A 55,640-nucleotide genomic window follows, 5' to 3' on the forward strand; every position below is an offset into this window, starting at 1 on the left:
CCTCCGTGCGGTGAAGATTCGACACCTCCACCACACACGGAGGCCTTCGCCCTCTTCAAGGCCCGCGCGTGTCAACAACGCTCATGCTCAATACAACTAGGGCGTGTCCGGCGGATCAGGGACGGACCGGGAATCTGCGGGCCTGGTGGCTCCCGACCTCATCCAGTGGGCGCCCATCCGCTTGCCATGATCGGCGCGCGGACCCGAGAATGACGCCATGCCCGCCTTCACCGCACCCGACGGAACCCGGCTCGCCTACCACGTAGTGGGGGAGGGCGAGCCCCTGATCTGCCTGCCCGGCGGGCCCATGCGCGCCTCGGCCTACCTCGGCGACCTGGGCGGGCTGGCGAAGCGGCGGGGGCTGGTGCTGCTCGATCTGCGCGGCACCGGCGACTCCGACGTCCCGGCGGACCCGTCCACGTACCGCTGCGACCGGCAGGTCGACGACGTCGAGGCGCTGCGCGTCCAACTCGGCCTGGAGAGCGTCGATCTGCTCGCGCACTCGGCGGCCGGGGACCTCGCGCTGCTCTACGCGGCCAGGTACCCCGAGCGCGTCCGCACCCTCACGATGGTCACCGCCCGCGCACGGGCCCTCGGCGTCGACTTCACCACCGAGCACCGGTTCGAGGCGGCCGCCCTGCGCGCGGACGAACCGTGGTTCGCTGGCGCGCGCGACGCGTTCGCACGGGTGTGGGACGGCACCGCGACCGACGACGACTTCGACGCGGCGGTCCCGTTCTTCTACGGGCGCTGGGACGCTGCCGCCGAGGCGCACGCCGCCGGAGAGGTCGAGCAGACCAACGAGGAGGCGGCGGACGCCTATGCGTCCGCCGGGGCTTTCGACCCCGACGCGGCCCGTGCCGCCCTGACCGGCTGGGACGCGCGGGTCCTGGTCCTGGCGGGCGAGCGGGACGGTGGCCCGCTGCCCCGGGTCGCCGCCGCCATGGCGGAGTTGCTGCCGCACGCCGAACTGGTCGTCCAGGAAGGCGCGGGCCACTTCCCGTGGGTCGACGACCCACAGCGCTTCACAAAGACGGTGGCCTCGTTCCTGGGATAGCCGCTGCCCTGTTTGCCGGGCCTGCCGTGTCAGGATCGGTTCCATGATCTATCGCTGGGCGACCGAGGCCGATGCTCCCGCCATGGCCGCGCTCTTTGCCGCCAATCACCGCGACAGCCTGACGGAACAGCAGCGGGACGAACAGGGCTTCGTGCAAGGGGGTTTCGACGCCGCGGCACTGCGCGTCATGGCCGCCGCCGGGACGCTGCTGGTCGCCGACGACGACGGACAGGTCGCGGGTCTCCTCGCACTCTCCGGCCCCGACGAGATGGCCGCACCACCGCCACCGGTCGTGGGTCTGCTCGCCGCGCAGGACACGCTGCGCTGGGATGGCCGTCCGCTCAGCGAGGTGCGCTGGCTGCTCTACGGGCCCGTGGTCGTCGACGCGGCCCACCGGGGGCGCGGCGTGGCGCGTGGCCTGTTCACCATGGCCGTCGAGGCGGCCGCGGCGCGGGCCGACGCGGTGGTCGCGTTCATCGAGTCGACGAACCTGCCCTCCTGGAGAGTCCACGTGGACGGGTTCGGCATGCGGCCCCTGGGCGAGTACGTGGTGGACGGCCGCGCCTACAGCGCCGTGGCGGCGGCGGCTCGTCCGCCGGGTGCCGCCTGAGGGAACCGGGTCACGACCGCGTGGCCGAGGGCGTCGGCGGTGCCGTGGCCAGGATCAGCGGGACGCCGTCGCAGGGCAGCAGGCGCAGCCCGTCGTGGTCTGTGCCCTGCGCCGGGCCGGCCAGAACCGCCGCGAAGTCGGGGCCCTTGGTGAGGGCGCCGACGAGGTGGTGGGGGTCCGTGGAGGCGGCGACGCGCCCGCGCGCGTTGACCAGGCGGGCGGGCCCGGCAAGGCGCTGGAGCAGCGGCATGACGACGGACTCGAAGCGCCGCAGGTAGACGTCGGCGGCGGCCACCCCCGTGAAGCGGCCCCCGACCGTCACGGGCGCCGAGAGCGTGAGGCTGTACTCGTCGGAGCAGAGGTAGTCGACGTAGGGGCCCGCGACGGCCCGCTGCCCGGTGTCGCGGGGCAGCGTGAACCAGTCCCAGTGGGTGTAGTCCGAGTACGCGGAGCGCTGCGGGTCCAGGTCGAGCAGCAGCGGTTGCACGGCCCCGTCGGCGGTCCGCTGCCACCACTCCAGCCATGCGGGTACGTCGCCGAGGAGACCGGGCGCCGCGACGAAGCCGATCCCCGAGACCAGGTCGTAGCGGTCGAGCCGGGCGTGCAGCGCGGGGCGGAGTGCGGCCAGGTCGTCCGTGGCCGGTCGGCGGCCCTCGGCGGCGACGGAGGAGAGTACCGACTCGATGTCCGCGGCGGTGGCGCCGACGGCGTCGAAGACCCCTTCGAGCGCGTCGCGGACGCGGGCGGCCGCGTCGGCTGCCGGCAGGTCGTCAAGCAGCGCCGATCCGGCGTGTGCGGGACGGGGGTTGCTGCCCATCGGGGGCCTCCTTCGGACGGGGACCGCTCGCGCTGCCGGCCGGGCCGAGGCGCAGTTCGATCAGGCGCGCCATGGAGGTCTGCACGCATTGTTCGGCCAGGGCCCTGGCGCGGTCGTCGGCCCCATCATGCACGGCCGAGATCACGGCGCGGTGACGGTCCGCGGCGTCCGCGAGACGTGCGTCGTCGTGCAGCACCAGCCGTAGCAGCGCCCCGACTTCGGTCTGGAGAGTGACTTCTTCCCTGGTCAGGCGGGCCGACTGGGCGGCGGCGGCCAGCTCGACATGGAAGCGTCCGTAGACGCGGCTGCGCGTTCCCGAGTCCTTGGCGTCCATCAACTCTCCCAAAGACCTCTGCAGTTGCCGCAGATCGGCGGGCTCGGTGCGCCGGGCCGCGAGGCGGGCGGCGGCGCCCGAGACGGCGGCCCAGTGGTCGGCGAGATCGCGCAGTTCCTCGGTGCTCCAGTCGGCGAGGCGGGCCAGGAGCCGGTCCTCGGCGGGGCCGTCGGGGACGGTGACGAAGCTGCCGCCGCCGCGGCCCCTGCGGGTGGTGACCAGGCCGCGCTGCCGCAGCGCCATGAGGGCCTCGCGCAGGGTCACCGTGGAGACGCCGAGCTGGGCGGCGAGGTCGCTCTCGCCGGGCAGCTGCTCACCGTCGGCGAGCAGCCCGAGGTCAATGGCGTCACCGAGCCGCCGCACCACGGCGTCCACGCGGGCGAGCGTGTCGACGGGTGTGAAAACGGCTCTTCGGACGCCGGTTTTGTCTCGGTTCACGGTCACCACCTTGCCACTTGACGCAGCCTTTACCTTAGCGGGGCCTTGAAATTAGAACTATGGCTTCATATGTTTACGGCCAACTCCCGACAGCACCAGAAAGGTTCCCGCCCATGGAGGGAATGGCCGTCCGCCTGCAGAACCTGCGCAAGTCCTTCGGCAGGACGGAGGCTGTGGCCGGGGTCGACCTGGAGATCGCGGACGGCGAGTTCTTCTCGATGCTGGGACCGTCGGGCTCGGGCAAGACCACCGTGCTCCGGATGATCGCGGGCTTCGAGGCCCCGAGCGCCGGGACCATCGAGCTCGCGGGCGCCGACGTCACCCGCCGGGCCCCCTTCGAGCGCGACGTGCACACCGTCTTCCAGGACTACGCGCTGTTCCCGCACATGACCCTGGAGCAGAACGTCGCCTACAGCCTCAAGGTCCGCAAGGTGCCCAAGGCCGAGCGCCTCGCGCGGGCCGGAGAGGCCCTGGCGAGCGTGCGGCTCGAAGGCTTCGGGGCGCGCCGGCCCTCCCAGCTGTCCGGCGGCCAGCGTCAGCGCGTGGCCCTGGCCCGCGCCCTCGTCGGCCGCCCGAAGGTGCTGCTCCTCGACGAGCCGCTGGGCGCCCTCGACCTCAAGCTCCGCGAGCAGATGCAGGTCGAACTCAAGGCGATCCAGCGCGAGATCGGCATCACCTTCGTCTTCGTCACGCACGACCAGGAGGAGGCGCTGACGATGAGCGACCGCATCGCGGTCTTCAACCAGGGCCGCGTCGAACAGGTCGGCACCCCGGCCCAGATATACGAGCGTCCCGCCACCCCCTTCGTCGCGGGGTTCGTCGGCACCTCGAACCTGCTCTCCGGCGCCGCGGCGGATCAGGTCGTGGGGGACCGGGCGACGTACAGCATCCGCCCGGAGAAGATCCACGTACTCAAGGAGTCCGCCGCCGTCGAGCCGGAGCACGCGAGCGCGACCGGCACCGTCGCGGAGGTCGTCTATCTGGGGGACGCGACCCGGTTCCTCGTCGACCTCGACGCCGGCGGCCGGCTCACCGCCCTCCAGCAGAACCTGGAGACCTCGTCCGAGGACGTGGCCGCCCTGCGCGGCTCCCGGGTCAGACTCCAGTGGCACCGGCGGCACAACTTCCGGGTGCCCGAGGCTAGTTGACCCCCGGCCGCCACGCTCCTGACGTACACGCACACGCCACGCACGCGTCGCCGCAGACCCCGTACGACCGTTACCGCCTGCCCGCCCGTCCCCTCCCCGTGGAGATCCCCGTGCGACTGACCCGAACGTCCCGAGCGGTGGCCGCGCTCGGCGCCCTGCTCCTCGCATCCGCCTGCGGTTCCTCGGACACCGCCGGATCCTCGCCCGGCGGCAGCGACTTCACCCCGCCGAAGCTCTCCGCGCAGAAGACCCTCGGTAAGACGGAGGGCCAGGTCAACCTGATCGCCTGGGCCGGCTACGCCGAGGACGGCTCGAACGACCCGAAGGTCGACTGGGTCACCGACTTCGAGAAGCAGACCGGCTGCCAGGTCAACACCAAGACCGCGGGCACGTCCGACGAGATGGTCAACCTGATGAAGACCGGCCAGTACGACGCGGTCTCCGCGTCCGGCGACGCGTCGCTGCGGCTGATCGCCTCGGGTGACGCCGCCCCCGTGAACACCAAGCTGGTGCCCAACTACAAGGACGTCTTCGCCGGACTGAAGAACCAGCAGTGGAACTCGGTCAAGGGTGTCGCCTACGGCATCCCGCACGGCCGCGGCGCCAACCTCCTGATGTACAACGCCAAGAAGGTCTCCCCGGCGCCCGACTCCTGGTCCGCCGTCTTCGACAAGGCCTCGGCGCACAAGGGGAAGGTCACCGCGTACGACTCGCCGATCTACCTCGCGGACGCCGCCCTGTACCTGATGAAGTCCAAGCCGTCCCTCGGCATCAAGGACCCGTACGCCCTGGACCAGAAGCAGTTCGACGCGGCGGTCGCCCTGCTCAAGGCGCAGAACTCCAACGTCGGCGAGTACTGGAGCGACTACCTCAAGGAGGTCTCCGCGTTCAAGAGCGGCGACTCCGTGATCGGGACCAGCTGGCAGGTGATCCTCAACACCGCCCAGGGGGAGAAGGTCCCCGTGAAGGGCGTCCTGCCCAAGGAGGGCGCCACCGGCTGGTCCGACACCTGGATGCTCTCCGCCAAGGCCAAGCACCCCAACTGCGCCTACAAGTGGATGGACTGGATCATCTCGCCGAAGGCCAACGCCCAGGTCGCCGAATACTTCGGCGAGGCGCCCGCCAACGCCAAGGCCTGTGACCTGACGGCCGACAAGAACCACTGCGCCACCTACCACGCGGCCGACGAGGCGTACTGGAAGAACGTCCACTTCTGGACCACGCCCATCGCCCAGTGCATCGACGGCCGCACGGACACCAAGTGCGTCCCGTACGCCAAGTGGGTCCAGGCCTGGACCGAGATCAAGGGCTAGGACCTGCCGCCGATGACCGACACCGCGCCTGCCGCCGGACCCGTCCGGCGGCTCGCCGGGGCCCTGTACCGCCGCCCCCGGCTACAGCTGTCCCTGCTGCTCTCCGCACCACTGGCCTGGCTCGTCCTGGCCTATCTCGGCTCGCTCACCGTCCTGTTCCTGTCCGCGTTCTGGACCACGGACTCCTTCACCTCGAACGTCGTGAAGATCTGGAACACGGACAACTTCACCGCGCTGTTCACCACCGACGTCTACCGGCAGGTGGCCCTGCGCAGCGTCGGCGTCGCCCTCGCGGTCACCGCCCTGTGCGTACTGATCGCGTTCCCGATCGCGTTCTACACGGCCCGCATCGCGAACCCGCGGTGGCGGCCGCTCCTCGTCGTCGCCATCCTCACCCCGCTGTGGGCGAGCTACCTCGTCAAGGCGTACGCCTGGCGGCTCATCCTCGCCCAAGGCGGCCTGCTGGACTGGGTGTTGGGGCCGCTCGGCATCAAGGGCCCCGGCTACGGCCTCACCGCCACCGTCCTCGTCCTGACCTACCTGTGGCTGCCCTACATGATCCTGCCGATCCACGCAGGACTCGAACAGCTCCCGGACAGCCTCCTCGACGCCTCCGCCGACCTCGGCGCCCGCACGGGCCGCACCTTCCGCTCCGTGGTCCTGCCGATGATCCTGCCGTCCGTCGCCGCAGGCTCGGTGTTCACCTTCTCGCTCAGCCTCGGCGACTACATCGCCGTACAGATCGTCGGCGGCAAGACCCAGCTGATCGGCAACCTCATCTACTCCAACATCACCCTCGACCTGCCACTCGCAGCCGCTCTCGGCACCGTGCCCGTGGTGATCATCGTGCTCTACCTGCTCGCGGTACGCCGGACCGGAGCCCTCAGCAGCCTGTGACCCCCGGAGCCCTCCGGTTCCTCTGAAGCCCCTGACGTCCCGGGCCGCCGCCCGCCCCCGCCGCCCCTCCGGATCACGCACAGCGAAGGTCCCTCCGATGAATCTCTCCCGCCCCGCGCGCATCATCCTGCGCATCGCCGCCGCGCTCGGCTTCGCGGTGATCTACGTCCCGCTGCTCCTGGTCCTCGTCAACTCCCTCAATCCGGACCGCAGTTCGGGCTGGCCACCGCCCGGGCTCACCTTCGGCTGGTGGGCCGACGCCTGGCACAGCTCCGGCGCCCGCGACGCGCTGTGGACCTCCGTCAAGGCGGGGCTCGGCGCGACCGCCATCGCCCTCGTCCTCGGCACGCTCATCGCCTTCGCCTGCCAGCGCTACAAGTTCTTCGGCCGCGACGCCATCTCCTTCGTCGTCGTCCTGCCGATCGCGCTGCCCGGCATCGTCACCGGCGTCGCGCTCAACACCGCGTTCCGCACGGTCCTCGAACCGCTCGGCATCGGCCTCGGCCTGTTCACCGTCATCGTCGGCCACGCCACGTTCTGCATCGTGGTCGTCTTCAACAACGTCATCGCCCGGCTGCGGCGCATGGCGGGGTCGTACGAAGAGGCCGCGATGGACCTCGGGGCGCACAGCTTCCGCACGTACCTCGACGTCACGTTCCCGCTGGTGCGCTCCGCGCTGGTGGCGGGCGGACTGCTCGCCTTCGCCCTGTCCTTCGACGAGATCGTCGTGACGACCTTCACCGCCGGGCCCGGCATCCAGACCCTCCCCGTCTGGATCTTCGCCAACATGGCCCGCCCCCAGCAGGCCCCCGTCGTCAACGTCGTCGCCGCCGTCCTCGTCCTGCTGTCCGTCATCCCGATCTACCTCGCCCAGCGCCTCTCCTCGGACACCGCGTCCGGCAGCCGCATCTGACACGGGCACGGCGGGCACCCGTTGCCCGCTTGGGAAGGCGCATCGCCCGGCCGTGGTGTTCGATTGCTGCGTGAGGCACAACAAGCCGCCGGACGATCCCCTCGCCGCGCTCCTGGACCGCGTCCGCATCCGGCTGCGCGACCTCACCGACGGCGAGCCGGCCTCGTACATCCCGGAGCTCAGCAGGGCCGACCCGGACCTGTTCGGGCTGAGCCTGTGCGCCCTCGACGGGCAGGTCTACAGCTGCGGCGACAGCGACGTGCCGTTCACCGTCCAGTCCGTGTCCAAGCCCTTCGTCTTCGCGCTCGCGCTCGCCGACCAGGGCCTGGAGGACGTCCTGGCGCGCGTGGGCGCCGAACCGAGCGGCGAGGGCTTCAGCTCGATCCGCCTCGAACCCGGCACCGGCCGCCCGCCCAACCCGATGGTCAACGCCGGTGCCATCGTGACCAGTTCACTGGTGGCCGGGGCGAGCCCCGACGAGCGCTTCGCCCGCATCCTCACCGGCCTGGGCGCCTTCGCGGGCCGGGACCTGACCGTCGACGACGCCGTGTTCGCCTCCGAGCGCTCCACCGGTGACCGCAACCGCGCCCTCGCCTACCTCATGCACAACGCGGGATCGCTCACCGGCGACGTCGAGGAGCAGCTCGCGGTCTACTTCCGACAGTGCTCCGTGCTCGTGACCTGCGACGACCTCGCCGTGATGCACGCGACCCTGGCCGGTGGCGGCACCAACCCGCTCACCGGCGAACGGGTCGTCGCCTCCCGCCACGCCCAGCACGTCCTCGCCGTCATGGCCACCTGCGGGATGTACGACGCGTCGGGGCAGTGGATGCTCCGCGTGGGCCTCCCGGCGAAGAGCGGCGTCTCGGGCGGGATCGGCGTGGCGCTGCCCGGCCAGTTCGGCATCGGCGTGTTCAGCCCGCCCCTGGACGAGAAGGGCAACAGCGTCCGCGCCATCGCCGCCTGCCACCTCCTGTCGGAGCAGTTCGGACTGCACCTGATGCGCGCCACCGGCAGCAGCGGCCGTCCCCTGCCGCCGCGCTCCCTCGACCCGGGCCCGCTGCGCTCGCTGCGCCACCGCCCCCGCGACCAGCGGGCCGCGCTCGACGAACTGCCCGACCGCATCCGCGTCCACGTCCTCCAGGGCGACCTGGACTTCGCCACCGCCGAACGGACCCTGCGCGCGGCCCGCGACCTTCCGAAGGCCGCCCGCTGGTTCGTCCTGGACCTCGCGCGGGTCGGCCGCATCGAACCCGTCGCGGCCGACCTCCTGCGCGCCCTGGGCCATGACCTGCGCACACGCGGGATCCGCATGGTGATCGCCGACCCCTCGGCCCGCCCCGTGACACACACCAAGGACGAGTTCGCCGACCTCGGACGCGCCATCGAGTCCTGCGAGGACGAACTCCTGACAGGCCTCGGCCTCGACCCCTGCGCACCGGTTCCCCTGACGGACAGCGACCTCTTCGGGAGGGCCGGCCAGCAGGCCGCGCAGGCCGTCTCGGACTGTTTCGGCACCATGTCCCTGCCCGCCGGCCAGACCGTCGAGCCACCCCGCGCGGAGCCCGTGGTCCTCTGGTACGTGGAGTCGGGGCGCCTGGCCGTGTGCGCCCAGAGCCCGCGGCCCACACCTGCGGGCCGCACCTGGTCCGCGGGGCCCGGCGCGGCCCTCACCCCCGCGGACTTCCACGCCCGCCTGGGCCAGCGCGTCATGGCCGAGGAGGACTCGGTGTGCCGCACCCTCACGGCGGCCGGACTGCTACGGCTGCGCACGGCCGTCCCCGCGGCGGCCGCCTTCCTGGAGCGCAGCCCGCTCGACGGGGCGGAGACGGTGGACCGGCCCGAGGGGGCCTGAGGGGCCTGAGTTGAACGACGGTGCGGTAAAAAGCAGCCCAGCCGCCCGCCGCCCCCGCCGCTCCGTCAGCTGTTCGCCGTCGTGTCGGCGGGCATCGCGCCGGACTTGTCGACGACGGTGCGGCGCAGGATCGCGTTCGTACCCGCCAGCTTCATGCCCTTGCCGTCCTTGTCCAGGTAGGAGCGTGGGCCGGACCGGTATGTTCGGGCACTCGCTCGGGGGAGACACAGCCGCCCGCTCGGGGGCGACACGGCCGCGAGAACGATCCGTCCTGGGAGGAGTTCTGGTCGCGCCTGCGCGGCCGGCGCCGGAGCCTGCGACCTTCACCTACGGAGCAGGGACGACTGTCTCCTGTCCGGGCCGTCTCCTGTCCGGGCCGTCTCCTGTCCGGGCCGTCGCCGCGCTACCCCGAGACCGAGTTCGTGCCCTGACAGGCCCGTGGCGGGGTCGGTGATGCGGGGAGGTCAGGAACGCTGGTCGCCGGACTGCTCGGCGCGCTGCGCGTTCCGCTCCTTGATACGGGTGGCTTCCTTGCGGACCGCGGCCTGGGTGGCGCGCTCCTGCTGGAGCCACTCGGGGCTCTCGGTCTTGAGCGCCTCGATCTGCTCCGTGGTGAGCGCCTCGGTGATCCCGCCGCGGGCGAGACCGGAGATGGAGATGCCGAGCTTGGACGCGACAACGGGACGGGGGTGCGGGCCGTTGCGGCGCAGCTCCTGGAGCCACTCGGGCGGATCGGCCTGCAGCGTGTTGAGCTCGCTGCGCGAGACGACACCCTCCTGGAACTCGGCGGGGGTGGCCTCGAGGTACACACCCAGCTTCTTCGCCGCGGTCGCGGGCTTCATGGTCTGGGTGGTCTGGTGCGACGTCATGGTGTCAAGGGTATCGACTGTGTGCGATACCTCCGACCACGACCGGTAACCTGGCGGAGTGACAGGCTCGGAAGTATCCCCTTCGTTCCGGCTCGCGTATGTCCCGGGAGTGACGCCCACCAAGTGGGTGCGGATCTGGAACGAGCGGCTGCCCGGTGTTCCGCTCACCCTCATCGCGACGCCCGCCGGTGAGGCATCCGACGTATTGCGGGACCGTGGGGCGGACGCCGGCCTCGTACGGCTGCCGGTGGACCGGACCGTGCTCAGTGCGATCCCCCTCTACACCGAGACGACCGTGGTCGTGATCCCCAAGGACCACGTCGTGGCCGCGGTCGACGAGGTGTCCCTGGAGGATCTGGCCGACGAGACCGTGCTGCACCCCCTCGACGACACCCTCGGCTGGGAGCAGCTCCCCGGCGAGCCCGCGTTCGAGCGCCCGGAGACGACGGCGGACGCCGTCGAGCTGGTGGCCGCCGGGATCGGTGTGCTGGTGGTCCCGCAGTCGCTCGCCCGCCTGCACCACCGCAAGGACCTCACCTACCGTCCGGTGACCGACGCCCCCGAGTCCCAAGTCGCACTGTCGTGGCCGGAGGACGAGACCACCGACCTGGTGGAGGAGTTCATCGGCATCGTCCGCGGGCGGACGGTCAACAGCTCACGCGGCCGTACGGCGACCCCGCCGCAGGCCAAGGCCGCGCGTACCGACAAGAGCGGTGGGGCACGGCAGAAGCCGGCCGCGGGGAAGAACCCGCGCAGCGGCGGCGCCAAGGGCGGCACCAAGGGTGGCGCCGGCGCCAAGGGCGGGACCAAAGCCGGGCCGAAGGGCGCGGCCAAGGGCGGTCCCAAGGGCGGCGCCAAGCGTGGGAAGCCGCGCCGCAGGCCGTAGCCGCGGCCGGTCAGGGGCACGGATATTCCGTTGCCCCGCCCGGCTTCCGGGCGTGATGATCCCTGAATGGCTTCGACTCCGAGTCCTTCCGACGGCCGAGCCGGAATCACCGCCGCGCTCGTGGAACGTTTGATCGCCGCCCAGTTCCCTCAGTGGAGCGGCCTCCCTGTGACGCCGGTGGAGGTCGACGGCTGGGACAACAGGACGTACCGCCTGGGTGACGCGATGACGGCCCGCCTGCCCACCGCCGCGGGCTACGTTCCCGCGGTCGCCAAGGAGAACGAGTGGCTGCCGCGGCTCGCACCTTCACTGCCCGTAGCCGTGCCGCCCGTCCTGGCCCAGGGCGAGCCCGGTGGTGAGTACCCCTTCCCGTGGTCCGTGCGCGGCTGGCTGGACGGAGAGACGGCGGCCCGCGGCCGCATCGACGACATGGCGCAGTTCGCGGTCTCGGTGGCCGAGTTCGTCCTCGCGCTGCAACGCTGCGACGCCACCGGGGGGCCGTCGGCCGGGAAGCACAGCTGGTACCGGGGCGCGTCGCTCACGCATTACGACGACGAGACCCGCCGCTGTCTCACGGCGCTCGAGGGCCATGTCGACACGCGCCGGGCGGCCGCCGTGTGGGAGGCCGCCCTTGCGGCGCGGTGGCAGGGAACGCCGGTGTGGTTCCACGGCGACATCGCCATGGGCAACCTGCTCGTTGCCGACGGCGAACTCACGGCCGTCATCGACTTCGGCACGTCGGGCGTCGGCGACCCCGCCTGCGATCTGGTGATCGCCTGGTGCACGTTCGCCGGGGACAGCCGGGAGGCGTTCCGCCGCACGGTCGCCCAGGACGCCGGCACGTGGGCCCGGGCCCGCGGCTGGGCCCTGTGGAAGTCCCTGCTGGTCATGTCCCAGTCCCTCGGCGCCGCCCCGGAACGCGCCGCGTCCAACCACCGCGTGATCGACGAGGTCATGGCCGACCACGACCGATTCGTCCGGGCAGCTCGCTGACCGACCGCCCTCCCGCCACAGCCCGCGGCGATCCCTCAACCCGCCTCCCGCACACCGGCCCCCGCAGCCCCCGGCAGTCCGGGCCGCCAGAACCTGAACACCGCGGACAGGACCACCGCCGTCAGCGTGCCCGCGACCACCCCGCTGCCCAGGACCGTGCGGGCCCAGCTGGGGAAGCCCTCGTACAGGCCCGGGGAGAGCAGGGGGAGCAGGCCCGCCGCGAGGGCGAGCGCGGCGACCATCGCATCCGAGCCGTCGGCACCCCGGCCCAGGTCCGCGCGGCGCAGCATGTCGACGCCGAGGACGGCGATGACGGCGTACACGACGAGCGAGGAGCCGCCCACGACCGCCGACGGGATCCCCGCGACGGCCCGCGAGACGGGTGTGAGCAGACCCATGACGACCAGGAGGGCACCGGCGCCCGCCGTCACGAAGCGGCTGCGCACGCCCGTGAGGCGGACGATGCCGATGTTCTCGGCGCTCGTGACCATCAACGACGTACCGAAGAGGCCGCCGATCGCAGAGACGAGGGCGTCGGCACGCCCCACTCGGGGCACGTCCCGGGCGGGTTCGGCGGCGCGGCCCACCGTCTCGCCGACCAGCACGGTCTGCCCGGTGATCTCGGCCAGGGTCGTGAGGCTGAAGATGAGCAGCGGGAGCGCGGCCAGTACGTCGAAGTGCGGGGCGCCGTACGGGAGAAGGGAGGGCAGGGAGAGCCCGGAACCGGCGGCAGAGCCGAAGCTGCCCAGGCCGGTGACGGCCGCGAGCAGCGCACCCACCGCCATGCCGATCAGGACGGCCGTCTGCCGCCACACGCCGCGCAGCAGCAGGTACGCGCCGACGGTCGCGGCCACCGTGAGACCCGCGAGGGCCACGGCGCGTGGCTGCCCGAGCCCGTCGGGCCCGGTGATCAACTGCGCCGCCACCCGAACCATCGCGATGCCGATCAACAGCACCGTCACCCCCATCACCAGGGGCGGGAAGAGCCGCACGATCCGCGCGTACAGCGGAAGGACCGCGACCAGGAGCAGCGCCGCGAGGAACACGGAGCCGCTCGCCGTGGCCGCCCCGTGGTCCTGGGCGATCTGGAGGAACAGCGCGGCGGCGGCCCCTCCGGGCAGCATCACGAACGGCAGCCGCGCCCCGATCCGCCACACCCCCAGGGACTGGAGCAGCGTCCCCGCCCCGCACAGGATCAGGACCGCGCTCAGCAGTGACGCGGTGCGCGCGGGCGACAGGTGCAGGGTGCCCGCGGTGAGGAACACCGTGGACACCGGCGCGGCGACCATCGCCAGGACGTGCTGCACGGACAGGGGGACGAGGCGCCGCAGCGGAACGCGTTCGTCGACCGGGGACGGGACGGCGGTCACGACGCACCGCCGCCGGTCAGCCAGGGCAGCTGCGAGGCGGCGTAACGGTAGGAGCGGAAGACCGCGTTGGGCTCGGACGGGAAGAGACCGCGCACCTCGGACTCCCCGTAGCCGGCGAAGTACGGGACGACGTACTCCCAGCACAGGTAGCCGTCCCGCGTCACTTCGAAGAGGCGGCCCGACGGGGAGTCGGTGACAAGGGTGTTGCCGTTGGGCAGGCGCTGCGCGCTGCCCATGAAGGGCGCGAAGAAGAACTCACGGGCCGGGTCGTGGTACTCCCACACCACCTTCCCGCTCGCCGGCTCGATCTCGACGACCCGTGAGTACGGCACATCGCAGTCGGGCCGGAAGACGCCGTTGTCGAAGACGAGGAAGGCGCCCGACTCCAGTTCCGTGGGGGCGTGTTGCTGGGAGACGGTGCCCGGCTCGCTGCGCCAGAGGATCTCGCCGGTCGCGCGGCTGATGACGACGACGGCGGAGACGCTGCGCAGGCTTGCGAGGATGTTCCCGTCGGCCAGAGGTGTGACGCTGTTGATCAGCGGCCAGTGCTCGCGGGCATACGCGGGGTGCAGCGCGTAGGTCTCCCGGTCGAGGTGTTCGGACGCGCGCCACGACCACAGCACCGCGCCGTCGGCGTCGACCTCCTGGATTGTGTCGGCCCAGACCACTTTGCCCGCGGCCTCGGAGCCGCGCACGCCACCGACCACACCGGCCGCGTCCGCGCCCCGCAGGGGTTCGAGGCCCGTGTACAGGATCCGGCCGTCGTCGAGGTGGTGTGCGTCGTGGTGCTGGAGCGGGTCGCGGTGTTCACTCAGGACGGTTCCGTCCGGAGCGGCCTTCAGCATCACGCCACCGCGGTACTTGTGCCACATGGGGAAGAGCGCCTCCTCGCCGGGGAGTACGCCGTTGTAGGCGAGGACGCCGTCGGGCAGCAGCCGCGCGTGCCGGCCCGGCCGGTACGGCAGCTTCCACTCGTGCGCGGTACGTCCCTCCATGTCGACGAGGTACACCTCGCCGGAGCCGGTGAGCGGCGCGAAGAGGGTGTAGCCCGGGAACGCGGTCTCCGGGTCGTGGGCGATCAGTCCGGTGGCGTGGCGGCGGCGCGAGTTCTGGTCGACGGCGGGCACGTGGGTGTCTCCCTCTTGAGCGTCAAAGTTTCTTTGATGAGGTCAAGCAGGTTTGACCGTAGTGAAGTTCTGTTAAGTGGGTGTAACGGCAGTGCGAAACCGGAGCCGGGCCACGATTAGGGTTCGGGCATGAGCAAGGGCGCTGTCGCGGGCAGGGACGATGACAGGAACGATGACAGGAACGATGGCGGGATTGCCGAGAGCCAGGAGCGGACGCCGCGGGTCGGTGCCGCCGTCCGCAGGCGTCGGCGCGCACTCGACCTGACGCTCGCCGCGGTCACCGGGCGCAGCGGTCTGTCGGTGCCGTTCCTCAGTCAGATCGAGAACGACCGGGCGCGTCCCAGCATGCGCTCGCTCCAGCGCATCGCCGACGCGCTCGACACCACGGCCGTCCAGCTCCTCGCCGCTTCGGACACGACCCGCACGGTCGATGTCGTCCGTGCGGGAGATTCCGGAGGCCTTGTGCCCGGCACAGGTGTGCGCCCGCTGACGCGCGGGACGCATCAGGTCCACGCCCTGGAGTTCACCGGCGAGGAGAACGCCGGGCGTGAATTCCGGCACCGCAACGACGAGTTGATGTACGTGGCGGACGGCGCCGTCGAGGTGGAGGCGGAAGGCCGGGTGCACCGGCTCGGCCGCGGCGACAGCATTCTGCTGTCCGGCGGCGTACGGCACCGCTGGCACGCCGTCGAGCCGGACTCACGCGTGGTGGTCGTGGCGGTGGCGGATCACGTCGAGATCCTGGAGCCCTGACGGCGGGACATTTCGGACTCATGGCCGTCGCGGGCAGGACGGGCGGTGGGCGGACCTGGTGGGTTCCAGGCCCGCCCGGCGGCAGGTCACGCGCGGTGGCGCCTCAGCAGCTCAGGTTGTCGCCCGGTGTGGTGCCCAGGATCTGGACGAACGCCTTGTACCGGTCGATGCGGCTCTGGACCTGGCCGGGGTTGCCGCCGTTGCACTCCAGGCTGCCGTTGATGGAGCGGATCGTCTCGCCGAAGCCCGCGCCGTTCACCATGGCGTTGTGCGGCGTCATGGTGCCGGGGCCGCTCTGCGTGTTCCAGTACCAAAGGCCCGTCTTCCAGGCCACGGCCGCGTCCTGTTCCACGAGGTACGGGTTGTGGAGGAGGTCGATGCCGAGCGCGTCGCCCGCGGCCTTGTAGTTGAAGTTCCAGCTGAGCTGGATCGGGCCGCGACCGTAGTACGCGGCGGTGCCCGCCGGGCAGCCGTAGGACTGGCTGGTGTCGCAGTAGTGCGGGTAGTTGGCGGTGTTCTGCTCGACGATGTACACTAGGCCGCCGGTCTCATGACTGACGTTGGCCAGGAACGCCGCGGCCTCCTGGCGCTTGACCGTGTCGCTGCCGGTGTTCGCGAAGCCGGGGTAGGCGCTGAGCGCGGCGGTCAGTCCGCTGTACGTGTAGAACGGATTCCTGTTCGGGAACATCTGGTTGAACTGGGCCTCGCTGACGACGAAGCCGGACGGATCGGGGTCGCCGGGGTTCGTCTCGCCGCCGCAGGCGCCCTGGTCCGCCCAGACATCGGAGGTGCCGGGGGTCTCGTTCTGGGTCCACCACTTGGCGTTCCAGTTGTGTCCGTTGTACGAGGCCGACCCGCCGCCCGTGTAGACGGACGAGGAGTTCCAGGGTGCGGCGCACTCGGCCGCCGATGCCGTGCCGGCCGGGCCGATGACGACCACGGCGCTGACCGCGGCCAGGGTGGCGACAAGACTCGTGACGCGTTTGATCATGCCAACGCTCCTTCGCGCGGCGCGAGTTGGTGAGCCCGGCGCCGCCATGGGGGGTGCCGTCACTCAAGCGAACCTGGTCTGAACCTGTCAAGGTCTAGACCAGAAGTCCCGCAGCGGCGGTGGAGTTCCGGACAGGGCTGACCTCACTGACCTCAACTCGACATCGCGCTCAAGGACTTGGCCGCGAGGGGCTGATCGGGAACGGAACACGACGGAAGCCGGCGGCTCGGGGATCATTCCCCGTGCCGCCGGCTTCCGTATGCCCTAGAGCGAGCCCTGTCCGCCGATGTTGAGCGCCGGCGCCTGGGCCTGGGGCGCTTGCGGCGGCGTGGAGCGCGGCAGCGGCGCCGGCATCACCCGTTCCAGATCCCGCAGGGTCTGTTCGGCTACGGCACGGACCTGGGCGGGGATGTCGCCTCGTTCCTGGATGAGCCGACTGTAGATCGGAGCTTCGTGCTGTGCGGCCCACACGTCGAGACTTCCCTCTTTCCTTGGCTGGCGACGCCCCCGGCACCGGAGGAATCAGCCAACGAGTCTACCGGTGACCTTTGCGGCGTAGGCAAAGTGTCCATATCGGGGGACGCGCGAGCCCTGAAGAGGGTATGGATCGTCGGAACGCTTCCGGGCGCCGGCGTCAACGCGGCCCGGACGAGAACAACGACATGGAGGTTGAGAGTGCGCTACCGCGAGCTGGGCCGCAGCGGAATGTCCGTGTCCGAGATCGGCTACGGCGCCTGGGGCATCGGTGCGTCCGGGTGGATCGGCGCCACCGAGGACGAGTCCGTACGCGCCCTGCACCGTGCCATCGACCTCGGGGTGAACTTCATCGACACCGCCCGCGGTTACGGCGAGAGCGAGCGGATCGTAGGCCGGGTCGTGCGCGAACGGGCCGGCGACGAGGTACTGGTGGCGACCAAGGTGCCGCCGATGAACAGGACCTGGCCCGCGCCCGACGGCATCGACCCCGCCGAGGCGTTCCCCGGCGTCCACATACGCGAGAGCGTGGAGACCAGTCTGCGGGTCAGCGGCCTCGACCACATCGACGTGGTGCAGTTCCACGTCTGGAGCGACGAGTGGGTGGGCCGGGGCGAGTGGCTGCAGACGGTCGAGGAGCTCAAGAAGGAGGGGAAGATCCGCCTGTTCGGCGTCTCCGTCAACGACCACCAGCCCGCCAACGCACTCGCCCTCGTGCGCAGCGGCGTCGTGGACACTGTGCAGGTCATCTACAACATTTTCGACCAGGCACCCGCCGACGCGTTGCTGCCCGTGTGCGAAGAACGCGGCGTCGGTGTCATCGTGCGTGTGGCGCTGGACGAGGGCGGGCTCACGGGTCGGATCACCGCCGGTACGACGTTCCCCGAGGGAGACTTCCGTGCCCGCTACTTCCGCGACGACCGGCCCGTGCAGGTCGAGCGGAGGGTCGCGGCCATCGTCGCGGACCTGGGCATCGCGCCCGACGAGATCGCCGAGCACGCACTGCGCTTCGTGCTGAGTTCGCCCGCCGTCTCCACCGTCATCCCGGGCATGCGCACCGTACGCAACGTCGAGCGCAACACGGCACTGAGCGACGGACGGCCGCTGACCGCCGAGCAACTCGCCGTGCTGGCCGGGCACCGCTGGCAGCGCAACTTCTACGGATAGGCCGTGTGAGGGCAGGGGAGAAGCCCCCGCGCAGCACGCGCGGGGGCTTCAACGAGGCTCGGGTCAGGAGCCGTCGCGCTTGAGGGAGTCGTGGACTCCTCGGGCGCGGTCGCGGGCATCGCCCATGGTCTTCTTGGCTTCGCCCTTAGCCTGGTCGGTCTTGCCCTCGGCTTCCTTGCGGCGATCGCCAGTGACCTTGCCGGTCATCTCCTTGGCCTTGCCCTTGACCTTGTCCATGCCGCCCTTGTCAGGCATTGCGACTCCTTTGTCTTGTACGGGTCTTGCTCGACCAACGTAGAGCGACACCACCGAAGCCGCGCGGTGGACGATTACGCTCCGTGAGACTCAGGGCTGCTCGGCAGCTCCGGCAGTGGTGGTGTCCAGTCCGCATGGCGCAGGATCGCGCGGACCGTCATGCCCGACGGTGCCAGGCGGAGAGCGGTGTTGCGCAGGCCGATGGCCAGTGGATTCGTCAGCTGCTGGCCCATGCGGCCCGCCTGCCGTGCGGCGCGGGCGACGGACTGGCTGCGGGGGCGGCGCTGCGTGTCGTAGCGGGCGAGCGCCGCCTCCACGGTGGCTTCACCGGCGAGGGCGGCGGCGAGTACGGCCGCGTCCTCCAGGGCCTGGCATGCGCCCTGGCCGAGATTCGGCGTCATGGCGTGCGCCGCGTCACCGAGGAGGGCGACGCGGCCCACCGTGTACGTGGGCAGCGCGGCGACCAACTCGTAGATGTCGTGGTGCAGCACGGCCTCCGGCCGGGTCGCGTCGAGCAGTGCGGGAATCGGGTCGTGCCAGCCGGCGAACCGGCGGCGCATCTCGGCCGGCGGATCCGGATAGCGCACTCCGGCAGGCGAGTTGAGGACGGCGTGCCACTCCGCCCGGCCGTCGTCGAACGCGATGTGCCCGAACTCGGCGCCGGGTCCCCAGGTGAGTTCGAAGTCCGTCCCCGCGTCGACCGGATGCTCGGTGACGGCGCGCAGCACGGTCGATCCGCTGTAGGAGGGGCCGGGGTGTGAGGGGAACAGCAGTGTGCGCATACGGCTGTTGACGCCGTCGGCCGCCACGACGAGGTCCGCGTCGAGCACGGTGTCGCCGAGCGGAACGCGCACCCGGCCGGGCGCCGAGCGGTCGACGGCGGTCACCTCGGTGCCGATCACGAGGGACTCGGGCGGCAGCGCGTCGCGCAGCAGGCGGTGCAAGGTGGCGCGGGGGATCCCGACGATCGGCGTGCCGAGCACACGCTCCAAGGCGGCGCCGTCCATGGCGGCCAGCCTGGCCCCGCGCGGAGTCCGGGTGCCACCCGTGTACTGGGGTCGTGCCGCATCGCGCACCGCTTCGCCGACACCGAGCACGTCCAGCGCGCGGAGCCCGTTGGCGTGCAGCGAGATGCCCGCGCCCGCGTCGTCGAGGACCGCCGCACGTTCGACGACGGTCACCTCCCAGCCGATCCGGCGCAGCCCCAGCGCCGCGGCCAGCCCGCCGATGCCCCCGCCGACCACAACCGCGCTACTGCCCACGTCCGGAGTCTCCCCATGCCTCGGCGCGAGGGCTGCAAGCCGTCTTGCAGCCCTTCTGCACGCTGCTCCTGCACGTCCTTCTACAGCTGTAGAAGGAGCGTACTCCTCATCTCTACAGGTGTAGAAAGGGGGAGTGACAAGGGATCGACGAACCGTTCTTGCCGACGCGGCCATCGACGTACTCGCCGAGGAGGGCATGCGGGGCCTGACCCACCGGGCCGTGGACCGGGCGGCCGTCATGCCCGCGGGCACCACCTCCGCCTACTTCCGCACCCGACAGGCGTTGCTCACGGCGCTGGTCCGGCGGCTCGTGGAGCGCGACCAGGCCGAACTCCGCTCGGCCGGCGAGGGGTTGCCGCCGCTGCGGGACGCGGGCCAACTGGCGGCGTTGATCGGCGAGTTCATCGAGCAGCGACTCGCGGGGGAGGGACGGCGGCGGTCCCTCGCGCGTTACGCCTGCGCCATCGAGAGCGTCCGCCATCCCGAGCTGCGGGCCATACTCGTACCGCGCGAGAACGCGGCGCGCGACGCCGTACGCGACTTCCTGGCCGCGCACGGCGTGAGCGACGCCGAGGATCGCACCCTCACCCTGCTTGCGTGCGTCGACGGGCTGGTCTTCGACCGGCTGCTGGGCGGCGGGCGGGTGTCCGAGCCGGAGATTCGCGGGCTCGTCGCGACGGCTCTGCGATAGCGCCCGTCGGCAGCGATCAGGGATACGTCCCGCCGTCAGGCGGTGGCGGGCGGTTTCACGAGGCGGTGCGGTGAGGTCAGGGTGGTGTCGACGAGCCGCTCCACGTCCTGGTCGTCGAGAACCTCGTCGTAGAACAGACAGCGGAACAGCATCAGGCCCGCCCATGAGTCCAGGACCATGGACACGTCGGTGTCGGCGGGCAGGTCGCCCCGCTCGATCGCCCGGTGCAGGACCTGCTGGGAGAAGGCCTTGCGTTCGTCGACGAGTTTGTCGCGCAGGTCGCCCCCCAGCTCGGGGTTCTGCGAGGTGTCGGCGATCAGACCGGGCAGCGCCTCGCGCACCTCGTGCGACCCGAAGAGCCGGGCCAGCATGGTGACCGAGGCGAGCATCTCGGCCCTGCTGTCGCTGAGGTTCTCCGTCGGCACCTCGGGGAGGTGCTCGCGCAGGGCCTCGAGGACGAGGGCCGGCTTGTTGGCCCACGAACGGTAGATCGTGGCCTTGCCGACGCCGGCGTTGACCGCCACTCCGCCGATCGTCAGCTTCGCGTAGCCCTGGTCGGCGAGCATCTGGAGCGTGACGGACAGAATGCGTTCCCGCGCTTCCAGGTCGCGTCTCATCACCCCGGACGAGCCTTCGAGGTGTGTCAGTGTGCGCTTCTGCCCCATCCCTGTTCACTTCCTTCAAGCGTCGTGGGCGGCGGAGGACCGGCGGGGGCGATGGCACCCTGCGTCCAGGTAGGAACGAGTCGATCCGTTCTATCACGAGTGATTCCCGGATGGTCAATCCGTCGTACGGGACGGGCCGGCGCTCCTTCGAGGCACACCGCGGCCACGGTCACGCCGTCCTGGCTCGACACCCGGACCGGGATCAGGGTGCCGACCGGCAGCGAGGGGGCCAGGGTCTCCGTCAGCCGGAACAGCAGCCGGCCCGGCCCCTGCTCCACGGCCTCGGCCGCCATGAAGCCGAAGTACCTGCCGACGTGGCCGTACAGCGCCTTGAAGACGGCCTCCTTGGCGCTGAAGATCTCCAGCGCCCGCACGTCGTCCGGTGTGTCCCGGGGGGCCGCCCGCCGCTCCGCCTCCGTCAGGACGACGGACCTCAGCGCGGCGACCCTGCGCGGGCCGAGCCGGGCCAGGCGCTCGACGTCGATGCCGAGCGCCCAGCAGCCGTCCGCGGGGGCGACGGCCACCGCGAACAGGCCCTCGCTGTGGCTGATGCTCCCCAACAGTCCCTCGGGCCACAGCGGTTGGCGGTGCGCGCCCACGGGCAGGGCCTGGGCCGCGTGACCGATGTGGCCGGCACGGCCCATCGCCTCACGCGCCAGGGCCCGGCCCGTGGCGAACTCGGAGCGCCGGGCCCGGCCCATGCTCCGCGCCGCCGGGCGCTCCGCGGCCAGCAGCCGCGCCCTGTGCAGCGGTGCGGTCCGCGCGACCACCGCCACCTGGGGCGGCAGCAGTCCGCGGAGCCGGAGAGCGAGCCCGGACGCGTCCCCGCCGCCGGGCTCCCGCATCACCCCGCGGACCCGTCGAGCTCCGCCTGGAACGCGGCGGCGAGGCGCGGCACCAGCCGGAGGTCGGTGAACATCGTGTAGTGGTTGCCCGGCACCGGGACCGTGTGCAGCTCGCCGTCGACGTGCGAGGCCCAGTGCTCCTTGCCGAGGAGCTTGATGCGGAGCATGTCCACCTCCTCCTCCGGGTGCGGCTCCTGGGCGTCGAACACCACGACCCGGCCCTGCACCTTGCCGTCCGGGTAATAGCCCTTGAGCGCCTCGTGGTTGCGGCGCCAGATCTTGATGAACCGCACGAAGTCCTCCTCGCTCGCGGCCATCCAGTCCGGCCGCGCCTTGAGGATCTCCACGGCCTCCCGCACCGTGCGCGGCGGCGGGGCGTCGCGCCGGATGCCCGCGTCGGGCAGCACGGAGGCCATCAACTGGGGCAGCGCCGCGAGGAACTCCGCCTCGGTGAGGTGCTCGCCCACGTACGCCTCGGGCGGGTGGGCGTCGAAGAGGTAGAGCCCGCAGACCTTCTCGCCGGCCCGCTGCAGCCGCAGCGCGACCTCGAAGGCGAGGTTCCCGCCGAAGGAGTAGCCGGCCAGCTGGTAGGGGCCGTGCGGCTGGACGGAGCGCATCTGCTGGATGTACACGTCGGCGAGTTCGCGGATCGTGACCTCGCCGTCGCCGAGCTCCCTGGGGTACGAGAACGCCGTGAGCGGGCCGTCGTACTCCAGGTGTTCGGCGAGGCGGAAGTACGCGAAGTTGGTGCCGCCCGCCGGGTAGAGCAGGAAGAGGTGCCTGCCCTCGCCCTCGCGCATGCGGACCGTGCCCGACCACTCCGTCGCCGTGCCTTCCAGGAGCGCCGCGAGGTGCTCGCTCATCGCCAGTGGAGTGCGCAGGTCGGCGAACTCGTCGACGTCGATCTCCACCGGATACGTCTCGCGCAGGATGCTGACCGCGTCGACCGCGGCGAGCGAGTCGCCCCCCAGGTCGAAGAAGTCGTCCTCGGCGCCGATGGTGTCGACGCCGAGGAGCCTCTCGAGGATCGAGATGATCTCCGCCCGGATGCCGGCCGTGCTCACACCCTCCGCGGCGGTGGGCGCCGGCGGTGTGCGGGTCTCGGCTTCGGCCCGGGCGGGGGCCACCGGATCGATCCAGTAGCTCTCGGCCGCGAAGGGGTACGACGGGAGCGAGAGCTTGCGAGCGGCGCCGAGGTCGCCGAGCCGCTCGTGGGAAACCTGCCGGCCGGCGACGAACGCCGCGGCCACGGGATGGTCCGAGGCGCGCACGCCCCGGTCGAGGAAGGCCGAGAGCCCGGCGCGCACGTCGTCGAGCGTGCGCACCGCGAGCGCGATCCGCTCTTCCCAGTGCGTGCGGCCGGTGCCGAGGGTGAACGCCAGGTCGTCGAGCCGGGGAGAATCGCTCTCCACCTGGGCCAGCAGCTGCCGGGCCTGACGATCCAGGGCCTGCGGAGTCCTGGCGGACAGCAGCAGCACGAACTCGCTTTTCTCCGCAGGGAGTTCACGGTCGTCGAAGGTGTGCCGGGCCAGGACGCAGTGCCCGTTCGTGCCGCCGAGGCCGAAGGAGCTGACGGCGGCGTGGGTGAGCGGCTCGGCCGGCACATGGGCCTCGGTGTGCACCACGTACCGCGAACGGTCCAGCGGAATACGCTCGTTGGGCGCCGAGAAGTTGATCTGCGGCGGAATGACCTGGCGCTGCACCACGAGGGCGGTCTTGATGACGCCGATGATGCCCGCGGCCGCGTCGAGGTGACCGAGGTTCGCCTTGACGCTGCCGAGGGCGCAGGGGGATGTGGCGTCGTGCGCCTGGGACAGGGCGCGGACCTCGATGGGGTCGCCGAGCGCCGTGCCGGTGCCGTGCGTCTCGACGTAACCGATCGCGTCGCCGTCGACACCGGCCGCCGCGAGCGCGGCGGAGACCGCCCTGGCCTGGCCGCGGACACTGGGCGCCGTGAAGCCGATCTTCTCGTTGCCGTCGTTGTTGACGGCGCTGCCCTTGAGCACGGCGTAGACACGGTCCCGGTCCGCGAGCGCGTCGGAGAGCCGCTTCAGTACGACGACTCCGGCGCCGTTGCCCCGCACCGTGCCGCCCGCCGCCCGGTCGAAGGGACGGCAGTGACCGTCGGCGGACGCGATGCCGCCCTCCTTGTGCACATAGCCGGACGTCTGCGGGACGGTGATGCTCACCCCGCCCGCGAGCGCGACGTCGCTCTCGCCGGACCGCAGTGACGCGGCGGCCTGGTGCAGGGCGACCATCGAACTGGAGCACGCGGACTGGATCGTGTGGCTGGGACCGGTCAGGCCCAGCTTGTACGAGACCCGGGTGGCGAGGAAGTCCTTGTCGTTGCCGATGAGCACGGGGTAGCTGAGCTCGCTCTCCTCACCGGCCCCCTCGGCCCGCAGGATGTTGTTCAGCAGATACGTGCTCATGCCGGTCGAGGCGAACACGCCGATGGCGCCGGGGAACGAGCCGGGTGCCACCCCGGCGTCCTCCAGGGCGCGCCAGGCCGACTCCAGGAAGATCCGGTGCTGCGGGTCGGTCACCCGCGCCTCCTGCGGCGTGAAGCCGAAGAAGTCGGCGTCGAACCGGTCGACGTCGTCGAGCGGCGCACCCATGGCCACATGGCCGGGGTGGCTGCGTATCCGGTCCGGGACGCCGGCCGTGTCCAGCTCCTCGGGTGTGAACGCGCGCACGGCCTCGGTGCCGTCGAGCAGCTGCTGCCAGAACGCGTCCAGAGTGCGCGCCTGCGGCAGCCGCACGGCCATGCCGACGATGGCGATGGGCTCAGTCATGGTGTTCGTACGCTCCTCGGTCATGCCGCTCGCCCGGCGGCAGGGTTCAACTTGTCAAGGAATCCGGCCAGTTCGCGTACGGTCGTGTACTCGAAGAGGTCGATCATCTCGAGCTCGGTCGTCCCGAACTCGCGGCACAGCCGCTCATGCACGTGGACCACCTGCACGGAGGTCCCGCCGACGTCGAAGAAACGGTCGTCCGCGGTGAACTCGGACTGCCCGAGCACCTCGCGCCACACCCGGGCGACGACCGCCACCGAAGGGGGCGCGTCCTGGTCCGCCTCGGCCAGCGACAGCTGCGTACCGGCCTGCTCCCGCGGCCAGGGCAGCGCGGCCGAGTCGACCTTGCCGTTGATGGTCAGGGGAAGGGCCGGCACGGCCACGTACAGCGAGGGCAGCATGTAGCTCGGCAGGAGGTCCCTCATGACCTCCCGCAGGTCCCGGTCGCCGAGGCCGTCGTGGCGCACCACGAATGCCACGAGCCTCGGCTCGTCCGCCTGCTCGTCGAGCAGCACCGCGCAGTCCGTGATGCCGGGGACGCCGCGCAGCGCGGTCTCCACCTCGCCGAGCTCGATACGGTAGCCGCGCAGTTGGACCTGCTGGTCCATGCGCCCGAGGTAGACGAGGTTCCCGTCGGGAAGCACCCGTGCGAGGTCACCGGAGCGGTAGAACCGCCCTTCCTCGCCCGGCAGTTCGACAAAGCGCTCGGCCGTCAGGTCGGGCCGGCCGAGGTAGCCGAGGGACACTCCCGCGCCCGCCACGAGCATCCTCGCCGGGCACACCGACCGGGACCGGCGCCAGATTTGTGTCGACGACCCGTATCTCCAGGTCGGCGAGGGGCTTGCCGATGACACTCGGCCCGCGCCCGAGCGCATCCTTCTCCGTCACCCGGTAGTACGTGACATGGACGGTGGTCTCGGTGATGCCGTACATGTTCACCAGCTCGGCCTGCTCGCCGAAGAGGTCGAACCACCGCGTCAGGCAGTCGAACTGCAGCGCCTCGCCACCGAACACGACGTAACGGACCTTGCTGCGGCCCGCATGCCGCTCACCGAGGGCCTGGCGGAGCCGGCGGAACGCCGACGGCGTCTGGTTGAGGACCGTCACCCCGGTGTCGGTCAGGAAGTCCGCGAACCGGTCGGGGGACTTGCGCACCACCTCCGCCGGGATGACGAGACGGCCGCCGTGGAGCAGCGCCCCGTACATCTCCCACACCGCGAAGTCGAAGGCGTACGAGTGGAAGAGGCACCACGTGTCGTCAGCGGTGAACGTGAAGTGCCGGCCGGCGGAGAGGAAGAGGCGCAGCACGTTGCCGTGTGTGACCTGGACGCCCTTGGGCTTGCCGGTCGACCCGGAGGTGAAGATGACGTAGGCGGCGCGGTCCCGGAGATCCTGCGCGGGCAGGGCGTCCGCCGTCAACCCGGCTGATTCCGCCAGCAGTTCGCGAAGGGGGATGGCGTCCTCGTGCGCCAGGTCGGCGAAGACGCCCGGCCCGGTGATCAGCGGCAGCTCCCCGAACTGGTCGATGATGTGCCGCACCCGCGCATCGGGCGCCGCGGGGTCCACAGGGACGTACGTCTTGCCGGCCTTCAATACGCCGAGCAGCACCGCGATCAGGTCGCAGCCCCGGTCGAGGGCCACCGCGACATGGTCGGCGGTGACGGTGTCGCGCAGGTGCCGGGCGATGCGGTTGGCCTGGTGGTCGAGCTCCCGGTAGGTGCGGCGCTCGGCGCCGTACTCGACGGCGACGTGGTCGGGGTGCTCGGCGGCGCGCCGCTCGAAGACGGCCTGGAGCGAGCGGTCCGTGGAGAACGTGGCGTGCTGGTTGACGAGGCGGTCGACGGCCGCGACGTGCTCGGGGGAGACGCCGCGGACCTGGGAGAGCTCGACATCGGCGCCCCGGGCCACGGACCGCAGGATGCTCAGCAGGCTGTCGCGCGGGTCGGAGGCGGCCATGGCGTGGGTGTGGGCGAGATGGACGCCGTAGCCGTCGCCGAAGTCCTCGACCCGGGTGACCAGCGGATACACCAGGTCGGTGCGGGGCACGTGGAGGCTCTCGGCCGGGGACCCGCCGATGGTGAACGCGAGCTGCTCCCGGTAGTAGGTGCAGGAGCTGCTGGGCGTCATCCGGCCCGTCGCACCGGCGGGCAGGATCTCCTCCGCATGGGCCGTGGGGTCGAAGTCCTCGTGCCGGATCAGTGAGCTCATCCGGCTCTCCACCGCGCGGCACAGCTCGCCGAAGGTGGCGTACGCGTCGAGGTCCACGGCGAGCGGCAGCGTGTTCACGAAGTATCCGAAGGCGATGCGCTGTTGGGGGTCCTTGCGGCGGCCGCCGAGGGGGATGCCCACGGTCACGGCGCGGCTTCCGCTGAGCGTGCCGAGCAGCAGCAGGTGCACGGCGAGGAAGAAGCTGAACTTGCGCACGCCGAGGTGCCCGATGGTCGTGTCGACGCTATCGGACAGCTCGGCGTCGAGCGGCACCCACACGTGGGAGCCTTCGAGCGTGCCCTCCTCGGTGCGGCCCGCTTCGAGCTGGTCCAGGGCGAGCGTCGGCATCGCGCCGAGCATCGAACGGAAGAACTCCGTCGCCTCCGCGGACGACGCCGGATCGTCCGGGAAGTCCGCGGGGCTGAGCGCGGTGCCCGTCACCTCGACGGACGGGTCGTCGTAGAGCCGGCCGATCTCGCGCCCGATGTTGTAGAAGGAGAAGACGTCGCAGATGAGGTGCGACATGTAGAGCGTCAGATACGTCGCCTGCGGGTCCACCTGCACGGTGTACTCGAAAAGAGGCCACACGTCGGTCGGGATCTTCTCGCGGACCATGCGGGCGAGCCGGTCACGGAGCCGGCCCGAGGCGTCGTCGTCGTGCCGGACGAGGGGTACCTCGTAACGGAGTTCGGGATCGTGGACGGCCCGGATCTCCCCGTCGCGCTCGGCGAACACGGTGTTGAGCGCGACGTTCGAGTGCACGAACGTCTCGACGGCGTCGCGCAGCCGTCCGGCGTCGATGTCACCGGTGATGCGGAAGACGTAGGCCAGGTTGTACGAGTTGTCGTGCGGGAACACCTTCTGGTGCAGATACAGCTTGCGTTGAGCAGCCGTCAGATCGCTTGTCTTCTCCGTCATTTCCTGTCCCCCATTGATAACGGTGACTTTCAGGACTTCTGTGCGGCGAGCCCGCGCACGACGCGGGTGTGCAGCGTCCGCAGAGGCCGCGGTGCGGCCCAGTTCCAGCGGCCCAGCAGGGCCATGAGCGCGGGCACGAGCGCGCCGCGCACGACCGTCGCGTCGATGAGCACCGCCAGGGCGGCGCCGAGGCCCAGCTCGCGGATGGGCTGGAGCTGCGAGGTCGTCATCGCGACCAGCGGCACGAACAGCAGGGCCGCGGCGGCCGAGACGACGGGCCCGGTGGCCCCGATGCCGACCGCGACCGCCTCCGCGTCCGTGCGGCCGACGGCGCGTTCCTCCTGGATGCGGTCCAGGAGGAAGACCCCGTAGTCCGTGGAGAGCGCCGAGATCAGCACCCCCGCGATGATGAGCGAGGTGACTTCGAGCGAGCCGTTCGCCTCGACGCCGAGCCAGCCCCACTGGAAGACCGCCACGAGAATCCCGAACGACGCGGCGATCGTGAGGGAGTTCATGACGATGTTCTTCAGCGCCAGCACGACGGACCCGGTCATCAGGAGCAGTACGAGGGCGCTGAGCGCGAACATGATGCCCACGACGTACGGGAGCCGGTCCCGCAGGCTGTGCAGGAGGGAGTCGAACCGGGCGGTCTCGCCGAGCGCGCTCACGGACCCGGGTGCGGGCACCGACTCCAGGGCGCGCAGCGTGTGGCGCGCCTCGCCCGACAGGGGCGGGTCGGCCAGCTCCGCCTCCACGACCCACAGACCGCCCGGCAGGGCACGCGGCGCTCCGACCGCCTCGACACCCTTCACCTGACGAAGAGTTGAGGCGTAGCGAGCCATCCCGTCCTGAGCCGATGCGCCCGCCCCGACGCTGAGCGTCACCGGCGACACCGTGGCGTCCTCGAAGTCGTCCATGGCGGCGTGCACCGTTCCCGTCGCGCTGCTCGCGGGCAGCACGCCGGCGTCGTAGCCGCTGAACGTGGCCTTGAGGAAGGGGGCGCCGGCGGCGAGGAGCACCACCGTCACCGTGGCCGCGAACACCAGTGGGCGCCGCAGGACGGTCTGCGCGATGCGGTACCAGCGGCTCTGCTCCACCGTGGAGTCACGGTGCCGCAGCCGCCTGGGCGCCAGCGCGTTCACGCGCGGGCCGAGACGCACCAGGAGGGCGGGCAGGATCACCAGGGCGAAGAACGCGGCCGCGACCGCCACCGTGGCGCCCGCCAGGCCCATCGAGTACAGGAAGCGCTGTGGGAAGACCGCGAGGCAGGCCATGGACACCGTGACGGTGGCCGCGCTGAACAGGACGGTCCGCCCGGCGGTCCGCACCGTGCGCTCCACGGCGGCACGCGGCGGCGCGCCCGCGTCCAGCTCCTGCCGGAACCGGCTCACGACCAACAGGCTGAAGTCCACGGCGAGACCCATGCCGAGCGCCATCACGAGGTTCATCGCGAAGACGGACACGTCCATGAAGAGCATCGCCGTGCCCAGGCCGATGAACGTCGTCAGGATGCAGAACACCGCGCCGAGCAGCGGGATCGCGGCGGCGACCACCCCGCGGAAGACGAGCAGCAGGCCGATCACGAGCAGCGGCATGGCAAACATCTCCGCAGTGCCCAGGTCCTCGGTGGAGATCTCCGCCGTCTCCACGTTGCCGACGGTCGGGCCGCCGAGCACCACGCTGTCGCGCAGGAGCGGATCCGCGTGGACCGCCGAGCGCAGCGCGTCGACCGCCTTCTTCTCGTCGACGTGCCCGACCGAGGCGACGACGTACGTCTGCCGGCCGTCCCGGGAGATCATCGACGGGTCGTCGGCGGACGCGTAGTCACGGACCTCGGCGACCTCCGGGCGGGCGCGCAGCAGTCGCGTCGTCTGCGTCACCACCTCGGGCGGCGGCTGCTCGGCGTCGAGCCGCCGCTTCGACCGGACGAGTACGACATAGCCCTGCTCGGGGTCGGCGCCGGTCGCCCTGAGCATGCGTTCCTGGGCCGCGACCAGGGGCGATCCCGGGTCGTCGTAGTCGCCGAGCGAAGCGGTGAGGCGGGGCTGGACGACCGCCGCGAGCGCGGCGCCCACGACGACGAGCAGTCCGCCGAAGTACAGGACGCGTCGCGGCCACCGCTGGGCGAGCGTCACCAGTGAGCGCATCACGCGGGGACTCCCGTGGGCTGCCGGGCGATGCGTTCGAAGTCGACGCAGATCCAGTAGTTGTGGCCGGTCGGCAGGCCGAGGACCTTGGTCCCGGCGGGGACGGTGTCCTGGATCGCCGTCATGTTCACGATCACGTCCGCGGCGAAGCAGTGGCCGTTCTCCGCCGTCCGGGCGAAGACGCGGCCGAGGTCGAGCTGGGCCGACGCGGCGAGGACCCGCAGCACGGTCGTGCCGACGTTGCCGGCGACGACGAACGGATAGTCCTCGCGCCGGTGGCCCTCCATGGCGAAGAACCCGTCGGCGGCCCGTCGCATGCCTCCCGCGGTGCCACGGACCATGGCGATCGTGTCCTGGGCGGGGTCGACCGAGTGCATCGTGTGGTCGACGGCGGAGAAGACGCCGCCGATCAGCCAGCCGTCGTCGGGGCGGGCCGCGGAGACCATGACGGAGGCCGCGGCGTCGCTCATCAGACAGGTCCCCGCGTCGACCAGGCGCGAGCGGTCGTCCCACACGTCGGTCGTGACGACGAGGACGTTCTCGGCGTCGCCGGTCCTGATGGCGTCGCGGGCGATGCGCAGGGCGGCGCCGAAGTTGGCGCACACGTTGGCCGTGGCACCCACGAGGTGGACGTGCGGCGCGCCGATGGCCTCGGCGAAGCGGTTGGGGTCGCGGCTCAGGTCGACGCGGCTGTCGGTGGACTCCGAGGCGTAGACGATCAGGTCGACGTCCGTGGCGGCGACGCGGGCCGCCTCGAGGGTCTGGGTGGCGGCGCCCACGGCGAGTTGCCAGGGCAGCAGCTCGGAGTGGAAGTAGCCCGCGAGCCTCTCGTGGTCGAGGCGGTCCTGGTCGGCGGGGTTCTCGGCCTTCCAGACGCGCCGGTCGCCGAACGACCAGGCGGGGGCGTGCATATGGGCCGGAGTGTGCTGGTTCACGCGGTCAGGCTCTCCGTCCGCACGACGCCGTCGACGGTCACCTCGAGGTCGATGGACGCCCCGAACAGACCGATCATCAGGCGGGACATCGTGTCGTCGAACGCCTCGACGGCGATGGGGTCGATGACGTCCGCGATGTAGGGCATGCCGAGGTCGAACTCGGTCTCGAAGAGCACGCTCGTGCCGCCCTCGCCGGCCGCATCGACCTGCCAGGAGCCGCTGAACACGGCCAGATCGCCGTGGAGTTGCTCGAAGGTGATCGAGCGCGCCGCGGGATCGAGCACGTCACGCTCGGTCCAGCGCATGACGCCGTCGTAGAAGTTGACCTCCCACGCCGAGGTCCTGGTCGTGGCGTCCACGCCGGTGACGGAGATGGAGCGGATGACGTCGGAGAAGCCGACGAACTCCTCGAACCGGCGGACGCGTTCGTAGGCGGTGTCGGGGGAGACGTCGCTGACGACGGCTCGCAGGGAGAATTGCCGCATGGCAAGTGGCTCCAAGTAGGTGAGATGTCCGGGTGAAGTCAGGGGCGGCAGGGGCCGTCCGGGCGCCGGTGCGGCGGGCCTCAGGCAGGCACGCCCTGGAGCGCGGGGGCGTGCCCCGTCGTGTGCATCCAGTGCCGCATCGTGCGGTTGAGGAGGGTGCGCGAGGAGACCCGCGGGCCGCCGGCCGCGTCGAGCACCTCCTCGCTGGAGGGAAAGGCGGACACGACCGCGATGTACGGCGCGACGTGCTCGAACAGGCTCGTCACCAGCTTGCGCAGATCCCTGGGTAGCGAGGGCAGGAACACCGGCTTGATCAGCCGCTCGTACATCTCCGGCGGCACGATCCGGGGTGTGCTGACGGGCCGCCCCGCCTCCCGGCCCAGGCTCATCAGTTCGTCGATGAGGCCGGTGAGCGGGATCGCGCGTTCGCCCGCGGTGATCCACACCTCGCGGGTCCCCGGCGCGAGCTCGCCGCGCGCGGACGCCGCGACCACCCGCGCCACCAGGTCCTGCGGCACGAAGTCGATGAGCCCGGCCTCGTCCGCGGGGAACGCCGGGAACAGGTCGCTCAGGATCGCCCCGCAGATCCGGTGCAGCCCCTGGTACTCGCTCATCGCCCCGGTCACCGAGTCGCCGACCACGATGGAGGGGCGCAGGATGACGTGGTCCACGCCGGATGCCCTGATGTACTGCTCCGCGGCCTGCTTGGACTCCGCGTACGGCATGGAGCGGCCCGCGTTCTCGGGACGGTCCACGGCGTGCACGAAGGCCGTACTCGTGTAGTGCAGCGGCACGCCCGCGTCCGCGGCGAGCCGGACGACGTTGCGCGTGCCCGCGATGTTCGTGGCCGTGAGGCTCGCCGTGTCCCCGTTGAGCCGGGTGTCGGCGGCCGCGTGCACCACTGCGCCGATACGGCGCGTCAGGTCGGCGTAGTCGGAGGGGCTCAGGCCGAGGCGCTCGGCCCGGATGTCGCCGCGTACGCACTGCGCGCCCGGCAGGTCCCGGGTGTGCACCAGGGCGATGTACTCCGAGGGGTGGAGCTCCTGCCGCAGGGCCGTGCCCACGACGCCCGCGCCGCCGGTCAGGAGTGCGGGTCTGCGGCCGGTCCGCGTCTGCTCGGTCATGCGTCCTCCAGGGCGTTGGCAAGTTTGTTAACGATCTCGGCGGCGGTGCTCCGCCCCCGTACCCCTTCGCAGGAGTGGCCGGCGTACATCGCCATGTCGTCGATCAGGCCCTCCGTGAACCGCGTCGGCACGGTCGCCGAGAAGCGGTAGACGGGGTGACTGCGGCCCGCCACCTCGGTGGTGCCGATGTGGGTCCGTCCGTAGCGGCCGGGGTCGGCCGTCACGCGGCTGCTCAGGACCCGGTGGCGCCGGCCCGCCCAGCCGAGGTCGAACACGTCGGTGACCGTCGTGTCCACGGCCCCGGCCGCCACCACGCGGTCCTTGTACGTCTCGTGCGCGTCCGACTCCTCTGCGGGGACGAACGCCGTGCCGCAGCAGACCGCGTCGGCGCCCGCCTGAGCGACGGCCGCGGCGTCGTCCGGCGTCGCGATGCCGCCGGCGGCGACCACCACGGCGTCCGGGTGGCGCCGCCGTACCGCGGCGACCAGTTCGGCGGTGGGTGTGTCGCCGAGCAGCCGGCCGCCCGCCTGCGCGCCCTGTGCGACGACCGCGTACGCGCCGGCCGCCAGGGCCCGGCCGGCGGCGTCGACCGAGCCGACCTGGACCACGAAGCGGCGCCCCGCGGCGCGCAGCCGCGCCACGGCCACGTCCGGCAGCGTCCCGAACGAGACGACGAGGAGCCGGTCGGGCGTGTGCCCGAGGATCCGCAGCAACTGCGCGTCGAGCGTGCCCGCCGACACGGCCTCCGGCACGAGGCTCACGCCGACGGTGCCGGCGGTGGCCGCGAGCAACGGGTCGACGAGGCCGTTCAGTTCGGCGCCGGTGGCCTTGAACGCGCCGACCACGCCGAGACCGCCCGACGCTGCCACGGCCGCCGCGAGCCGGGGCCCTGAGACGCCGCCCATCCCGGCGAGCATCACCCCCCGCTCGACTCCGAGGCCTGCCCCCGTCATGGCGCGGTGACGGGGAACGCGCGCACGGCCTCGACGGCCGCGGCCCAGTCGCCCGAGAACCGCGCGTTCAGCGCGTGCAGCCACCGCTCCACGCCGAAGGCGACACAACTGGTGTGCGCGGGCTCGCCGTTGACGTGCAGGTCGGCTCGGTCGCCGAAGAAGTTGCGGTGGTAGTTCACGGAGGCGATCGCCACCCCGTCCGCGGTGACGAACTCCTCCTTCACCGGGAAGAGCTTCTGCATGACCGCGCGCGAGCCGTTCGGGTCGAAGAAGGGATCCGTGGCGACCTCGGTGCGCAGGCCGAGCCCGAGGTGCGCGGACAGCGCCTCGATCAGCGGCTTGAACTCTGCGAGATGTGCCTTGGCGTCATCGGGACCCCCGACGGTGATGATCTCCCGCATGGTGAAGCCGTGCAGCCGCCGCAGCCCGTCGTACCGCGTCTCCCTGCGGAAGCACTGCGCGATCGTCGTGAGCTTGACCGGCCCGTCCAGACGGGATCCGACGAGCGACAGGTATGCGTTGTAGCAGGCCGCGGACGGCAACAGGTAGCCCGCGCTGCCCAGTTGGCCCCCCGAGAGGTGCGCGTCGTCCGGCGCCGGGTGGTGGGGGAGGGGAGTGGCGCCGTCCGCGTCCGGGGTGTGCACGGGGGTGGCGGCGAGTGCGAGGTGCGGGAAGTTCACGAAGTAGTCGAACCGCGCGAGGTCGGCGACGCGGGTCAGCGGCGAGTACAGCACGCTCTGCGCGCCGGCCGTGCGGGCCCACCCGGTGAAGACGTCGTCGAGCGCTGACCGCAGGCGGACGGCGTCGGGCCCGATCGTCACCAGGCCGTCGGTGACGGTGACCGGCGGGACGGTGAGGGCGGGGGAGGCGAGAGCGGTGGCAGGGCCCCCGTCGAGTGTGCTCATGACTGCGTTGCCTTTCCGCCGAGGAATGCCGAGTTGATGCGGTTGAGGGTGCGGAAGTTCTCGACGTCGATCTCCTCCGGGGCGACGCGGTTGCCCGTGACCTCTTCCAGCAGGAAGAGGAATTCGACGAAGGCGAGGGAGTCGAGGATGCGCCCGTCGATCAGGTCCTGGTCCCAGTCGTGGGGGTCGACGGCGGCGTCGGCCTTCCGAAGGAAATCGATGACCAGGTCCATGGCCGGTGATCCGGCCGATGCCGCGATGGTGGCGGCCTCATCGACCGACGTCATTGGAGTCCCCCCAAGCAGTTTCGAAAATCCCGGAGTTGACGAAGAAGCGGTCGACGCGCGCCATGATCTTCTGGTGGAAGGGGTCGCGGTCCGGATGCGACATCGCTTCGCGGCGCACCTTCAGCGGCTGCGCGATCCCGGCGTCGCGATAGGCGTCCGGGTTGTACAGGCTCCGCACCGAGTACGTCATGTACGCCTTGATGTACTCCTCGATCCGCGCCCGGCGCTCGGCGCCACCGTCGGCGGTCTCGCAGGCACGCTCGTGCAGGTGCTTGACGAACTGCTTCCCGAAGGCGACGTGCCGGCTCTCGTCGTGGTGGTGCACCGCGTGCAGTTCGCGCAGGATCGGAGGCAGCCGGTCGTCCTTGCCCATACGGCTGTTGAAGTAGTCGAAGATCTCCTCGAAGATGACGATCCGCGAGAAGACGATCACGTCGTTCCAGGCGTCGTCGAGGTCTTCCTGTCGCAGCGGCGCCTGGGACTCCGGGTAGATGCCCCCGGCGTAGCGGTTGCAGAACTCGGCGAAGAACCACATGTGCGCGTTCTCCTCACCGAGAAAGTGGTGCAGGTATTCGGAGTACGCGGCGAAGCGAGGTGTGTGGATCCGCTGGGCGACCTCGATCATCAGCTCTCTGATCCCGTGGACATGGAGGCTGAAGAAGTTGACCGTCTCGCGCTGGGCGAGCAGTTCGAGGGTGTCTTCGTCGTCGACGAGACCCGTCCCGTGCACCGTGAGGTACTCCGGGCTCATCCACCAGGATCCGGCCGGCATCTCGTCCGGCCAGGTGAATCTCGTGTACGGGTTGTAGTGGTCGTCCACCGACTTGTCGGTGAGCCGGTCCACCATTTCCTGGAAGGCGTCGATTTCCTTCATGTGTCTCCCCGTTGAAGGTGCGTGTTGCTGACAGGCGCGCCGGGTCACCTGATCCGGAAGCGCTTCATGAGCGTGGTCGAGGTGTTGATGAGCCGGGCGTACCGGGCGAAGTCCATGGAGCCCGGCGGCTCCAGCAGGTCGAGGACGTGCTGGCTCGCGACGGTCTGCGCCTCGGTGTACTTCATGAGGCCCTCGCGGCCGTGCCGGCGGCCCACACCGGACTCCTTCATGCCGCCCATGGGCGCGTCGTGGGAGCCCATCGCGGCGCCATAGCCGTCGTTGATGTTGACCGTGCCCGCCCGGATGCCCGCGGCGAGCCGGCGCCCGCGCGCGACGTCCTTGGTCCAGATCGACGCGCTCAGGCCGTAGCGGGTGTCGTTGGCGCGCTCCACGACCTCGTTCTCGTCGGAGAACGAGGAGACGCTGACGACGGGTCCGAACGTCTCCGTCCCGCAGAGGTCCATGTCGGTGGTGACGCCCGTGAGGATCGTCGGTTCGTGGAACAGCGGACCGATGTCCGGGCGGGCCCGCCCGCCGGCCACGACGGTCGCGCCCGCCGCGACGGCCTGTTCCACATGCCGTGTGACGGTGGCGAGTTGGCGCGGGAACGTGAGTGATCCCATGTCGGCCTCGAACGTCAGCTCCGTGCTGAGCTTCATCGCCTTCGTCCTCGCCGCGAACCTCTCCAGGAACTCGTCATGGACGCTGTCGTGCACGTACAGGCGCTCGATGGAGATGCACAGCTGGCCCGCGTTGGCGAAGCAGGCGCGCACGGCGCCCCGGGCCGCGCGCTCGATGTCGGCGTCCCGGCACACGATCATCGGGTTCTTGCCGCCGAGTTCGAGGGAGTACGAGATGAGCCGGGGCGCCGCCTGCCGGGCGATGTTCCGTCCGCCGCCCGTGGAGCCGGTGAAGGCGACGTAGTCGGCCCCGTCGATGAGCGGCTCGCCGATCTCGGCGGGTTCACCGAGGACGACCTGCCAAAGTCCCTCGGGAAGCCCGCACTTGTGGAGCTGGTCGATGCACCACAGGACGCCCAGGGAGGTCTGTGTGTCCGGCTTGTGCACCACGGCGTTGCCCGCGAGCAGGGCCGGGACGGTGTCGGTGACGCCCATGCTGATCGGGTAGTTCCAGGGCGTGATCATGCCGACGACGCCCTTGGGCCTGCGTGCCTCCCGCACCCGGGTCGCGAGCGGCATCGCGCCCCCGCGGCGCCGGTCGCGCAGCCACTTCGGGGCGCGGCGCGCGTAGTAGAGCGAACACAGGGCCACGTCCAGGGCCTCTTCGTGGGCGTGGCGCCGGGCCTTGCCGGTCTCGAGCTGGAGGATGTCGAGGAGTTCGGGCTGCCCGGCCATCAGCGAGTCGAAGAACCGCAGGAACGGCCTCGCCCGTTCGGCGGGACTCAGGGCCGCCCAGGACCGCTGTGCCGCACGGGCCTTCTCGTAGGCGCGCTTGACGTCGTCCGCGGTCGAGACCGGAACGCTCGCCAGCGTGCGGCCGGTGAACGGCGTATTGATGTCGAAAGGACCGCTGTCGCCGGAGATCCGTGCGGAAAGACGCTCGAGAAGGTCCTTGTCGATGGCCTGAGGCATTCACATTCCCTTGGTTCGGGCCTGCCGCCCTTGGTGGAATTCCGATTTCAAATTCGGCATTACCTGCTATCGCACGCAGTAATCAATAGACCGCGCATCGTAGTCACTCCGGCCGACTGTGCGGGGTGAACGCTACCTCTGGTAACGAGAAACATGCAGGTCAGAGGTGACTTTGGGTGATGCGTCAACGATCCAGAACGGTGCGACTCGTTCTAGACTAGGATGGGCTTGCACGACCGTCAAGGGAACTTCGCCGCCGGCCAAGGGTGCCGCGGAGGCGTCGAAGAAATCCCTTGTGGAGGTGTGAATACTCGCTACAGTCGATCCGCCCGCTCCGAGCATTCAGGGGGAATGTTGAGCGTCCAGGTTGAATCCGCGATACCGGATCACGCCGAGGAGAACGGGAGAGGGGAGCTCCGGGAGGGGCACCGTCCCAGACTCTCCGCCGTGGAGCTCGTGCCCGTGAGTGCCCTGCGCCCGGCCGACTCGCCCCGCATCGCGGGCGAAGATCCTCAACACGCCCACGTGCTCGCACAGTCGGGGGCGCTCCTGCCGCCGATCGTCGTGCACAGGGAGTCCATGCGCGTGGTCGACGGCATGCACCGGCTGCGCGCGGTGATCCGCCGCGGTGACGAGGTGATCCGCGTCCGGTTCTTCGAAGGCGCCGAGCGCGATGCCTTCGTCGTCGGCGTACGGGAGAACACGGCTCACGGCCTCCCGCTCTCGCTCGCCGACCGGACCGCCGCCGCCACCCGCATCGTCACCTCGCACGGGCACTGGTCGGACCGGGCCATCGCCGAAGTGGCGGGACTGTCCGCACGGACGGTGGGCGAGATCCGCCGTGCCACGCTCGACGACGACGGCAGGCCGGCCACCCGGCTCGGCCGCGACGGCAGGATCCGCCCCCTGAACAGCTCGCAGGGCCGTATCCTCGCCGCACGTCTCGTCGAGGAGATGCCGGGCGCCTCGCTGCGCCAGATCGCCCAGCTCGCCGGAATCTCACCCGGCACGGTCCGCGACGTGCGGTCCCGAGTGCGCAACGGCGAGGATCCCGTGCCGTCCGCGGTGCGGCGTGACAGCGCCGGGCCGGAGCAGCCGAGGGTGCCCCGTCAGGCGGGGCGGGCGAAGCCGGGCGGCCCGTCCGGCACCGCCGCCGGCGGACGGGCGAGCGCCTCCGCGCAGGGCCCGGTCTGGCGTCAACTGCCCCAAGCGGCAGGCGATCCGGCCGCGGCGCTCGCTGCCCTGGTCAAGGATCCCTCGCTGAAGTACCCGGCCCACGGCCGCCTGCTGCTGCGCCTGCTCACCGCCACCCTCATCACCCCGCAGCACTGGGCTGACATGGCCGGGGCCGTCCCCGCGCACTCCGTCGGCCTGGCGGCGCAGGCGGCGCGGGCCTGCGCCGACGCCTGGACGCAGTTCGCGGAGGCGCTCGAGAAGAAGGTCTGTGCAACTGCCGGAGACCGCCGGTTGCACAGGCCGCCGGAAGCCTGAATCGAAGCCGGGCCGAAAGCCCGGTTCGCAAGCCTGAAAGATACGGGGGTAGGGAAATGCAGCCGGAGTACGTCCAGTTGCTCACGCCGGAAGGCGAACGCGTACAACACCCGGACCACGCGATCGAGGTGACGCCCGCTCAGCTGAGGGCGCTGTACCGGTCCATGGTCCTCGCCCGCCGCGCCGACGCCGAGGGCGTCACCCTCCAGCGCCAGGGCGAACTCGGCCTGTGGCCCTCGCTGTTGGGCCAGGAGGCGGCACAGATCGGCTCGGCGAGCGCCGTGCGCGACGACGATCACGTCTTCCCCAGCTACCGCGACCACGGGGTGGTGCTCGCCCGGGGCCTGGACCCGCTGCACATCTTCCGGATGTTCCGCGGCGTCAGCCACGGCGGCTGGGATCCCGCCGAGCACAACATCCACCTCTACACGCTCGTCATCGGCTCCCAGGTGCTGCACGCGACGGGATACGCGATGGCGACGGAGAGCGACGGGGCCGAGAGCGCGGTCATCGCGTATTTCGGAGACGGCGCCACAAGTCAGGGCGACGTGAGCGAGGCGTTCAACTTCGCCGCCGTCTACAACGCGCCCGTCGTCTTCTTCTGCCAGAACAACCAGTGGGCGATCTCGGAGCCGACGCAGCGTCAGAGCCGCGTGCCGCTCCACCGGCGCGCCGACGGCTTCGGGTTCCCGGGCATACGGGTCGACGGGAACGACGTGCTCGCGTGCCTCGCGGTGACGCGCGCCGCCTTGGACCGTGCGCGGTCCGGACAGGGCCCCACCTTGATCGAGGCCTACACCTACCGCATGGGCGCCCACACCACGTCCGACGACCCGTCCCGGTACCGGGACCCCGAGGAACTGCGCGACTGGGCAGCGAAGGACCCGATCTCCCGCCTGCGCAAGCACCTCGAACGCGAGCGCTTCGCCGACGACGCCTTCTTCGCGGAGGCCGACGAGGACGGCGAGCGGCTCGCCCTGCGCCTGCGGAGCAGCGTGCGCTCCATGCCGTCCCCGGACCTGAGCGAGTTCTTCGACGTCACCTATGCCGGGGCCCACCCCCTCGTGGCGGAGGAGCGCGACGGATTCCTGGACTATCAGGCGTCATTCGCCGAAGCGGAGCACTGACATGACCACCAAGACGGCCACCCGCACCCTCACGGTGGCGAAGGCGATCAACGAGGCGCTGCGCGCAGCGATGGAGGACGACCTCAAGGTCGTCCTGATGGGAGAGGACATCGGACGGCTCGGCGGAGTCTTCCGCGTCACCGACGGACTCCAGAAGGACTTCGGCGAACACCGCGTCCTGGACAGCCCGTTGGCGGAATCCGGCATCGTCGGCACGGCGATCGGATTCGCGCTGCGCGGCTACCGCCCCGTCGTGGAGATCCAGTTCGACGGGTTCGTCTTCCCCGCGTACGACCAGATCGTCACGCAGCTGGCCAAGATGCGGGCCCGGTCGGGCGGCCGGATCGGGCTTCCCGTCGTCATCCGGATACCGTTCGGCGGCGGCATCGGAGCGGTGGAGCACCACAGCGAGTCGCCCGAGGCGTTGTTCGCCCACGTCCCCGGTCTTCGCGTCATCAGCCCGGCGACGCCGGACGACGCGTACGGCATGCTCAGGGCGGCCGTCGCGGGCGACGACCCGGTCATCTTCCTCGAACCCAAGCGTCGCTACTACGACAAGGGCGAGGTGACCCTCGCGGCGCCGCCCGCGCCGATCGACACCGCACGCGTCGTACGCCCCGGCTCCGACGTCACCGTGGTCGGCTACGGCCCGACGGTGCGGACCTGCCTGGAGGCGGCCGCCGTCACCGAGGCGGAGGGCACCCGCCTGGAGGTCATCGACCTGCGCTCGGTCTCGCCCGTCGACTTCGACACGATCGAGGCGTCGGTGCTCCGCACGGGCCGCCTCGTGGTGGTTCACGAGGCGCCCGTCTTCCTCGGGGCCGGCGCCGAGATCGCCGCCCGCATCACGGAGCGGTGCTTCCACCGCCTCGAAGCCCCCGTGCTGCGCGTGGGCGGCTACCACATGCCGTATCCGCCCTCACGCGTCGAGCACGACTACCTGCCCGACCTGGACCGGATTCTGGACGCCACCGAGCGCGCCCTGGCCTACTGAAGGAAATCGGACACCCATGCAGCGCATACGCGAATTCAAGATGCCCGATGTGGGGGAGGGGCTGAGCGACGCCGAGATCCTCAAGTGGTATGTCGCGCCGGGCGATCCGGTGCATGACGGCATGCCCGTGTGCGAGATCGAGACCGCGAAGGCCGCCGTCGAGCTGCCGATCCCGTACGACGGTGTGGTCCACGAGATCCGCGGTGCGGAAGGGACGACGGTGGACATCGGTGCCGTGATCATCACCGTGGACACGGCCCCGGCCGGCGCCGCGCCGGAACCGGCCGAGGGCGCGCCACCGGAGGAACCGGCGGACCCCTCACCCGTACGGGAGCCCGTCCTGGTGGGCTACGGCGTGGTCAGCGGCGCCACCAGGCGCCGCCCCCGCAAGCACGCCGGCAGGACCCGGCCACCCGCTCCCGGCGGGCGGACCGCCGCGAAACCGCCGGTCCGCAAGCTCGCCAAGGACCTCGGGGTGGACCTCTCGTCGGTGACCGCGACCGGTCCGGACGGGACCGTCACCCGTGACGACGTCCACGCGGCCGCCCGTCCCCCCGCTGCGGCTGCCACCCCGTCGACGACGCCCGCGCCGGCCTCGCAGACACGTATCCCGATCAAGGGTGTACGCAAGGCCACCGCCCGGGCCATGGTGGAGAGCGCCTTCACCGCGCCGCACGTCACGGTGTTCCTCACGGTCGACGTGACCCGCACCATGAAGCTGGTCCGACGGCTGCGCGAGGATGCCGAGTTCACCGGAGTGCGGGTCACCCCGCTCCTCCTCGTGGCGAAGGCCTTCCTGGCAGCCGCCAGGCAGTACCCCGACATCAACGCCACCTGGGACGAGGAAGCACAGGAGATCGTCGTCAAGCACGACGTCCACCTCGGCATCGCCGCCGCTACACCACGCGGCCTCGTCGTCCCCAACATCAAGAACGCCCACACCAAGACCCTTCCCCAACTCGCCCGCTCCCTCGGCGAGTTGGTCGAAACGGCACGCGCGGGCACCACCGCCCCCGCCGACATGACGGGCGGCACCCTCACCCTGACCAACATCGGAGTCTTCGGCGTCGACGCCGGTACACCGATCCTCAACCCCAAAGAGTCGGCGATCCTGGCGGTCGGCGCCGTCAGGGAACGCCCCTGGGCCCACAAGGGCCGCGTCACGCTCAGGCAGGTCACCACGCTGGCCCTGTCCTTCGACCACCGCCTCGTCGACGGCGAACTCGGCGCGAAGGTGCTCGCCGCGACCGGAGCGGTCCTGGAGCACCCCAAGCGGCTCATCACCTGGTCCTGAACCGGCCCGCCGCCCCCCACCCGAACCTCCCGCGCTCTCGTCCACAGGCGCCGAGCGTCCCTTCACCCATCCCAACTCAGCTCTGGAAAACGGGGATTCAAGCAATGACGGAAACGATCGACGCACCGGTGGACGCGATACGCGACGCCGGCACGGCCCTCCTGAACACCCGCGCCACGGACACCATGGCCCCGCTCACCCACCCGGTCGGCATCCTCGGCACCGGCCTGTACGTGCCCCGGCGCGTCGTCACCAACGAGGAGCTCACCCGCACCCTCGACACGTCCGACGAGTGGATCACCTCCCGGACCGGCATCACGGAACGCCGCTTCCTCGAAGAGGGCCGTGCCACCTCGGACATGGGCGTGGAGGCCGGCCGGCGCGCGCTGGCCGCGGCCGGCGTCGACGCGGCGGACGTGGACGCCGTCATCGTGACGACGTTCACCCCCGACCAGCCCCTGCCGTCCACCGCGATGATCATCAAGGAGAAGCTGGGCGCGCACCGCGCCATGCCCCTCGACCTGACGCAGGCGGCCTGCGCGGGCGGCATCTACGCCCTTCTGACCGGCGCCCACCTGCTTCAGAACCCGGCCTTCAAGCACGTCCTGGTCATCGGCGCCGACGCCGGATCGCGCGGCACCGACCCCCAGGAGCGCACGACCCGCGTCTTCCTCGGGGACGCCGCCGGGGCCGCCCTGCTCGGGCGCACTCCCGCCGGCTTCGGACTGCTCTCCTGGGACACCGACGGTGAGCTCTCCTACGAGGTCGAGATCACTGCCGGCGGCTCGCGGATGCCGACGAGCCCCGAGACCGTCGAGGCCCGCTCCCAGTACCTCAAGATGAACGGCAAGGCCGTGTGGAACATGGCCACGGAGAAGCTGCCGCAGAGCATCCGCAAGACGGCCCGGCGCGCCGGGGTCGAGATCGACGACATCGAGCACGTCCTGCTCCACCAGGCCAACCTCAACATCATCAAGGAGGCGGCCAAGTCGCTCGGTGTTCCGCAGGACCGGGTGCCCACGACGGTCCAGCGGCTCGGGAACACCGCCGCCGCAAGCGTGTTCACCGTGCTCCACGAGACCGTCGCCCACCGCGCGAAGCACGGGGACCTCATGGTCATGGCCGCGATCGGGGCGGGCTTCCTGTGGGGCTCGGCCTGTTTCCGGCACTTCGACGCGAGCGGTGAGGTGTAGCCCGTGTTCGCGGTCGTCGCGAAGGGAGCGGACCCGGCCGACCCGCTCAGCTGCCTGTACACCGGCGAGTGGCCGGAGCCCGAAGTGCCGTACGGCTGGACCACCGTGAGCGTGCGCGCCGCCTCGCTCAACCAGCACGACCTGTGGACGCTCCGAGGTGTCGGCCCGCCCACCCGGCGCATGCCCGTCGTCCTCGGCTCGGACGCGGCGGGCATCGACGAGGACGGCAACGAGGTCGTCGTGCACTCGGTGATCGGAGATCCGGGAGCGGGCCGCGGTGACGAGACCCTCGACCCGCGGCGGGCCCTGCTGGGCGAGGAACACCACGGAACGTTCGCCGAGCGGGTCGCCGTGCCGCGCCGCAACCTGGTGCCCAAGCCTGCGGGCCTGTCCTTCGAGGCGGCGGCCTGTCTGCCGGGGGCGTGGCTCACCGCGTACCGGATGCTCTTCGGGGCGTCCGGGCTCGCGCCGGGGGACACCGTCCTCGTCCAGGGCGCGGGCGGTGGCGTGTCGACCGCTCTGATCGCGCTCGGAGCGGTGGCCGGGTTCCGTGTGTGGGTCACCAGCAGATCCGCGGAGCGCCGCGGGCGTGCCGTGGAGATCGGCGCGCACGCGGCGTTCCCGGTCGGCGAGCGGCTGCCCGAACGGGTCGACGCGGTGATGGAGACGGTCGGCGAGGCCACGTGGGCGCACTCGTTGCGCAGCACGCGGCCGGGCGGCCGCATCGTGATCAGCGGTGCGACGACCGGCGGCATGCCGCCCGCGGACCTGCACCACGTGTTCTTCCGGCAGTTGACGATCGTGGGGTCCACGCTCGGTACTCTCGCCGACCTGCACGCCCTCTCACGGCTGTGCGCCACGCACGGGATCGCGCCGCTCGTCGACCGGGTGCTGCCCCTGGACCGGGCCCGTGAGGGCTTCGAGGCGCTGGAGGGCGGCGGCGTCTTCGGCAAGGTCGTCTTCACCCCGCCGAGCGCCGCCGGCGCGGACCGCGGATGACTCAGCGCAGCGCGCCGTCGAGCCGGATGGTCTCGCCGTTGAGCATGGGGTTCTCGACGATGTGCGCGGCCAGCGCCGCGTACTCGTCGGGGTCCCCGAAGCGGGAGGGGTGCGGGACCTGCGTGGCGAGCGAGTCCCGCGCCCCTTCGGGCAGGCCCTCCAGCATGGGCGTGAGGAAGAGGCCTGGGGCGATGGTGACCACCCGGATCTTCAGAGGCGCCAGGTCCCGGGCCACCGGCAGCGTGAGGCCGACGATGCCGCTCTTGGACGCGGCGTACGCGGCCTGCCCGACCTGCCCTTCGTACGCGGCCGCCGACGACGTATTGATGATCACGCCCCGCTCGCCGTCGACCTCGTCGGCCCGGGCCATGCGTTCCGCGGCGAGGCGGATCACGTTGAAGGTGCCCACCAGATTGACCGAGACGACCTCGGCGAAGTCGGCCAGGGGGAAGGGCCCGCGCCTGCCGACGGTTCTGGCGGCGCTGTCCCTGCCCGCGCAGTTCACCACCACGCGCAGTGTCCCGAGCCCGTCGGCGATGTCCAGGGCGGTCGCCACGTCCGTCTCACTGGTGATGTCGACGGCGGCGAAGACCGCCCGCTCACCCAGCTCCCGCGCCACGGCGTCGCCCCGCGCCGCGGACCTGCCGGCCACGACCACACGCGCGCCGCTCTTCACCAGCCGCCGGGCCGTGGCGAGTCCGAGTCCGGACGTGCCCCCGGTGACCAGGGCGACGCTCTCCGCGATGTTCATGGTGCTCCCCTCGGTGGAATCCGGCGGTGCCGGAGGAAGCCGATGTTAGGGCGCAGAACGCATCAAATACGGTTGAACAGTCCTGTGTTGGGGATGGGCGCACACCGTGGCCCATCCCTCAGAGACACCCCATCCCCCTGAGACGCGCCATCCCCCTGAGACGCCACACCCCGAAGGAGAACCGCCCCATGCTGCGGCAGACCAGGAAGCCAGGTCTGTGGACCACCGGCTCCGACCACGGCCACCCCCTCGTACTCGTCCACGGCATCCGCCTGTCCGCCCACATGTGGAGTGCCGTCGCCGCGCGCCTCACCCCCGACTTCCACATCACGGCCTGCGACCTTCCGGGCCACGGAGCCCTGGGCGCACGGCCGTTCACTCTTGAGGGCGTGGTCGGGCAGATCGAGGCGGCCGTCGCCGAGGCGACCCGGGCGACCGGTCGCAGGCCCGTCGTCGCGGGCACCTCGCTCGGCGCCGTCTCCACCCTCGCCTACGGCGCTCACGGTGCGGACGGCGCCGCGGGGCTCTTCGCCCATGGCGGCACGATCAGGACCGACGGACCCCTGACGGTCCCGCACCGGACGGCCGCCCTGCTGCAGAGGGCCATGGGTGAGGAGCGCGCGTTCCGGCTCAACAGGCGTGTCCTGCGCGCGAAGCTGCCCGACGACAGCTTCCGGGGCGTCATGGAGGGCGGCCTCTCCCGCCACGTCTTCGGCGAGGCCATCGCGGAGGTGTCGCGCTGGGACACGCTCGCCATGGCGGGGCTCACCGACGTACCGCTGGTGCTGGCCAACGGACTCGACGACCCGCTCTTCCGGCTCCAGGAGAGGCAGTTCCTGCACCGGTTGAGAGCCCACGGCACCCCGGTCCGCCTGGTCCACGTCCCCGGCCCGCACCTGATGCCGCTCACCGAGCCCGGCACGTTCAGCAGGGTGCTGCGTCGCGCACACGAGGAACTCGCCGCGATGGTCCCGCGGTCCGCGGACACGGGAGCCACGACATGAGCGAGTGGCTGCGCCCCGTACCGTCGCACGGGCCTTCGTCCGGGGACGGAGCGGGTACAGGGTCCCGGCAGGCCGTGCGCGCCCTGCTGCTGCCGTACGCGGGCGGATCCGCCGACGCGTACCGCTCCTGGGGCACCCATCTGCCGCCCCGGATCCGGGCCACCGCCGTGGAACTCCCCGGCCATGGACGCAGGGTCAGACAGCCCCCGCTGGACCGGGTCGAGGACATCACCGAGGCGCTGGCCGCCCACCTCGACCCGGCCGACCCCGAGCCGCTCGTGCTCTACGGGCACAGCATGGGTGCCCAGTTGGCGCTCGACCTGTGCCGCGCTCTGTGCGAGCGCGGCACGCCGCCCGCCGGTCTCATGGTCGCCGCGGCGGCCCCGCCCCAGGTCCTGAACCGTGCCGCGAGCCGCCGACTGGCCGACGACGAGGGCGCTTTGGTGTCCTATGTCGAGGCGCTGGGCGCGACCCCGAGGGAGGTTCTCGACTCACCCGCGATGCGGGAGCTCGTGCTGCGCCCCCTGCGCGCCGACTACCGTCTCCTGGCGCACTGCCCGCCCGCCCCGGCCGAGCCGCTGGACGTACCGCTCCTGGCGGTCGCGGGAGAGGCCGATCCGGCCCACCCGCCCCGCGAGGTGGCGCGCTGGGAGTCCCTGAGCCGACGGGCCCGTACGACGAAGGTCCTGCCGGGCGGTCACTTCTTCCCGTGGTCGGACGACGGGCGGGCCGTCGTGCGGCTCATCTCCGAACTGGCCACGCCTCAGGCGGAGTCGGAGTACCCACGCGTGCCCGCGACGTGAACCGCGATGTCGGCGATGTCCCGCGCCGCCTGTTCCGGAGGCAGCGCGGGCGCGACGATATGACTGATGGTCATGCGGACGACCGCGTCGACCATGAGACGCCGGCGCTCGTCGGGGATCATCGGCCAGGCCTTTTCCACGTAGTCCGCGATCAGCGTGTAGGCGCTGTCGAAGATCTGCTCCGACCGCGTCGTGATGTGGGCGACCAGGATGCGGTCCTCGCCCACACTGCTCGTGAGGATGGACGCGAGCAGCGGGTTGCTCGCCGCGAGGTGCAGCGCGAAGCCGACCCCCGCGGCCGTGCTCCGTCCCAGGTCGTCCGGGTGCTTGCGCAGCTCGGCCACGATGCCCAGAAGGAAACGGTCGGCCTCTCTCGACACGAGCGCCTGGCCCACCGCGTCCAGCGACCCGAAGTGCTCGTGGACGACGGCCCGGGGCACCCCGGCGGCGGTGGCGATGTGCGTCATCCGGAGCTTGGCCCAGCCGGACTCCGCCACCAACGCGTAGGCGGCGTCGAGCAGTTGATCCCGGATCGGCGAGGGGGACGGGTCGGGAACGCGGTTCATGCAATCCTCTGGGCCGGACACCGAGGAAGGCTTGGTTCCCGGCGGAGCCGTCGCTGCGAGTAACGGTCGGTCCGCAGAATGGTACGCCGGGAGCCTGACCTCGTCACGAGCAGGTGGCATGAGCACCGCTTACTCGCGTCCGGCCGGGAGGGTGTCCGCACGCGCCTCCCGGTCAGCCGCCGACGTAGGCCGCGAGGTGCTCACCGGTCAGGGTGGAGCGGTCCGCGACGAGTTCGGCCGGTGTGCCCTCGAAGACGATCCGTCCGCCGTCGTGACCGGCGCCGGGACCGAGATCGATGATCCAGTCGGCGTGGGCCATGACCGCCTGGTGGTGCTCGATGACGATGACGGACTTGCCGGAGTCGACGAGCCGGTCGAGCAGCCCGAGCAACTGCTCGACATCGGCGAGGTGGAGGCCGGTCGTCGGCTCGTCGAGGACGTAGACCCCGCCCTTCTCGGCCATGTGCGTCGCCAGCTTGAGCCGCTGCCGCTCGCCGCCGGACAGCGTGGTGAGCGGCTGCCCGAGGGTGAGGTAGCCGAGCCCGACGTCGGCCATCCGCTGGAGGATCTTCTGCGCGGCCGGTGTGCGTGCCTCCCCGGCGCCGAAGAACTGCTCGGCCTCGGCCACCGGCATTGCGAGCACCTCGCTGATGTCGCGCCCGCCGAAGTGGTAGTCGAGGACCGAGGCCTGGAACCGCTTCCCCTCGCAGTCGTCGCAGACGGAGGCGACCCCGGCCATCATCGCCAGATCCGTGTAGATGACGCCCGCGCCGTTGCAGGTGGGGCAGGCGCCCTCGGAGTTGGCGCTGAAGAGAGCCGGTTTCACACCGTTGGCCTTGGCGAACGCCTTGCGGATCGGGTCGAGCAGTCCGGTGTACGTCGCCGGGTTGCTGCGCCGCGAGCCGCGGATCGCGGCCTGGTCGACCGTGACCACCCCGTCCTGCCCGGCCACCGAGCCGTGGATCAGTGAGCTCTTGCCCGAGCCCGCGACGCCCGTGACGACGGTCAGTACGCCGAGCGGGATGTCCACGTCGACGTCCTGGAGATTGTTGGTGCCCGCGCCGCGCACCCCCAGCTTCCCCGTCGGCGTCCGCACCGCCGGCTTCAGCGTCGCGCGGTCGTCCAGGTGCTGCCCGGTGAGCGTGTCACTGGCCCGCAGCCCCTCGACCGTGCCCTCGAACACGACCTCGCCGCCCTCGGTGCCCGCGCGCGGGCCCAGGTCGACGACGTGGTCGGCGATCGCGATCGCCTCCGGCTTGTGCTCGACGACCAGCACCGTGTTGCCCTTGTCGCGCAGCCGCAGCAGCAGATCGTTCATGCGCTGGATGTCGTGCGGGTGCAGCCCGATCGTCGGCTCGTCGAAGACGTAGGTGACATCGGTGAGGGACGATCCGAGGTGCCGGATCATCTTGACGCGCTGTGCCTCGCCGCCGGAGAGCGTGCCCGCCGGGCGGTCGAGGCCGAGGTAGCCGAGCCCGATCTCCACGAACGAGTCGAGGGTGTCCCCGAGCGCCTTCAGCAGCGGCGCGACCGACGGCTCCTCGAGGCCCCGCACCCACTCGGCGAGATCGCTGATCTGCATCGAACAGGCGTCGGCGATGCTGATCTTCTTGATCTTCGACGACCGGGCCGCCTCGCTCAGCCGTGTGCCGCCGCAGTCGGGACAGGACGTGAACGTCATCGCCCGCTCCACGAAGGCGCGGATGTGCGGCTGCAGCGAGTCGATGTCCTTCGACAGCATCGACTTCTGGATCTTCGGGATCAGACCCTCGTACGTCAGGTTGATGCCGTCGACCTTGATCTTGGTCGGCTCCTTGTGGAGCAGGTCGTGCAGTTCCTTCTTGGTGAACTTGCGGATCGGCTTGTCCGGGTCGAAGAAGCCGCAGCCGCGGTAGATCCGGCCGTACCAGCCCTCGACGCTGTAGCCGGGAACGGTGAGCGCGCCCTCGCTGAGCGACTTGCTGTCGTCGTACAGCGCAGTCAGGTCGAAGTCGGTGACCGAACCGCGGCCCTCGCAGCGCGGACACATGCCGCCGACGATGCTGAAGCTGCGCCGCTCCTTCACCTTCTCGCCGCCGCGTTCGATGGTGACCGCACCCGCGCCGCTGATCGAGGCGATGTTGAAGGAGAACGCCTTGGCCGAGCCGATGTGCGGCTTGCCGAGCCGGCTGAAGAGGATGCGCAGCATCGCGTTGGCGTCGGTGGCCGTGCCGACCGTGGAGCGGGCGTCGCCGCCCATCCGCTCCTGGCCGACGATGATCGCGGTCGTCAGACCGTCGAGCACGTCGACCTCGGGCCTGGCCAGCGTCGGCATGAAGCCCTGTACGAAGGTGCTGTACGTCTCGTTGATCATCCGCTGCGACTCTGCGGCGATCGTGCCGAAGACCAGTGAGCTCTTGCCCGAGCCGGAGACACCCGTGAACACCGTCAGCCGGCGCTTCGGGAGCTCGACGCTGACGTCCTTCAGGTTGTTCACGCGCGCACCGTGCACGCGGATCAGATCGTGGCTGTCGGCAGCGTGCGGCGCAGGTGACTGCGCCTGCGTCCCCTTGGCCATGGTCATCGTGTCTCCATCTGTTGCGCGGGACCGCCCTCGCGGGCCCCGTCGGCGTCGCCGGCTCGATCTAACCAGCTTCGAGCCGTCCGCCTGGTCCTGTTCTCCTGCTGGGCTTCTGCCCGGGGCCCGGCAGGCCGGGCCTCCCGTCAGCTGTCCTGGAGCACCCCGAGCACGTTGCCGTCGGGGTCGGTGAACGTGGCCACGAGGCGGCCTCCGCCGACGTCGTGTGCGGCTTCCTTCACCACGGCACCCGCGGCGGTCACCTCGGCGAGCTTCGCCGCGATGTCCGGTACGTGCCAGTACGTCACCGGCGAGGTCATGCCCCCGCCGCCCGGCACGAGCCCGATGTGCTGGCCCTCGACGTCGAAGCCGACGTAGTAGGGCGCGTCGGCCGTCGGCTCCGCGCCGAGCAGGGCGACGTACACCGCCTTGGCCTTGGCCAGGTCGGAGACGGGGTGCAGCACGGTCTTGATTCCCTGGGTGGAAGAGCTGGTCATGATCACTCCTGAGGTCGGGGGGTGCGGTCGGGGCCGTCCGGTCCGAGGACGGGCGGGAAGCTGCCGTGAGGGGCGCTGTCCACGCAGTTCAGGCTAGGCGCGGCGGATGACCGGCGCTTCTCCAAAACTGCTCACTTCCGGTGACCTTCCACCCCTCCGTGGAGTCGGGCACGGGTTCGAGTGTTCCGCGTGATGGGTGGACAGTCGTCAGGCGACGACACCCTGGGGCCGCTCAGGCGTTGGGGTAGCCGTGGCGCGGGTGCAGTGACGGTTCTGCACAGGGTGGGCGCGGGCTACGGACGGCGGCGGCTGCCGACGGACGAGGGGCAGGAATGTGCGGAGCATGGCGGACGTGTGGACACACGAGGGCGGCGACAGCACGCCGTCGCCGGAGAACCGCGGACCGGCGCCCGGTCCTCTGGTGGGCCGGGAGCGGGAGTCGCAGACCCTGCGCACGCTCCTGGAGGACCACCGGCTGGTGACGGTGGCCGGCGAGGTGGGCGTGGGCAAGAGCCGGCTCGCCGCGGACGCGCTCGCCGGCATCGGCCCGCAGGGGACAGGGCCGCGCATCCTGTCGGTCCGCTGGCCGGAGGGTGGGCAGGGCGGGCAGGGCGCTGGTCCTGGTGTCGGTGCGGACGCCGGTCCCGGGCCCGGTCCTGTCCCGGACGTGCCCGACGACTCACTGGCCGCGGCCGTCATGGAGGCGGCGGCCGGGATGCGCGGGCGGCGCGGCGCGGCAGGTGGCGGCGCCCTCGCGGACCGATTGCGCGCAGCTGACGTGCTGCTCTTCCTCGACGATGTCGATCCGGTCCATGCCGAGTGCGTGGGCATGGTGCAGACGCTGCTGGAGTTCGTACCGACGCTGCGCGTCCTGGTGACCGCGCGCCGGCCCCTCGGACTCGGCGACGAGGCCGTGCTGCGCCTCGCGCCGCTCAGCACCGAGCCCGCCGACGACCAGGGGACCGCGCCTGCCGTCGAACTGTTCCTGGACCGGTTCCTGGACCGGGCGGGCGCCGCTTTCGACACCGAGGATGCGGACCTGAGCTCGGCGGCGGACATCTGCCGGTCCGTGGGCGGGCTTCCGCTCGCGGTCGAGCTGGCCGCGGTGCAGGCCGCCAGGAGCAGCGTGAAGGAGGTCGCGGACCGGCTGGAGGAACACCAGTGCTGGCTGAGCGCACCGGACATGGCGGCTCCCCGCCACCGGTCGCTGAGGGACGCCGTCGCCGCGGCCTACGTGCTGTGCGACCGCGACGAGCGGATCGTGTGGGCCCGCGCCGGCATCCTGGCCGGAGACTTCGACGAGTCGACGGCGGCGTTCGTCTGCGCCGGCGGCGGCCTCGAGCCGTCCCGGGTGCCCGCATGCCTGGCCCGCCTCGCCGCGGTCGGCGTCCTGACTCCGGTACGGGACCCCGGAGGCATCCGCGAACCCCGCTACCGCATGACCCCCGTCGCCCACGACTTCGGCGGTGAACGCCTGCGTGAGGCAAGGGAGTTCGAGGTCGCCGCCGAACGCCGCGCGATCCACTTCCACCGGGTGGCCGCGCTGGCGGAGAACCTGTGGAACCTCGGCAGCCAGCCGCAGGCCGTACGGCTCGTCCTGGACGAGGCCGAAGGGCTCAGGGCCATGCTCGAGTACGCGCCCCGGGAGCCCGAACTCGCCGTGGCGGCCCTGGAGTCCGTCCTGAACCTGTGGTTCTGGTGGGCGGTCCACGACGCCGTCGACGAGGGGCGCCGCCATCTGCTGCGGTTGCTCCCGATGTGCCGCTTGGACACCCTCCTGATCGCGCGCGGCCTGTGCCTCGCGGCCTGGCTCACGGCGTACGGCGACCCGTACGGAGCGAACGAACTGCTCCAGCACGCCTGGCCGGCCGCGGTCCTGGCGGGGGACGACGCGACCGTCGGCCGGATCGCGCACGTCCAGGGCGTGCTGGCGCTCCACGAGGGCGACCTCGAACGGGCCACCGAGCAGTTCAAGGAGGCGGCGGACACGATCCCGCCGCACGCCCCGGGCGGTCCGCCGCCCGCGGTGAGCATGGCCGCTCTCGCCGTGGCCCAGGCGGCGCACTCGCCGCGGGAGGCGCGCAGGAGCGCACGTCGCGCCCTGCGCCAGCCCGGCATCCGCGGCGACGCCTGGGCCTGTCTCGTCGCCCAGTACGCCCAGGCCTTCGTCGACCGCAGCGAAGGCCGCACCGGCAGGGCCCGGCAGCGTGCGCACCGCGCGCTCGCCGCGCTGGACGGCCGGTTGCCGCCACCGCACGGCTGCGCCGCGCTGCGGGACCTGATCGCCGACATCGACCGGGGGAGCCGCGGCGGCCTGCCGACGGCAGATGTGCCACAGGGGTGCACCGCGTTCGCGCTACCGGCGCAGGTCGGCAACGGCGTCCCGGGGTGAGTCGGCGTGCGGCCGGACTCAGGCCGTCGGCGCGCCGGGAACCCGGCGGCTGCCGCCGTTGCGCTCCTGCCACAGCCGGTACACCTCGACGGCGTTGTCCCGCGGCTCGTGCCGCATGGGCAGGCGCCGCTCGGTGTAGTCCTTGGCGAACTCGCCGTAGAAGGTGTCGAGCTCGAAGAACTTGCGGTCGTCGACGTAGTGCGGCTCGTAGGCGTCGCGGGTGGTGAGGAAGACGACCTCGTCGGGGGAGCAGTAGTACAGCGAGCCCAGGCACATCGGACAGGGGTGGGCGAGTACGTAGATGCTGGCGCCGACCAGGTGCTCGGTGCCGAGCCTGCGGCAGGCCTCGCGGATGGCGAGGATCTCCGCGTGCGCGGTCGGGTCGGAGGTCTGGGCCACCATGTTGGGGCTCTCGGCGAGGATCTCGCCGTCCCTGACGATGACGGTGGCGAAGGGGCGCCCGCCCTCTTCGACGTTCCGGCGGGCGAGGTCGATGGTGCGCTGGGCGAAGTCCATGGGGGTCCTCCGGGGAGTTGCGTGACCGACCGGGCGCAGGCGGCGCTGCGCGGGCCGGGGCGCGGCGGGCCGGAGCCGGGTCGGGCTCCGGCCCGCGTGCGGGTGGCTGTCAGGCGCTGACGAAGACTCAGAAAGGCTTCGTGGGGAGGTACTTGCCGTCGAGAGTGATCACGGCGCGCTCACCGCCCTCGGGGTCGGCGACCTTCTTCACGTCGAGCTTGAAGTTGATCGCGCTGATGATGCCGTCCCCGAACTGCTCGTGGACGAGGGCCTTGAGGGTGGTGCCGTACACCTGGAGCATCTCGTAGAAGCGGTAGATGGTCGGGTCGGTCGGAATGCCGCCGGGGATCGAGCCGCGCGTCGGGATGGTCTGGAGCAGGAGGGCCGCGTCGTCGTCGAGACCGAGGAGTTCCGCGACGGCCTCGGCGGACGTCTGCGGCAGGGCGTGCTGGCCGAGCACGGCCGCGGTGACGAAGGCCGGCGACAGCCCGGCGGCGTCGGCGATCTGCTGCCAGGTCAGATCCTTGCGGGTCTTGGCCTCGACGGCGGTGACGGTGAGGGCCTCGCGGGCGGTGGGGTCGAACTGGGCGTGCGGCATGGGGAGTTCCTCTTCGGGGTCGGGGGATCGGTGTGTGGGTCCGGTCGGTGCGGTCAGGCCGCGACCGCGGCGGCGTCGACCGGGTCGACGCCGCCGGTGGCGATGTCGAACACCCAGCCGTGCAGGGTGAGCGTTCCGTCGGTCAGCGCACGGGCCACGGAGGGGTGGGTGGCGAGGTTCTGCAACTGCGCGGCCACGTTCGCCCGCACCAGGGCGGCGACCCTGGCGGGGCCTGGTGCGGCCGGGGCCGCGGCGACCCGCGCCCGGGCGGCGTCCGCGTGCCGCAGCCACCGGGAGACGACCGGCGCCGCGCTGAGGTCGTGCCCCTCGGCCAGGGCGGTCATCGCCCCGCAGGCGGAGTGGCCGCAGACGACGATGTCGCTCACGTGCAGCACGGCGACGGCGTACTCGATGCTCGCCGCGACGCCGTCGGGGTCCGACGCATAGGCCGGGACCAGATTGCCCGCGGTGCGGACGACGAACAGCTCCCCGGGCTCGCTCTGCGTGATCAGTTCGGGGACCACGCGGGCGTCCGAGCAGCCGATGAACAGCGTCCTCGGGCGGTGGGTGGTGGCCAGGCGGGCGAAGAGCCCCGCCTTCGCGGGAAAGACGTCGCGGCGAAATCGCGCGAGTCCGTCCGAGAGGTCCTGCACGGGTCACTCCCTTCGATGACTGCCGGCCCGTCGGGCTGACGAGATCCACCATGCATGACCAGCACCTATAGCGTCCAAGACGCAATGACCATGACTCCTATCGATGGCGTCTATGGCCCGGCCTATAGTCGGAACATGGGCCCCGAACTTCGTCATCTCCGCTATCTCATCGCGGTGGCCGAGCACGGCAACTTCACCCGCGCCGCCGAGGAGCTGCGCATCTCCCAGCCGACGCTGTCGCAGCAGATCAAACAGATGGAGCGGGTCGTCGGCGCCCAGCTCCTCGACCGCAGCGGCCGGACCGTGCGTCCCACCGACGCGGGCGAGGCGTACGTGTACTACGCGAAGCGAGTCCTGAGGGACCTGGCGGCCGCCGACCGCGCCGTGCTCGACGTCGCGGACCTCTCGCGAGGTCACCTCCGCCTGGCCATGACGCCGACATTCACCGTCTACCTCATCGGCCCGCTGGTGGACGCGCTGCGCAGTCGGCATCCGGGAATCACTGTGGACGTACGGGAGATGACGCAGGATCGCATCGAGGCAAGCCTGCTCGCCGACGAACTCGACCTCGGGATCGCCTTCGAGGGGGTGCATCAGGCGGGTATCGCCGCCACGGCGCTGTTCACCGAACACCTGAGCCTCGTCGTGAGCGCCGACGGCCATGCGGCCCGGGGCGACCGGCCGCTGCCCGTACGCGATCTGTCGGACCGCCAACTCGCATTGCTCAGCGGAGATTTCGCGACGCGGGGTTACATCGACGACTATCTCGCCGCGCACCGCGTCGATCCGACGGTCGCCGTCGAGGCCAACAGCATTCTGGCGCTCACCGAGATCGTGCGCCGCTCCCGTCTGCTGGCCACCGTGCTTCCCGACGCCATCGCCGAGGACCACCCGCACCTGCGGCCCGTCGCTCTCGACCCGCCGCTGCCGACCCGCACCGCCGTGCTCCTGCGCAGGGAGAGTGCCTATGAGAGCGCGGCCGCGCGCGCTTTCGCCCGCGTCGCGCGCGGCCTGGTCCAGGATCGCGGCTACCGGCAGGCGTGACCGCGTCGCCACCGGCGGGGTGCACGGGGTCGTGGCCCGCTACTTACCGGGGGGTAGGCCAAGGTGCCCCCTTGTTATACGGTCCGTCTAACAAGAGGGCGGGTGGCCTCTGCGGAGCCCCCGTCCAACCGTGCTGACCTGGTGTCTTCGCGCAGCCCGCGGAGCCGGCAGGCGGCGCCGCGCCGACGGGCCGCGACGGACACGGCAG

The 55,640-nt window shown here is 71.3% G+C and carries 52 protein-coding genes; 22 read left to right on the forward strand and 30 right to left on the reverse strand.

The genetic code is table 11. The features are described from left to right. The first annotated feature begins 217 nt into the window (after positions 1-217). Positions 218-1,057: an alpha/beta fold hydrolase gene (locus AC07EJ_RS21955; protein WP_478884766.1), complete on the forward strand. Its 840-nt coding sequence runs from the start codon at positions 218-220 to the stop codon at positions 1,055-1,057. A 43-nt stretch (positions 1,058-1,100) separates the two neighbouring features. Continuing rightward, positions 1,101-1,667, forward strand: a complete 567-nt coding sequence (locus AC07EJ_RS21960) for a GNAT family N-acetyltransferase (RefSeq protein WP_389485135.1) — start codon at positions 1,101-1,103, stop codon at positions 1,665-1,667. 10 nt (positions 1,668-1,677) lie between these two features. Here the strand turns inward: AC07EJ_RS21960 and AC07EJ_RS21965 are convergent, their stop codons facing one another. Further along, positions 1,678-2,484: a cache domain-containing protein gene (locus AC07EJ_RS21965; RefSeq protein ID WP_478884767.1), complete on the reverse strand. Its 807-nt coding sequence runs from the start codon at positions 2,482-2,484 to the stop codon at positions 1,678-1,680. Then, a complete protein-coding gene (locus AC07EJ_RS21970; RefSeq protein WP_393581862.1) occupies positions 2,438-3,256 on the reverse strand; it encodes a FadR/GntR family transcriptional regulator in 819 nt (272 codons plus the stop codon). The genes AC07EJ_RS21965 and AC07EJ_RS21970 overlap by 47 nt, the downstream gene beginning before the upstream one ends. Positions 3,257-3,369: 113 nt before the next feature. Here AC07EJ_RS21970 and AC07EJ_RS21975 point away from each other — a divergent pair, with 113 nt between their 5' ends. The 5 genes from AC07EJ_RS21975 (at position 3,370) to glsA (ending at position 9,382) form a co-directional block, all read left to right on the forward strand. Continuing rightward, positions 3,370-4,404: an ABC transporter ATP-binding protein gene (locus AC07EJ_RS21975; protein WP_389485141.1), complete on the forward strand. Its 1,035-nt coding sequence runs from the start codon at positions 3,370-3,372 to the stop codon at positions 4,402-4,404. Between the two features lie 110 nt (positions 4,405-4,514). After that, positions 4,515-5,717 (forward strand): ABC transporter substrate-binding protein, encoded by a 1,203-nt coding sequence (locus tag AC07EJ_RS21980; RefSeq protein WP_393581864.1) that lies wholly within the window; start codon positions 4,515-4,517, stop codon positions 5,715-5,717. Positions 5,718-5,729: 12 nt separating this feature from the next. Then, entirely contained in the window at positions 5,730-6,614 is an 885-nt protein-coding gene (locus AC07EJ_RS21985; RefSeq protein ID WP_329578382.1) for an ABC transporter permease, read from the forward strand. Between the two features lie 97 nt (positions 6,615-6,711). Beyond that, positions 6,712-7,527, forward strand: a complete 816-nt coding sequence (locus AC07EJ_RS21990) for an ABC transporter permease (protein ID WP_393581865.1) — start codon at positions 6,712-6,714, stop codon at positions 7,525-7,527. Between the two features lie 70 nt (positions 7,528-7,597). Further along, on the forward strand, positions 7,598-9,382 hold the full coding sequence (gene glsA, locus AC07EJ_RS21995; RefSeq protein ID WP_478884768.1) for a glutaminase A: 1,785 nt from the start codon (positions 7,598-7,600) through the stop codon (positions 9,380-9,382). A 464-nt stretch (positions 9,383-9,846) separates the two neighbouring features. Here glsA and AC07EJ_RS22000 read toward each other — a convergent pair whose 3' ends face one another. Continuing rightward, the gene (locus AC07EJ_RS22000; protein ID WP_362902967.1) at positions 9,847-10,251 is read right to left on the reverse strand and encodes a DUF5997 family protein; all 405 of its coding nucleotides are present in this window, start codon (positions 10,249-10,251) and stop codon (positions 9,847-9,849) included. Positions 10,252-10,309: 58 nt separating this feature from the next. On the opposite strand from AC07EJ_RS22000, the gene AC07EJ_RS22005 reads away from it, so the two are divergent. Next, positions 10,310-11,137 carry a LysR family substrate-binding domain-containing protein gene (locus AC07EJ_RS22005; RefSeq protein ID WP_478884769.1) on the forward strand — a complete coding sequence of 276 codons (828 nt, stop codon included), beginning with the start codon at positions 10,310-10,312 and terminating at the stop codon, positions 11,135-11,137. Positions 11,138-11,203: 66 nt separating this feature from the next. Next, positions 11,204-12,130 carry an aminoglycoside phosphotransferase family protein gene (locus AC07EJ_RS22010; protein ID WP_389485153.1) on the forward strand — a complete coding sequence of 309 codons (927 nt, stop codon included), beginning with the start codon at positions 11,204-11,206 and terminating at the stop codon, positions 12,128-12,130. 35 nt (positions 12,131-12,165) lie between these two features. On the opposite strand, the gene AC07EJ_RS22015 is transcribed toward AC07EJ_RS22010, so the two are convergent. Then, positions 12,166-13,500, reverse strand: coding sequence for a uracil-xanthine permease family protein (locus AC07EJ_RS22015; RefSeq protein ID WP_478884770.1), 1,335 nt, complete (start codon positions 13,498-13,500; stop codon positions 12,166-12,168). Further along, positions 13,497-14,627 (reverse strand): aryl-sulfate sulfotransferase, encoded by a 1,131-nt coding sequence (locus AC07EJ_RS22020; RefSeq protein ID WP_389485157.1) that lies wholly within the window; start codon positions 14,625-14,627, stop codon positions 13,497-13,499. Before AC07EJ_RS22020 ends, AC07EJ_RS22015 begins: the two co-directional genes overlap by 4 nt. A 129-nt stretch (positions 14,628-14,756) precedes the next feature. Here AC07EJ_RS22020 and AC07EJ_RS22025 point away from each other — a divergent pair, with 129 nt between their 5' ends. Beyond that, on the forward strand, positions 14,757-15,380 hold the full coding sequence (locus AC07EJ_RS22025; RefSeq protein WP_389485159.1) for a helix-turn-helix domain-containing protein: 624 nt from the start codon (positions 14,757-14,759) through the stop codon (positions 15,378-15,380). 103 nt (positions 15,381-15,483) lie between these two features. On the opposite strand, the gene AC07EJ_RS22030 is transcribed toward AC07EJ_RS22025, so the two are convergent. Beyond that, the gene (locus tag AC07EJ_RS22030; RefSeq protein ID WP_389485161.1) at positions 15,484-16,371 is read right to left on the reverse strand and encodes a glycoside hydrolase family 19 protein; all 888 of its coding nucleotides are present in this window, start codon (positions 16,369-16,371) and stop codon (positions 15,484-15,486) included. 264 nt (positions 16,372-16,635) lie between these two features. After that, complete coding sequence (locus AC07EJ_RS22035) at positions 16,636-16,842, reverse strand: hypothetical protein (RefSeq protein ID WP_389485164.1); 207 nt, start codon at positions 16,840-16,842, stop codon at positions 16,636-16,638. 204 nt (positions 16,843-17,046) lie between these two features. On the opposite strand from AC07EJ_RS22035, the gene AC07EJ_RS22040 reads away from it, so the two are divergent. After that, complete coding sequence (locus AC07EJ_RS22040; RefSeq protein ID WP_478884771.1) at positions 17,047-18,012, forward strand: aldo/keto reductase; 966 nt, start codon at positions 17,047-17,049, stop codon at positions 18,010-18,012. A gap of 63 nt (positions 18,013-18,075) precedes the next feature. Here AC07EJ_RS22040 and AC07EJ_RS22045 read toward each other — a convergent pair whose 3' ends face one another. Together AC07EJ_RS22045 and AC07EJ_RS22050 are read right to left on the reverse strand one after the other, a co-directional pair. Next, on the reverse strand, positions 18,076-18,267 hold the full coding sequence (locus tag AC07EJ_RS22045) for a CsbD family protein (protein WP_389485168.1): 192 nt from the start codon (positions 18,265-18,267) through the stop codon (positions 18,076-18,078). A 74-nt stretch (positions 18,268-18,341) separates the two neighbouring features. Beyond that, positions 18,342-19,529: an FAD-dependent monooxygenase gene (locus AC07EJ_RS22050; protein ID WP_389485170.1), complete on the reverse strand. Its 1,188-nt coding sequence runs from the start codon at positions 19,527-19,529 to the stop codon at positions 18,342-18,344. Positions 19,530-19,662: 133 nt separating this feature from the next. Between AC07EJ_RS22050 and AC07EJ_RS22055 the strand changes: the two genes are divergently transcribed. Continuing rightward, positions 19,663-20,220 (forward strand): TetR/AcrR family transcriptional regulator, encoded by a 558-nt coding sequence (locus tag AC07EJ_RS22055; protein WP_478884772.1) that lies wholly within the window; start codon positions 19,663-19,665, stop codon positions 20,218-20,220. 35 nt (positions 20,221-20,255) lie between these two features. Here the strand turns inward: AC07EJ_RS22055 and AC07EJ_RS22060 are convergent, their stop codons facing one another. The 14 genes from AC07EJ_RS22060 to AC07EJ_RS22125 form a co-directional block, all read right to left on the reverse strand. Then, positions 20,256-20,885 (reverse strand): TetR/AcrR family transcriptional regulator, encoded by a 630-nt coding sequence (locus AC07EJ_RS22060; protein ID WP_389485174.1) that lies wholly within the window; start codon positions 20,883-20,885, stop codon positions 20,256-20,258. Further along, positions 20,864-21,730 (reverse strand): 4'-phosphopantetheinyl transferase family protein, encoded by an 867-nt coding sequence (locus AC07EJ_RS22065; RefSeq protein ID WP_478884773.1) that lies wholly within the window; start codon positions 21,728-21,730, stop codon positions 20,864-20,866. Before AC07EJ_RS22065 ends, AC07EJ_RS22060 begins: the two co-directional genes overlap by 22 nt. Then, positions 21,730-24,525 carry a beta-ketoacyl synthase N-terminal-like domain-containing protein gene (locus AC07EJ_RS22070; RefSeq protein WP_478884774.1) on the reverse strand — a complete coding sequence of 932 codons (2,796 nt, stop codon included), beginning with the start codon at positions 24,523-24,525 and terminating at the stop codon, positions 21,730-21,732. The genes AC07EJ_RS22065 and AC07EJ_RS22070 overlap by 1 nt, the downstream gene beginning before the upstream one ends. 20 nt (positions 24,526-24,545) lie before the next feature. After that, positions 24,546-25,286: an acyl carrier protein gene (locus AC07EJ_RS22075; RefSeq protein WP_478884775.1), complete on the reverse strand. Its 741-nt coding sequence runs from the start codon at positions 25,284-25,286 to the stop codon at positions 24,546-24,548. Then, positions 25,180-27,651, reverse strand: coding sequence for an AMP-binding protein (locus AC07EJ_RS22080; protein ID WP_478884776.1), 2,472 nt, complete (start codon positions 27,649-27,651; stop codon positions 25,180-25,182). Before AC07EJ_RS22080 ends, AC07EJ_RS22075 begins: the two co-directional genes overlap by 107 nt. Before the next feature lie 29 nt (positions 27,652-27,680). Continuing rightward, entirely contained in the window at positions 27,681-29,798 is a 2,118-nt protein-coding gene (locus AC07EJ_RS22085) for an MMPL family transporter (RefSeq protein WP_389485181.1), read from the reverse strand. Then, positions 29,798-30,733, reverse strand: a complete 936-nt coding sequence (locus AC07EJ_RS22090; protein WP_478884777.1) for a ketoacyl-ACP synthase III — start codon at positions 30,731-30,733, stop codon at positions 29,798-29,800. The genes AC07EJ_RS22085 and AC07EJ_RS22090 overlap by 1 nt, the downstream gene beginning before the upstream one ends. Then, positions 30,730-31,218, reverse strand: coding sequence for a type II toxin-antitoxin system RatA family toxin (locus tag AC07EJ_RS22095; protein WP_389485184.1), 489 nt, complete (start codon positions 31,216-31,218; stop codon positions 30,730-30,732). The genes AC07EJ_RS22090 and AC07EJ_RS22095 overlap by 4 nt, the downstream gene beginning before the upstream one ends. 80 nt (positions 31,219-31,298) lie before the next feature. Continuing rightward, a complete protein-coding gene (locus tag AC07EJ_RS22100) occupies positions 31,299-32,342 on the reverse strand; it encodes an SDR family oxidoreductase (RefSeq protein WP_389485186.1) in 1,044 nt (347 codons plus the stop codon). Continuing rightward, the gene (locus AC07EJ_RS22105; protein ID WP_389485188.1) at positions 32,339-33,295 is read right to left on the reverse strand and encodes a nitronate monooxygenase; all 957 of its coding nucleotides are present in this window, start codon (positions 33,293-33,295) and stop codon (positions 32,339-32,341) included. The genes AC07EJ_RS22100 and AC07EJ_RS22105 overlap by 4 nt, the downstream gene beginning before the upstream one ends. Further along, the gene (locus AC07EJ_RS22110; RefSeq protein ID WP_478884778.1) at positions 33,292-34,200 is read right to left on the reverse strand and encodes an aminoacyl--tRNA ligase-related protein; all 909 of its coding nucleotides are present in this window, start codon (positions 34,198-34,200) and stop codon (positions 33,292-33,294) included. Before AC07EJ_RS22110 ends, AC07EJ_RS22105 begins: the two co-directional genes overlap by 4 nt. Next, a complete protein-coding gene (locus AC07EJ_RS22115; RefSeq protein ID WP_389485192.1) occupies positions 34,197-34,487 on the reverse strand; it encodes an acyl carrier protein in 291 nt (96 codons plus the stop codon). Before AC07EJ_RS22115 ends, AC07EJ_RS22110 begins: the two co-directional genes overlap by 4 nt. Then, on the reverse strand, positions 34,471-35,361 hold the full coding sequence (locus tag AC07EJ_RS22120; RefSeq protein ID WP_393581880.1) for a diiron oxygenase: 891 nt from the start codon (positions 35,359-35,361) through the stop codon (positions 34,471-34,473). Before AC07EJ_RS22120 ends, AC07EJ_RS22115 begins: the two co-directional genes overlap by 17 nt. Before the next feature lie 44 nt (positions 35,362-35,405). After that, a complete protein-coding gene (locus AC07EJ_RS22125) occupies positions 35,406-36,953 on the reverse strand; it encodes a succinic semialdehyde dehydrogenase (protein WP_393581881.1) in 1,548 nt (515 codons plus the stop codon). Positions 36,954-37,400: 447 nt separating this feature from the next. Here AC07EJ_RS22125 and AC07EJ_RS22130 point away from each other — a divergent pair, with 447 nt between their 5' ends. The 6 genes from AC07EJ_RS22130 to AC07EJ_RS22155 all read left to right on the forward strand — a co-directional run bounded on the left by AC07EJ_RS22130 (position 37,401) and on the right by AC07EJ_RS22155 (position 44,051). Beyond that, positions 37,401-38,444 carry a ParB/RepB/Spo0J family partition protein gene (locus tag AC07EJ_RS22130; protein ID WP_389485199.1) on the forward strand — a complete coding sequence of 348 codons (1,044 nt, stop codon included), beginning with the start codon at positions 37,401-37,403 and terminating at the stop codon, positions 38,442-38,444. Between the two features lie 56 nt (positions 38,445-38,500). After that, complete coding sequence (gene pdhA / locus AC07EJ_RS22135) at positions 38,501-39,571, forward strand: pyruvate dehydrogenase (acetyl-transferring) E1 component subunit alpha (protein WP_478884779.1); 1,071 nt, start codon at positions 38,501-38,503, stop codon at positions 39,569-39,571. A gap of 1 nt (position 39,572) precedes the next feature. Beyond that, positions 39,573-40,565, forward strand: coding sequence for an alpha-ketoacid dehydrogenase subunit beta (locus AC07EJ_RS22140; protein WP_478884780.1), 993 nt, complete (start codon positions 39,573-39,575; stop codon positions 40,563-40,565). 16 nt (positions 40,566-40,581) lie between these two features. Continuing rightward, on the forward strand, positions 40,582-41,859 hold the full coding sequence (locus AC07EJ_RS22145) for a dihydrolipoamide acetyltransferase family protein (protein WP_389485206.1): 1,278 nt from the start codon (positions 40,582-40,584) through the stop codon (positions 41,857-41,859). Between the two features lie 104 nt (positions 41,860-41,963). Continuing rightward, the gene (locus AC07EJ_RS22150; protein ID WP_389485209.1) at positions 41,964-43,052 is read left to right on the forward strand and encodes a 3-oxoacyl-ACP synthase III family protein; all 1,089 of its coding nucleotides are present in this window, start codon (positions 41,964-41,966) and stop codon (positions 43,050-43,052) included. Between the two features lie 3 nt (positions 43,053-43,055). Continuing rightward, positions 43,056-44,051 (forward strand): zinc-binding dehydrogenase, encoded by a 996-nt coding sequence (locus tag AC07EJ_RS22155; RefSeq protein WP_389485211.1) that lies wholly within the window; start codon positions 43,056-43,058, stop codon positions 44,049-44,051. A gap of 1 nt (position 44,052) precedes the next feature. Here AC07EJ_RS22155 and AC07EJ_RS22160 read toward each other — a convergent pair whose 3' ends face one another. Further along, complete coding sequence (locus AC07EJ_RS22160) at positions 44,053-44,802, reverse strand: SDR family NAD(P)-dependent oxidoreductase (RefSeq protein ID WP_478884781.1); 750 nt, start codon at positions 44,800-44,802, stop codon at positions 44,053-44,055. Positions 44,803-44,990: 188 nt separating this feature from the next. On the opposite strand from AC07EJ_RS22160, the gene AC07EJ_RS22165 reads away from it, so the two are divergent. Both AC07EJ_RS22165 and AC07EJ_RS22170 read left to right on the forward strand, forming a co-directional pair. Continuing rightward, the gene (locus tag AC07EJ_RS22165; protein ID WP_478884782.1) at positions 44,991-45,806 is read left to right on the forward strand and encodes an alpha/beta fold hydrolase; all 816 of its coding nucleotides are present in this window, start codon (positions 44,991-44,993) and stop codon (positions 45,804-45,806) included. Then, a complete protein-coding gene (locus AC07EJ_RS22170) occupies positions 45,803-46,609 on the forward strand; it encodes a thioesterase II family protein (protein ID WP_478884783.1) in 807 nt (268 codons plus the stop codon). Before AC07EJ_RS22165 ends, AC07EJ_RS22170 begins: the two co-directional genes overlap by 4 nt. On the opposite strand, the gene AC07EJ_RS22175 is transcribed toward AC07EJ_RS22170, so the two are convergent. The 3 genes from AC07EJ_RS22175 to AC07EJ_RS22185 all read right to left on the reverse strand — a co-directional run bounded on the left by AC07EJ_RS22175 (position 46,570) and on the right by AC07EJ_RS22185 (position 50,229). Next, a complete protein-coding gene (locus tag AC07EJ_RS22175) occupies positions 46,570-47,175 on the reverse strand; it encodes a TetR/AcrR family transcriptional regulator (RefSeq protein WP_393581888.1) in 606 nt (201 codons plus the stop codon). The genes AC07EJ_RS22170 and AC07EJ_RS22175 overlap by 40 nt on opposite strands. A 172-nt stretch (positions 47,176-47,347) precedes the next feature. Beyond that, complete coding sequence (locus AC07EJ_RS22180; protein WP_478884784.1) at positions 47,348-49,738, reverse strand: ATP-binding cassette domain-containing protein; 2,391 nt, start codon at positions 49,736-49,738, stop codon at positions 47,348-47,350. Positions 49,739-49,878: 140 nt separating this feature from the next. Beyond that, positions 49,879-50,229, reverse strand: a complete 351-nt coding sequence (locus AC07EJ_RS22185; protein ID WP_389485223.1) for a VOC family protein — start codon at positions 50,227-50,229, stop codon at positions 49,879-49,881. A gap of 343 nt (positions 50,230-50,572) precedes the next feature. Between AC07EJ_RS22185 and AC07EJ_RS22190 the strand changes: the two genes are divergently transcribed. Then, complete coding sequence (locus AC07EJ_RS22190) at positions 50,573-52,621, forward strand: ATP-binding protein (protein ID WP_478884785.1); 2,049 nt, start codon at positions 50,573-50,575, stop codon at positions 52,619-52,621. 18 nt (positions 52,622-52,639) lie between these two features. On the opposite strand, the gene AC07EJ_RS22195 is transcribed toward AC07EJ_RS22190, so the two are convergent. The 3 genes from AC07EJ_RS22195 to AC07EJ_RS22205 form a co-directional block, all read right to left on the reverse strand. After that, positions 52,640-53,137 (reverse strand): nucleoside deaminase, encoded by a 498-nt coding sequence (locus tag AC07EJ_RS22195; protein ID WP_383884118.1) that lies wholly within the window; start codon positions 53,135-53,137, stop codon positions 52,640-52,642. A 127-nt stretch (positions 53,138-53,264) separates the two neighbouring features. Next, on the reverse strand, positions 53,265-53,735 hold the full coding sequence (gene cynS, locus AC07EJ_RS22200) for a cyanase (protein WP_478884786.1): 471 nt from the start codon (positions 53,733-53,735) through the stop codon (positions 53,265-53,267). A 53-nt stretch (positions 53,736-53,788) separates the two neighbouring features. Beyond that, positions 53,789-54,388: a carbonic anhydrase gene (locus tag AC07EJ_RS22205; RefSeq protein WP_389485229.1), complete on the reverse strand. Its 600-nt coding sequence runs from the start codon at positions 54,386-54,388 to the stop codon at positions 53,789-53,791. 135 nt (positions 54,389-54,523) lie between these two features. Between AC07EJ_RS22205 and cynR the strand changes: the two genes are divergently transcribed. Further along, a complete protein-coding gene (gene cynR, locus AC07EJ_RS22210; RefSeq protein ID WP_478884787.1) occupies positions 54,524-55,432 on the forward strand; it encodes a transcriptional regulator CynR in 909 nt (302 codons plus the stop codon). Positions 55,433-55,640: the final 208 nt, after the last annotated feature.

The sequence above is a fragment of the Streptomyces sp. NPDC045026 genome, from assembly GCF_056432625.1.

What these genes read in the sequence shown, in the direction of transcription:
- AC07EJ_RS21955 (WP_478884766.1), top strand. Translation starts at nt 218, where the DNA reads ATGCCCGCCTTCACCGCACCCGACGGAACCCGGCTCGCCTACCACGTA.
- AC07EJ_RS21960 (WP_389485135.1), top strand. Translation starts at nt 1,101, where the DNA reads ATGATCTATCGCTGGGCGACCGAGGCCGATGCTCCCGCCATGGCCGCG.
- AC07EJ_RS21965 (WP_478884767.1), bottom strand. Translation starts at nt 2,484, where the DNA reads ATGGGCAGCAACCCCCGTCCCGCACACGCCGGATCGGCGCTGCTTGAC.
- AC07EJ_RS21975 (WP_389485141.1), top strand. Translation starts at nt 3,370, where the DNA reads ATGGAGGGAATGGCCGTCCGCCTGCAGAACCTGCGCAAGTCCTTCGGC.
- AC07EJ_RS21985 (WP_329578382.1), top strand. Translation starts at nt 5,730, where the DNA reads ATGACCGACACCGCGCCTGCCGCCGGACCCGTCCGGCGGCTCGCCGGG.
- AC07EJ_RS21990 (WP_393581865.1), top strand. Translation starts at nt 6,712, where the DNA reads ATGAATCTCTCCCGCCCCGCGCGCATCATCCTGCGCATCGCCGCCGCG.
- AC07EJ_RS22000 (WP_362902967.1), bottom strand. Translation starts at nt 10,251, where the DNA reads ATGACGTCGCACCAGACCACCCAGACCATGAAGCCCGCGACCGCGGCG.
- AC07EJ_RS22010 (WP_389485153.1), top strand. Translation starts at nt 11,204, where the DNA reads ATGGCTTCGACTCCGAGTCCTTCCGACGGCCGAGCCGGAATCACCGCC.
- AC07EJ_RS22025 (WP_389485159.1), top strand. Translation starts at nt 14,757, where the DNA reads ATGAGCAAGGGCGCTGTCGCGGGCAGGGACGATGACAGGAACGATGAC.
- AC07EJ_RS22030 (WP_389485161.1), bottom strand. Translation starts at nt 16,371, where the DNA reads ATGATCAAACGCGTCACGAGTCTTGTCGCCACCCTGGCCGCGGTCAGC.
- AC07EJ_RS22045 (WP_389485168.1), bottom strand. Translation starts at nt 18,267, where the DNA reads ATGCCTGACAAGGGCGGCATGGACAAGGTCAAGGGCAAGGCCAAGGAG.
- AC07EJ_RS22060 (WP_389485174.1), bottom strand. Translation starts at nt 20,885, where the DNA reads ATGGGGCAGAAGCGCACACTGACACACCTCGAAGGCTCGTCCGGGGTG.
- AC07EJ_RS22065 (WP_478884773.1), bottom strand. Translation starts at nt 21,730, where the DNA reads ATGCGGGAGCCCGGCGGCGGGGACGCGTCCGGGCTCGCTCTCCGGCTC.
- AC07EJ_RS22070 (WP_478884774.1), bottom strand. Translation starts at nt 24,525, where the DNA reads ATGACTGAGCCCATCGCCATCGTCGGCATGGCCGTGCGGCTGCCGCAG.
- AC07EJ_RS22080 (WP_478884776.1), bottom strand. Translation starts at nt 27,651, where the DNA reads ATGACGGAGAAGACAAGCGATCTGACGGCTGCTCAACGCAAGCTGTAT.
- AC07EJ_RS22085 (WP_389485181.1), bottom strand. Translation starts at nt 29,798, where the DNA reads ATGCGCTCACTGGTGACGCTCGCCCAGCGGTGGCCGCGACGCGTCCTG.
- AC07EJ_RS22095 (WP_389485184.1), bottom strand. Translation starts at nt 31,218, where the DNA reads ATGCGGCAATTCTCCCTGCGAGCCGTCGTCAGCGACGTCTCCCCCGAC.
- AC07EJ_RS22100 (WP_389485186.1), bottom strand. Translation starts at nt 32,342, where the DNA reads ATGACCGAGCAGACGCGGACCGGCCGCAGACCCGCACTCCTGACCGGC.
- AC07EJ_RS22105 (WP_389485188.1), bottom strand. Translation starts at nt 33,295, where the DNA reads ATGACGGGGGCAGGCCTCGGAGTCGAGCGGGGGGTGATGCTCGCCGGG.
- AC07EJ_RS22110 (WP_478884778.1), bottom strand. Translation starts at nt 34,200, where the DNA reads ATGAGCACACTCGACGGGGGCCCTGCCACCGCTCTCGCCTCCCCCGCC.
- AC07EJ_RS22115 (WP_389485192.1), bottom strand. Translation starts at nt 34,487, where the DNA reads ATGACGTCGGTCGATGAGGCCGCCACCATCGCGGCATCGGCCGGATCA.
- AC07EJ_RS22120 (WP_393581880.1), bottom strand. Translation starts at nt 35,361, where the DNA reads ATGAAGGAAATCGACGCCTTCCAGGAAATGGTGGACCGGCTCACCGAC.
- AC07EJ_RS22125 (WP_393581881.1), bottom strand. Translation starts at nt 36,953, where the DNA reads ATGCCTCAGGCCATCGACAAGGACCTTCTCGAGCGTCTTTCCGCACGG.
- pdhA (WP_478884779.1), top strand. Translation starts at nt 38,501, where the DNA reads ATGCAGCCGGAGTACGTCCAGTTGCTCACGCCGGAAGGCGAACGCGTA.
- AC07EJ_RS22140 (WP_478884780.1), top strand. Translation starts at nt 39,573, where the DNA reads ATGACCACCAAGACGGCCACCCGCACCCTCACGGTGGCGAAGGCGATC.
- AC07EJ_RS22145 (WP_389485206.1), top strand. Translation starts at nt 40,582, where the DNA reads ATGCAGCGCATACGCGAATTCAAGATGCCCGATGTGGGGGAGGGGCTG.
- AC07EJ_RS22150 (WP_389485209.1), top strand. Translation starts at nt 41,964, where the DNA reads ATGACGGAAACGATCGACGCACCGGTGGACGCGATACGCGACGCCGGC.
- AC07EJ_RS22160 (WP_478884781.1), bottom strand. Translation starts at nt 44,802, where the DNA reads ATGAACATCGCGGAGAGCGTCGCCCTGGTCACCGGGGGCACGTCCGGA.
- AC07EJ_RS22165 (WP_478884782.1), top strand. Translation starts at nt 44,991, where the DNA reads ATGCTGCGGCAGACCAGGAAGCCAGGTCTGTGGACCACCGGCTCCGAC.
- AC07EJ_RS22170 (WP_478884783.1), top strand. Translation starts at nt 45,803, where the DNA reads ATGAGCGAGTGGCTGCGCCCCGTACCGTCGCACGGGCCTTCGTCCGGG.
- AC07EJ_RS22175 (WP_393581888.1), bottom strand. Translation starts at nt 47,175, where the DNA reads ATGAACCGCGTTCCCGACCCGTCCCCCTCGCCGATCCGGGATCAACTG.
- AC07EJ_RS22180 (WP_478884784.1), bottom strand. Translation starts at nt 49,738, where the DNA reads ATGACCATGGCCAAGGGGACGCAGGCGCAGTCACCTGCGCCGCACGCT.
- AC07EJ_RS22185 (WP_389485223.1), bottom strand. Translation starts at nt 50,229, where the DNA reads ATGACCAGCTCTTCCACCCAGGGAATCAAGACCGTGCTGCACCCCGTC.
- AC07EJ_RS22190 (WP_478884785.1), top strand. Translation starts at nt 50,573, where the DNA reads ATGGCGGACGTGTGGACACACGAGGGCGGCGACAGCACGCCGTCGCCG.
- AC07EJ_RS22195 (WP_383884118.1), bottom strand. Translation starts at nt 53,137, where the DNA reads ATGGACTTCGCCCAGCGCACCATCGACCTCGCCCGCCGGAACGTCGAA.
- cynS (WP_478884786.1), bottom strand. Translation starts at nt 53,735, where the DNA reads ATGCCGCACGCCCAGTTCGACCCCACCGCCCGCGAGGCCCTCACCGTC.
- cynR (WP_478884787.1), top strand. Translation starts at nt 54,524, where the DNA reads ATGGGCCCCGAACTTCGTCATCTCCGCTATCTCATCGCGGTGGCCGAG.